This window comes from Kitasatospora sp. NPDC034035 (assembly GCF_055575755.1).
Genome location: NZ_JBVISA010000012.1, coordinates 114,499 through 169,485 on the forward strand (window position 1 = coordinate 114,499; position 54,987 = coordinate 169,485).

At 72.2% G+C, this 54,987-nt stretch carries 57 protein-coding genes (2 of these 57 cut by a window edge); 30 read left to right on the forward strand and 27 right to left on the reverse strand.

Features of this window, described 5'->3' with window-relative positions; translation table 11 throughout:
• From sigJ to ACZ52J_RS18990, 3 genes are all read right to left on the reverse strand, one after another.
• On the reverse strand, positions 1–882 hold the 5' portion of the coding sequence (gene sigJ / locus ACZ52J_RS18980) for an RNA polymerase sigma factor SigJ (protein WP_465620131.1). Its footprint begins 30 nt before the window's first position; the window shows 882 of its 912 coding nt (coding positions 1–882); it begins with the start codon at positions 880–882; the stop codon falls past the left edge of the window.
• Positions 883–1,096: 214 nt separating this feature from the next.
• Entirely contained in the window at positions 1,097–2,995 is a 1,899-nt protein-coding gene (locus ACZ52J_RS18985) for an ABC transporter ATP-binding protein (protein WP_360504348.1), read from the reverse strand.
• Positions 2,996–3,228: 233 nt separating this feature from the next.
• A complete protein-coding gene (locus ACZ52J_RS18990; RefSeq protein ID WP_465620133.1) occupies positions 3,229–4,962 on the reverse strand; it encodes an ABC transporter ATP-binding protein in 1,734 nt (577 codons plus the stop codon).
• A 357-nt stretch (positions 4,963–5,319) separates the two neighbouring features.
• Here ACZ52J_RS18990 and ACZ52J_RS18995 point away from each other — a divergent pair, with 357 nt between their 5' ends.
• The 3 genes from ACZ52J_RS18995 to ACZ52J_RS19005 all read left to right on the forward strand — a co-directional run bounded on the left by ACZ52J_RS18995 (position 5,320) and on the right by ACZ52J_RS19005 (position 8,963).
• Positions 5,320–7,242, forward strand: coding sequence for an AMP-dependent synthetase/ligase (locus ACZ52J_RS18995; protein WP_360504328.1), 1,923 nt, complete (start codon positions 5,320–5,322; stop codon positions 7,240–7,242).
• A 79-nt stretch (positions 7,243–7,321) separates the two neighbouring features.
• Complete coding sequence (gene hemW / locus ACZ52J_RS19000; protein ID WP_360504326.1) at positions 7,322–8,551, forward strand: radical SAM family heme chaperone HemW; 1,230 nt, start codon at positions 7,322–7,324, stop codon at positions 8,549–8,551.
• 85 nt (positions 8,552–8,636) lie between these two features.
• Positions 8,637–8,963: a Uma2 family endonuclease gene (locus ACZ52J_RS19005; RefSeq protein ID WP_465620135.1), complete on the forward strand. Its 327-nt coding sequence runs from the start codon at positions 8,637–8,639 to the stop codon at positions 8,961–8,963.
• A 6-nt stretch (positions 8,964–8,969) separates the two neighbouring features.
• Here the strand turns inward: ACZ52J_RS19005 and ACZ52J_RS19010 are convergent, their stop codons facing one another.
• The 3 genes from ACZ52J_RS19010 to htpX all read right to left on the reverse strand — a co-directional run bounded on the left by ACZ52J_RS19010 (position 8,970) and on the right by htpX (position 11,400).
• Positions 8,970–9,797, reverse strand: a complete 828-nt coding sequence (locus tag ACZ52J_RS19010; RefSeq protein ID WP_465620137.1) for a DUF3097 domain-containing protein — start codon at positions 9,795–9,797, stop codon at positions 8,970–8,972.
• A 31-nt stretch (positions 9,798–9,828) separates the two neighbouring features.
• Complete coding sequence (gene pspAB, locus ACZ52J_RS19015; protein WP_360504322.1) at positions 9,829–10,413, reverse strand: PspA-associated protein PspAB; 585 nt, start codon at positions 10,411–10,413, stop codon at positions 9,829–9,831.
• A gap of 66 nt (positions 10,414–10,479) precedes the next feature.
• The gene (gene htpX, locus ACZ52J_RS19020; RefSeq protein WP_465620139.1) at positions 10,480–11,400 is read right to left on the reverse strand and encodes a zinc metalloprotease HtpX; all 921 of its coding nucleotides are present in this window, start codon (positions 11,398–11,400) and stop codon (positions 10,480–10,482) included.
• Between the two features lie 313 nt (positions 11,401–11,713).
• Here htpX and hrcA point away from each other — a divergent pair, with 313 nt between their 5' ends.
• From hrcA to era, 15 genes are all read left to right on the forward strand, one after another.
• Positions 11,714–12,748 carry a heat-inducible transcriptional repressor HrcA gene (gene hrcA / locus ACZ52J_RS19025; protein ID WP_360504318.1) on the forward strand — a complete coding sequence of 345 codons (1,035 nt, stop codon included), beginning with the start codon at positions 11,714–11,716 and terminating at the stop codon, positions 12,746–12,748.
• A 77-nt stretch (positions 12,749–12,825) separates the two neighbouring features.
• Positions 12,826–13,965 (forward strand): molecular chaperone DnaJ, encoded by a 1,140-nt coding sequence (gene dnaJ / locus ACZ52J_RS19030; protein WP_360504316.1) that lies wholly within the window; start codon positions 12,826–12,828, stop codon positions 13,963–13,965.
• 125 nt (positions 13,966–14,090) lie between these two features.
• A complete protein-coding gene (locus tag ACZ52J_RS19035; protein WP_465620141.1) occupies positions 14,091–14,840 on the forward strand; it encodes a 16S rRNA (uracil(1498)-N(3))-methyltransferase in 750 nt (249 codons plus the stop codon).
• Between the two features lie 142 nt (positions 14,841–14,982).
• Positions 14,983–18,249, forward strand: coding sequence for a S41 family peptidase (locus ACZ52J_RS19040; protein WP_465620143.1), 3,267 nt, complete (start codon positions 14,983–14,985; stop codon positions 18,247–18,249).
• Between the two features lie 161 nt (positions 18,250–18,410).
• Positions 18,411–19,178, forward strand: coding sequence for an RDD family protein (locus tag ACZ52J_RS19045; RefSeq protein WP_465620145.1), 768 nt, complete (start codon positions 18,411–18,413; stop codon positions 19,176–19,178).
• A 52-nt stretch (positions 19,179–19,230) separates the two neighbouring features.
• Entirely contained in the window at positions 19,231–19,584 is a 354-nt protein-coding gene (locus ACZ52J_RS19050; RefSeq protein WP_360504308.1) for a histidine triad nucleotide-binding protein, read from the forward strand.
• Positions 19,585–19,590: 6 nt separating this feature from the next.
• Complete coding sequence (locus ACZ52J_RS19055; protein WP_360504306.1) at positions 19,591–20,514, forward strand: ribonuclease Z; 924 nt, start codon at positions 19,591–19,593, stop codon at positions 20,512–20,514.
• A gap of 269 nt (positions 20,515–20,783) precedes the next feature.
• Positions 20,784–21,917 (forward strand): PhoH family protein, encoded by a 1,134-nt coding sequence (locus ACZ52J_RS19060; RefSeq protein ID WP_396287807.1) that lies wholly within the window; start codon positions 20,784–20,786, stop codon positions 21,915–21,917.
• A gap of 14 nt (positions 21,918–21,931) precedes the next feature.
• A complete protein-coding gene (gene ybeY / locus ACZ52J_RS19065; RefSeq protein WP_465620148.1) occupies positions 21,932–22,426 on the forward strand; it encodes an rRNA maturation RNase YbeY in 495 nt (164 codons plus the stop codon).
• An 18-nt stretch (positions 22,427–22,444) separates the two neighbouring features.
• Positions 22,445–23,770, forward strand: coding sequence for a hemolysin family protein (locus ACZ52J_RS19070; RefSeq protein ID WP_360504304.1), 1,326 nt, complete (start codon positions 22,445–22,447; stop codon positions 23,768–23,770).
• A gap of 33 nt (positions 23,771–23,803) precedes the next feature.
• Positions 23,804–24,040, forward strand: a complete 237-nt coding sequence (locus tag ACZ52J_RS19075; protein ID WP_465620149.1) for a hypothetical protein — start codon at positions 23,804–23,806, stop codon at positions 24,038–24,040.
• Between the two features lie 26 nt (positions 24,041–24,066).
• Positions 24,067–24,612: a DUF4383 domain-containing protein gene (locus ACZ52J_RS19080; RefSeq protein WP_465620151.1), complete on the forward strand. Its 546-nt coding sequence runs from the start codon at positions 24,067–24,069 to the stop codon at positions 24,610–24,612.
• A 76-nt stretch (positions 24,613–24,688) separates the two neighbouring features.
• A complete protein-coding gene (locus ACZ52J_RS19085) occupies positions 24,689–25,042 on the forward strand; it encodes a cytidine deaminase (protein ID WP_465620152.1) in 354 nt (117 codons plus the stop codon).
• A 171-nt stretch (positions 25,043–25,213) separates the two neighbouring features.
• Positions 25,214–25,381 (forward strand): hypothetical protein, encoded by a 168-nt coding sequence (locus ACZ52J_RS19090; protein ID WP_360504296.1) that lies wholly within the window; start codon positions 25,214–25,216, stop codon positions 25,379–25,381.
• Positions 25,382–25,439: 58 nt separating this feature from the next.
• Positions 25,440–26,369, forward strand: a complete 930-nt coding sequence (gene era, locus ACZ52J_RS19095) for a GTPase Era (protein WP_360504294.1) — start codon at positions 25,440–25,442, stop codon at positions 26,367–26,369.
• Positions 26,370–26,444: 75 nt separating this feature from the next.
• On the opposite strand, the gene ACZ52J_RS19100 is transcribed toward era, so the two are convergent.
• Together ACZ52J_RS19100 and ACZ52J_RS19105 are read right to left on the reverse strand one after the other, a co-directional pair.
• Positions 26,445–26,711, reverse strand: coding sequence for a protealysin inhibitor emfourin (locus ACZ52J_RS19100; protein ID WP_360504292.1), 267 nt, complete (start codon positions 26,709–26,711; stop codon positions 26,445–26,447).
• Between the two features lie 130 nt (positions 26,712–26,841).
• A complete protein-coding gene (locus ACZ52J_RS19105) occupies positions 26,842–27,864 on the reverse strand; it encodes a M4 family metallopeptidase (protein ID WP_360504290.1) in 1,023 nt (340 codons plus the stop codon).
• Between the two features lie 333 nt (positions 27,865–28,197).
• Between ACZ52J_RS19105 and leuA the strand changes: the two genes are divergently transcribed.
• The 4 genes from leuA (at position 28,198) to ACZ52J_RS19125 (ending at position 32,742) form a co-directional block, all read left to right on the forward strand.
• Positions 28,198–29,994, forward strand: coding sequence for a 2-isopropylmalate synthase (gene leuA, locus ACZ52J_RS19110; RefSeq protein ID WP_360504288.1), 1,797 nt, complete (start codon positions 28,198–28,200; stop codon positions 29,992–29,994).
• A 250-nt stretch (positions 29,995–30,244) separates the two neighbouring features.
• Positions 30,245–30,910 (forward strand): TerB family tellurite resistance protein, encoded by a 666-nt coding sequence (locus tag ACZ52J_RS19115; protein ID WP_465620156.1) that lies wholly within the window; start codon positions 30,245–30,247, stop codon positions 30,908–30,910.
• Between the two features lie 247 nt (positions 30,911–31,157).
• On the forward strand, positions 31,158–31,904 hold the full coding sequence (recO, locus tag ACZ52J_RS19120; RefSeq protein WP_360504284.1) for a DNA repair protein RecO: 747 nt from the start codon (positions 31,158–31,160) through the stop codon (positions 31,902–31,904).
• Between the two features lie 4 nt (positions 31,905–31,908).
• Positions 31,909–32,742: an isoprenyl transferase gene (locus tag ACZ52J_RS19125; protein WP_360504282.1), complete on the forward strand. Its 834-nt coding sequence runs from the start codon at positions 31,909–31,911 to the stop codon at positions 32,740–32,742.
• Positions 32,743–32,859: 117 nt separating this feature from the next.
• Here ACZ52J_RS19125 and ACZ52J_RS19130 read toward each other — a convergent pair whose 3' ends face one another.
• From ACZ52J_RS19130 to ACZ52J_RS19145, 4 genes are read right to left on the reverse strand one after another with little or no spacing between them, the layout of a single operon-like run.
• Positions 32,860–33,270 carry a Fur family transcriptional regulator gene (locus tag ACZ52J_RS19130; protein ID WP_360504280.1) on the reverse strand — a complete coding sequence of 137 codons (411 nt, stop codon included), beginning with the start codon at positions 33,268–33,270 and terminating at the stop codon, positions 32,860–32,862.
• Between the two features lie 35 nt (positions 33,271–33,305).
• On the reverse strand, positions 33,306–34,244 hold the full coding sequence (locus tag ACZ52J_RS19135) for a metal ABC transporter permease (protein ID WP_465620158.1): 939 nt from the start codon (positions 34,242–34,244) through the stop codon (positions 33,306–33,308).
• Positions 34,241–35,008, reverse strand: coding sequence for a metal ABC transporter ATP-binding protein (locus tag ACZ52J_RS19140; RefSeq protein ID WP_465620160.1), 768 nt, complete (start codon positions 35,006–35,008; stop codon positions 34,241–34,243). Before ACZ52J_RS19140 ends, ACZ52J_RS19135 begins: the two co-directional genes overlap by 4 nt.
• A 14-nt stretch (positions 35,009–35,022) precedes the next feature.
• Entirely contained in the window at positions 35,023–36,069 is a 1,047-nt protein-coding gene (locus ACZ52J_RS19145; protein ID WP_465620162.1) for a metal ABC transporter substrate-binding protein, read from the reverse strand.
• 191 nt (positions 36,070–36,260) lie between these two features.
• On the opposite strand from ACZ52J_RS19145, the gene ACZ52J_RS19150 reads away from it, so the two are divergent.
• Positions 36,261–37,643, forward strand: a complete 1,383-nt coding sequence (locus tag ACZ52J_RS19150; RefSeq protein ID WP_360504275.1) for a glycine--tRNA ligase — start codon at positions 36,261–36,263, stop codon at positions 37,641–37,643.
• Positions 37,644–37,737: 94 nt separating this feature from the next.
• On the opposite strand, the gene ACZ52J_RS19155 is transcribed toward ACZ52J_RS19150, so the two are convergent.
• From ACZ52J_RS19155 to ACZ52J_RS19180, 6 genes are all read right to left on the reverse strand, one after another.
• Positions 37,738–38,886 (reverse strand): hypothetical protein, encoded by a 1,149-nt coding sequence (locus ACZ52J_RS19155; protein WP_465620163.1) that lies wholly within the window; start codon positions 38,884–38,886, stop codon positions 37,738–37,740.
• A gap of 68 nt (positions 38,887–38,954) precedes the next feature.
• A complete protein-coding gene (locus ACZ52J_RS19160; protein WP_465620165.1) occupies positions 38,955–40,154 on the reverse strand; it encodes a hypothetical protein in 1,200 nt (399 codons plus the stop codon).
• Complete coding sequence (locus ACZ52J_RS19165; RefSeq protein ID WP_465620167.1) at positions 40,151–40,729, reverse strand: NADAR family protein; 579 nt, start codon at positions 40,727–40,729, stop codon at positions 40,151–40,153. Before ACZ52J_RS19165 ends, ACZ52J_RS19160 begins: the two co-directional genes overlap by 4 nt.
• A gap of 244 nt (positions 40,730–40,973) precedes the next feature.
• Complete coding sequence (locus ACZ52J_RS19170; RefSeq protein ID WP_465620170.1) at positions 40,974–42,080, reverse strand: threonine aldolase family protein; 1,107 nt, start codon at positions 42,078–42,080, stop codon at positions 40,974–40,976.
• Positions 42,081–42,385: 305 nt separating this feature from the next.
• Complete coding sequence (gene dmpI / locus ACZ52J_RS19175; protein WP_465620171.1) at positions 42,386–42,568, reverse strand: 4-oxalocrotonate tautomerase DmpI; 183 nt, start codon at positions 42,566–42,568, stop codon at positions 42,386–42,388.
• A gap of 110 nt (positions 42,569–42,678) precedes the next feature.
• Positions 42,679–43,617 carry a LysR family transcriptional regulator gene (locus tag ACZ52J_RS19180; protein WP_465620173.1) on the reverse strand — a complete coding sequence of 313 codons (939 nt, stop codon included), beginning with the start codon at positions 43,615–43,617 and terminating at the stop codon, positions 42,679–42,681.
• A 107-nt stretch (positions 43,618–43,724) separates the two neighbouring features.
• On the opposite strand from ACZ52J_RS19180, the gene ACZ52J_RS19185 reads away from it, so the two are divergent.
• Positions 43,725–44,252, forward strand: a complete 528-nt coding sequence (locus ACZ52J_RS19185; protein WP_465620174.1) for a P-loop nucleotide/nucleoside kinase family protein — start codon at positions 43,725–43,727, stop codon at positions 44,250–44,252.
• A 117-nt stretch (positions 44,253–44,369) separates the two neighbouring features.
• Here ACZ52J_RS19185 and ACZ52J_RS19190 read toward each other — a convergent pair whose 3' ends face one another.
• Positions 44,370–44,951: an RBBP9/YdeN family alpha/beta hydrolase gene (locus tag ACZ52J_RS19190; protein WP_465620176.1), complete on the reverse strand. Its 582-nt coding sequence runs from the start codon at positions 44,949–44,951 to the stop codon at positions 44,370–44,372.
• A gap of 74 nt (positions 44,952–45,025) precedes the next feature.
• Here ACZ52J_RS19190 and ACZ52J_RS19195 point away from each other — a divergent pair, with 74 nt between their 5' ends.
• Positions 45,026–45,679, forward strand: coding sequence for a TetR/AcrR family transcriptional regulator (locus tag ACZ52J_RS19195; RefSeq protein WP_465620178.1), 654 nt, complete (start codon positions 45,026–45,028; stop codon positions 45,677–45,679).
• Between the two features lie 90 nt (positions 45,680–45,769).
• Positions 45,770–46,198, forward strand: a complete 429-nt coding sequence (locus ACZ52J_RS19200) for an ML domain-containing protein (protein WP_465620180.1) — start codon at positions 45,770–45,772, stop codon at positions 46,196–46,198.
• A gap of 17 nt (positions 46,199–46,215) precedes the next feature.
• On the opposite strand, the gene ACZ52J_RS19205 is transcribed toward ACZ52J_RS19200, so the two are convergent.
• Positions 46,216–46,653 (reverse strand): nucleoside deaminase, encoded by a 438-nt coding sequence (locus tag ACZ52J_RS19205; protein WP_465620182.1) that lies wholly within the window; start codon positions 46,651–46,653, stop codon positions 46,216–46,218.
• Positions 46,650–47,483: a TIGR03619 family F420-dependent LLM class oxidoreductase gene (locus ACZ52J_RS19210; protein ID WP_465620184.1), complete on the reverse strand. Its 834-nt coding sequence runs from the start codon at positions 47,481–47,483 to the stop codon at positions 46,650–46,652. The genes ACZ52J_RS19205 and ACZ52J_RS19210 overlap by 4 nt, the downstream gene beginning before the upstream one ends.
• A gap of 93 nt (positions 47,484–47,576) precedes the next feature.
• On the opposite strand from ACZ52J_RS19210, the gene ACZ52J_RS19215 reads away from it, so the two are divergent.
• Together ACZ52J_RS19215 and ACZ52J_RS19220 are read left to right on the forward strand one after the other, a co-directional pair.
• Positions 47,577–48,023: an Lrp/AsnC family transcriptional regulator gene (locus ACZ52J_RS19215; protein WP_465620186.1), complete on the forward strand. Its 447-nt coding sequence runs from the start codon at positions 47,577–47,579 to the stop codon at positions 48,021–48,023.
• Positions 48,024–48,164: 141 nt separating this feature from the next.
• Positions 48,165–49,310 (forward strand): serine hydrolase domain-containing protein, encoded by a 1,146-nt coding sequence (locus tag ACZ52J_RS19220; RefSeq protein ID WP_465620187.1) that lies wholly within the window; start codon positions 48,165–48,167, stop codon positions 49,308–49,310.
• Between the two features lie 139 nt (positions 49,311–49,449).
• On the opposite strand, the gene ACZ52J_RS19225 is transcribed toward ACZ52J_RS19220, so the two are convergent.
• The 4 genes from ACZ52J_RS19225 to ACZ52J_RS19240 all read right to left on the reverse strand — a co-directional run bounded on the left by ACZ52J_RS19225 (position 49,450) and on the right by ACZ52J_RS19240 (position 52,102).
• On the reverse strand, positions 49,450–49,581 hold the full coding sequence (locus tag ACZ52J_RS19225) for a hypothetical protein (RefSeq protein WP_465620189.1): 132 nt from the start codon (positions 49,579–49,581) through the stop codon (positions 49,450–49,452).
• A 71-nt stretch (positions 49,582–49,652) separates the two neighbouring features.
• Complete coding sequence (locus ACZ52J_RS19230; protein ID WP_465620190.1) at positions 49,653–50,075, reverse strand: type II toxin-antitoxin system VapC family toxin; 423 nt, start codon at positions 50,073–50,075, stop codon at positions 49,653–49,655.
• Positions 50,072–50,365, reverse strand: coding sequence for a type II toxin-antitoxin system Phd/YefM family antitoxin (locus tag ACZ52J_RS19235; protein WP_465620192.1), 294 nt, complete (start codon positions 50,363–50,365; stop codon positions 50,072–50,074). The genes ACZ52J_RS19230 and ACZ52J_RS19235 overlap by 4 nt, the downstream gene beginning before the upstream one ends.
• A 246-nt stretch (positions 50,366–50,611) precedes the next feature.
• Entirely contained in the window at positions 50,612–52,102 is a 1,491-nt protein-coding gene (locus tag ACZ52J_RS19240) for an MFS transporter (RefSeq protein WP_465620193.1), read from the reverse strand.
• Positions 52,103–52,204: 102 nt separating this feature from the next.
• Between ACZ52J_RS19240 and ACZ52J_RS19245 the strand changes: the two genes are divergently transcribed.
• Positions 52,205–53,125, forward strand: a complete 921-nt coding sequence (locus ACZ52J_RS19245; protein WP_465620195.1) for a helix-turn-helix transcriptional regulator — start codon at positions 52,205–52,207, stop codon at positions 53,123–53,125.
• Here the strand turns inward: ACZ52J_RS19245 and ACZ52J_RS19250 are convergent.
• Both ACZ52J_RS19250 and ACZ52J_RS19255 read right to left on the reverse strand, forming a co-directional pair.
• Positions 53,122–53,538: a hypothetical protein gene (locus ACZ52J_RS19250; protein WP_465620197.1), complete on the reverse strand. Its 417-nt coding sequence runs from the start codon at positions 53,536–53,538 to the stop codon at positions 53,122–53,124. The genes ACZ52J_RS19245 and ACZ52J_RS19250 overlap by 4 nt on opposite strands.
• On the reverse strand, positions 53,535–54,095 hold the full coding sequence (locus ACZ52J_RS19255) for a hypothetical protein (protein ID WP_465620198.1): 561 nt from the start codon (positions 54,093–54,095) through the stop codon (positions 53,535–53,537). Before ACZ52J_RS19255 ends, ACZ52J_RS19250 begins: the two co-directional genes overlap by 4 nt.
• Positions 54,096–54,230: 135 nt before the next feature.
• Here ACZ52J_RS19255 and ACZ52J_RS19260 point away from each other — a divergent pair, with 135 nt between their 5' ends.
• Positions 54,231–54,987, forward strand: partial view of a sensor histidine kinase gene (locus tag ACZ52J_RS19260; RefSeq protein WP_465620200.1) — the 5' portion only. It continues 458 nt past the right edge of the window; only the first 757 of its 1,215 coding nucleotides appear in the window; it begins with the start codon at positions 54,231–54,233; its stop codon lies beyond the right edge, outside the window.

Genomic DNA, 54,987 nt, shown 5'->3' on the forward strand with positions numbered 1-54,987 from the left:
GAGCTTCTCGGGGTTGACGACGACGTGCGCCTCGGTGATCCGCCCGTCGGCGACGGTGAAGGCGAGCACGCCGCCGACGGTGCCGGTGGCCCGGTCGTACCAGACCAGCCCGGGTTCGCCGTTGACCATCGCGTGTGCGGTCCCGATGTCGGGGGTGAACCACTTGGCGATCAGGCCGGTCACCAGGCGGGACACCCGGTCGGCGCCGCGGACGGGGCGGGCTGCGGCGCGGACGATGCCGCCGCCGTCGGCGTGCCAGACCACGTCCGGGTCGAGGACCTCCATCAGGGCGAGGATGTCCCCGCGGGTGGTGGCGGCGACGAAGGCCTCGACGGCCTGGCGGTGCTCGGCCGGGGCGGCGCCGCCGGGGCGCCGGGCGCTGTCCTTGACCCGGCGGCGGGCCCGGGAGGCGAGTTGGCGGGCGGCGTCGGGGGAGCGGTCCAGGGAGGCGCCGATCTCCTCGAAGCCGACCGCGAAGACGTCGTGCAGGACGAAGGCGGCCCGTTCGGCCGGGGTGAGCTGTTCCAGGACGGCGAGCAGGGCGAGCGAGACGGACTCGCCGCGCTCGGCGAGTTCGTCGGGGGAGTCGGGGCCGTCGGCGTAGGAGACGGCCGGCTCGGGCAGCCACTCGCCGTAGTAGGCCTCGCGGCGGGCCCGGGCGGAGCCCAGCTGGTCGTAGCAGAGCCGGGTGACGACGGTGGTCAGGAACGCGCGCGGATCGGCGACGGTGGCGCGGTCGGCGGCCTGCCAACGCAGCCAGGCGTCCTGCAGGACGTCCTCGGCGTCGGTGAAGGAGCCGAGCAGCCGGTAGGCGACGGAGCCGAGGTAGCGGCGGTTCGCCTCGAAGGCGTCCGGGGCGGCCGGGAGCTGGTCGTCGATCACGCGCCCAAGGTAGCGCCCGGCGGCACCCATGGCGACGACCGGGTGCGCGACGGGCGGGGACGCGAAGAGCGGGACGCAAAGGTGGTCACCCGCGAAGAGCATGCACACGAGGGCACGCACACGAGGGCACGCACACGAGGGCATGCACGCGAAGGGCATGCACGCGAAGGGCCGGGGCGGAAGGTCCCGCCCCGGCCCGTCATGTGGCGCTGCGTCAGTCGACCTCGGCCACGGCCTCCGCGAACTGCGCCTGGTAGAGCCGGGCGTAGGCGCCGTCGGCGGCGATCAGTTCGTCGTGCGAGCCCTGTTCCACGATCGAGCCGTTCTCCATCACCAGGATCACGTCGGCGTCCCGGATGGTGGAGAGCCGGTGGGCGATGACGAAGCTGGTGCGGCCGGTGCGCAGCCGGGCCATGGCCCGCTGGATGAGTACCTCGGTGCGGGTGTCGACGGAGCTGGTGGCCTCGTCGAGGACCAGGATGGACGGCTGGGCGAGGAAGGCCCGGGCGATGGTGATCAGCTGCTTCTCGCCGGTGCTGACGTTGGTGCCCTCGTCGTCGATGACGGTGTCGTAGCCGTCCGGCAGGGTGCGGACGAAGCGGTCGACGTGGGCGGCCTTGGCGGCCTCGACGACCTGTTCGTGGGTGGCGCCCCGGGCGCCGTAGGCGATGTTGTCGGCGATGGTGCCGCCGAACAGCCAGGTGTCCTGGAGGACCATGCCGATGCCGGAGCGCAGGTCCTCGCGGGACATCGCGGAGATGTCGACCCCGTCGAGGGTGATCCGTCCGGAGCTGACCTCGTAGAAGCGCATCAGCAGGTTGACGAGGGTGGTCTTGCCGGCGCCGGTGGGGCCGACGATGGCGACCGTGTGGCCGGGTTCGACCTTGAGCGAGAGGTCCTCGATGAGCGGCTTGTCGGGTTCGTAGCGGAAGGAGACGTCCTGGAAGGCGACCCGGCCGTGCAGGGCGTCCGGCTTCTCGGGCATGGCGGGTTCGGCGCTCTGCTCGGGGGCGTCGAGCAGTTCGAAGACGCGCTCGGCGGAGGCGACACCGGACTGCACCAGGTTGGCCATGCTGGCGACCTGGGTGAGCGGCTGGCTGAACTGCCGGGAGTACTGGATGAACGCCTGCACGTCGCCGATGGACAGCGCGCCGCTGGCCACCCGCAGGCCGCCGACGACGGCGACCAGCACGTACTGCAGGTTGCCGATCAGCATCATCGCGGGCTGGATGATCCCGGAGATGAACTGGGCCTTGTAACTGGCCTCGTAGAGTGCCTCGTTGTGCTTGCGGAAGGTCTCCGCGGACTCGCGCTGGCGGCCGAAGACCTTGACCAGGGTGTGGCCGGTGTACATCTCCTCGATGTGGGCGTTGAGCTGGCCGGTGGACTTCCACTGCTGGACGAACTGCGGCTGCGCCCGCTTGCCGACCTTGGTGGCGACGACCACCGAGACCGGCACCGAGACCAGGGCGATCAGGGCGAGCAGCGGGGAGATCCAGAACATCATGGCCAGCACGCCGACCACGGTGAGCAGCGAGTTGACGACCTGTCCCATGGTCTGCTGCATGGACTGGCCGATGTTGTCGATGTCGTTGGTGACCCGGCTGAGCACTTCGCCGCGCGGCTGCTTGTCGAAGTAGCTGAGCGGCAGTCGGGACAGCTTGGACTCGACGTCCTGGCGCAGCCGGTAGCTGGCGAGCTGGATGGCCTTGGTGGCCAGTCGGCCCTGGAAGATGCCGAGGACGGCGGAGGCGACGTAGATGCCGAGCACCCAGAGCAGGACGGAGCCGATGGCATCGAAGTCCATGCCCTGGCCGGGGGTGAAGTCGACGGCGGAGAGCAGGTCGGCGACGCCCTTGTCGCCGTGGGCGCGCAGGCCGTCGATGACCTGGGCCTTGGAGCTGCCGGGCGCGAAGCGGGCGCCGACGACGCCGGCGAAGATCAGGTCGGTGGCGTTGCCGAGGATCTTGGGGCCGATGACGGCGCACCCGATGCCGAGGACGCCGAGGAGCAGGACGCCGATGAGGATGTTGCGTTCGGGGCGCAGCAGGCCGAGGACGCGTTTGCCGGAGCCCTTGAAGTCCATGGACTTCTCGGAGCCCTGGCCGCCCATGAAGCGGCCGGGTCCGGCGGGGCCGCGGCGGGCGGCGGCGGCCTGGGAGTCGCTGGGCAGTTCGGCGTCGGTCTTCGTCAGGTCGGCCTGCGCGCTCTCGGCTTTCGTCAGGTCGGCTTTCGTCAAGTCGGCCGTCGTCAAGTCGGCCGTTGTCGGGCCGGCCGTTGTCGGGCCGGCCGTCGTCGGGTCGGCCTTTCCGGTGTCCTGCTCCGCCGTGGGGTTTCCGGGGGTGGTCACGCCGCCTCCTGCTCGGTGAGCTGGGAGAGCACGATCTCCCGGTACGTCGGGTTGTCGGCCATCAGTTCGTGGTGGGTGCCGGTGCCGACGACGGCGCCCTCGTCGAGGACGATGATCCGGTCGGCGTCGCGGATGGTGGACACGCGCTGGGCGACGATCAGGACGGTGGCGTCGGAGGTCTCGTCGGCGAGGGCCTTGCGCAGTCTGGCGTCGGTGGCGTAGTCGAGCGCGGAGAAGGAGTCGTCGAAGAGGTAGACGGAGGGTTTGCGGACCAGGGCGCGGGCGATGGCGAGGCGTTGGCGTTGGCCGCCGGAGACGTTGCTGCCGCCCTGGGCGATGGGGGCGTCGAGGCCTTCGGGGAGCTTTTCGACGAACTCCTTGGCCTGGGCGATCTTCAGGGCGTGCCAGAGTTCCTCGTCGGTGGCGTCGGGCCGGCCGTAGCGGAGGTTGCTGGCGACGGTGCCGCTGAACAGGTAGGGCTTCTGGGGGACGATGCCGATGTTGTCGGCGATCGTGTCGGCGGCGAGTTCGCGGACGTCGACGCCGTCGAGCAGGACCCGGCCGGAGGTGGCGTCGAAGAGCCGGGGGACGAGGCCGAGCAGGGTGGACTTGCCGCTGCCGGTGGAGCCGATGATGGCGGTGGTCTCGCCGGGGCGGGCGGTGAGGTCGATGCCGCGCAGTACGGAGGCCTCGGCGCCGGGGTAGCGGAAGTCGACGTCGCGCAGTTCGAGGTTGCCGCGGCGGAGGACCTCGGTGACGGGCGCGGCGGGCGGGACGACGCTGGAGTCGGTGCTGAGGACGTCCTGGACGCGTTCGGCGCAGACCTCGGCGCGGGGCACCATCATGAACATGAAGGTGGCCATCATGACGCTCATCAGGATCTGCAGCAGGTAGGAGAGGAAGGCGGTGAGCGCGCCGATCTGCATGGAGTGGCTGTCGATGCGGTGGGCGCCGAACCAGAGCACGGCGACGCTGGAGATGTTCACGACGAGCATGACGGCGGGGAACATGACGGCCATCAGCCGGCCGACGCGGCGGGCGACGTCGGTGAGGTCCTCGTTGGCGTCGGCGAAGCGGGCCTGCTCCTGGGTGTCCTTGACGAAGGCGCGGATGACCCGGATGCCGGTGATCTGTTCGCGCAGGACCCGGTTCACGGTGTCGATCCGCTCCTGCATGCTGCGGAACTGCGGGCGCAGTGCGCGGACCAGCAGGATGACGACGACGGCGAGGGCGGGGATGACGGCGAGCAGCAGGCCGGACAGCGGGACGTCCTGGTTGAGCGCCATGATGATGCCGCCGACGCACATGATGGGTGCGGCGACCATGAGCGTGAAGCTCATCAGGGCGAGCATCTGGATCTGCTGGACGTCGTTGGTGGTGCGGGTGATCAGGGAGGGCGCGCCGAACTGGCCGACCTCTCGGGCGGAGAAGCTCTGCACCCGGTCGAAGACGGCGGCGCGGACGTCGCGGCCGAAGGCCATGGCGACGCGGGCGCCGATGAGGACGGCGCCGATCGAGCAGATCGCCTGGACGAGGGTGACGCCGATCATGACCCCGCCGAGGCGCAGGATGTACCCGGTGTCGCCCTTGACCACGCCGTCGTCGATGATGTCGGCGTTGAGCGTCGGCAGGTAGAGCGCCGCGAGGGTGGACACCAGCTGGAGGGCTACCAGCAGGGTGATCGGTCGGGAGTAGGGGCGCAGGTACGCCCTCAGCAGTCTGATCAGCACTAGCACACTCTTGTCGTCGCCGGTCGGGTTCGCACCCCAATTCTCGTTCTTCTGTGCGGTCGTACAGGCCATTCGGCGTGTGGGAACCGGGGGTTTGCCGGGCTTTTACCGAACGGTCCGGCAGTTCGCTCGTTGGTCACCTTGCCGGGTGCGTCCGTCGGTGTGGCGTGGTCACCGGCGGTGCGGGGGGTGTGCCGACCGGCTCCGCCCCCTTACGGAATGACCGGTTTCCCCCTAGGCTGCTGATTGCCCCCTTGTTACTGACCGGTACCGTTCAGGTGAACCGGGGGCCCGGCGACCGCCCCCACGGCCGCCGCGACAATCCCTCAGACGGCCACCCGCCCCCGGAGGTCCTCGTTGAGTTCCGCGCAGTCCCTGATCGACTCCGGCCGGCCCGACCTCGTCGCCGGGCGTCCCGCCTCCGTCGCCCATTTGTTCCTGGAGCGGGTCGCCGCGACTCCGAACGGTGAGGCCTACCGCTACCCCGCCCCGGTCGACGAGCACGCCGCGGACGGCGCGCCCGGCGCGGAGCAGTGGCGCTCGCTGACCTGGGCGCAGACCGCGACCCGGGTCAAGGCGGTGGCGGCCGGCCTGATGGCGCTCGGCATCCAGCCGGAGGACCGGGTCGCCCTGGCGTCCTCCACCCGGATCGAGTGGATCATCACCGACCTCGGCGCCATGTGCGCGGGCGCGGCGATCACGACCGTCTACCCGAGCACCAACGCGGACGAGACCGTCTTCATCCTCTCCAACTCGGGCTCCCGGGCGCTGTTCGCGGAGAACGCCGCCCAGCTGGCCAAGGCCGCCGCGCAGCTCGAGCAGCTGCCCGAGCTGCGCACCGTCATCCTGTTCGACGCCCCCGACGAGGCTCCCGAGGCGGCCGGCCTCGAGGTGCTCACCCTCGCCGAGCTGGAGCAGCGCGGCGCCGAGTACCTGGAGCAGCACCCGGACGCGGTGGAGAAGGCCGTCGACGGGCTCGACAAGGAGCAGCTGGCCACCCTGATCTACACCTCGGGCACCACCGGCCGCCCCAAGGGCGTGCGCCTGGTGCACGACTGCTGGGCGTACGAGGGCCGGGCGCAGGAGGCCAGTGGGCTGCTGCGCTCCGACGACGTGCAGTTCATGTGGCTGCCGCTGTCCCACGTGTTCGGCAAGACGCTGATCTCCGGGCAGATCGCCACCGGCCACGTGATGGCGGTGGACGGCCGGGTGGACCGGATCATCCACAACCTGCCGGTGATCCGGCCGACCATCATGGCGTCCGCGCCGCGCATCTTCGAGAAGGTCTACAACGGCATCGCGGGCAAGGCCCGGGCCGAGGGCGGCGCCAAGTACAAGATCTTCCTGTGGGCGGCGAAGGTCGCCCGCGAGCACGCCCGGGCCGTCCAGGAGAGCCGCGTCGCCACCGGCACCGGCACCGCCCCGCTGGCCCTGCGGGTGCAGCACGCGCTGGCCGACAAGCTGGTGTACGCCAAGATCCGGGCCGCGTTCGGCGGGCGGCTGCGCGGCGCGGTCTCCGGCAGCGCCGCACTCGCTCCGGAGATCGGCTACTTCTTCCTCGGTGCCGGCGTGCCGATCCTGGAGGGCTACGGCCTCAGCGAGACCAGCGCCGGCTCCTGCGTCAACCGCGAGGAGGACGTGCGGATCGGCACCGTGGGCCGCCCGCTGCCCGGCACCGAGGTGCGGATCGCCGAGGACGGCGAGATCCTGCTGCGCGGCCCGGGCATCATGCGCGGCTACCACAACCTGCCGGAGAAGACCGCCGAGGTGCTGGAAGCGGACGGCTGGTTCCACACCGAGGACATCGGCGAACTCAGCCCCGACGGCTTCCTGCGGATCACCGACCGCAAGAAGGACCTGTTCAAGACCTCCGGCGGCAAGTACGTGGCGCCCAGCGAGGTCGAGGGCAAGTTCAAGGCGGTCTGCCCGTTCGTCAGCAACATCCTGGTGATCGGCAACGGCCGCAACTTCTGCACCGCGCTGATCGGCCTGGACGAGGCCGTCCTCATGCCGTGGGCCGCCGAGCACGGCCTCGCCGGCAAGTCCTACGCCGAGCTGGCCGTCGAGCCGGCCGTCCACGAGCTGATCGAGGGCTTCGTGAAGCGGCTCAACACGGGGCTGCAGCGCTGGCAGACGATCAAGAAGTTCCACCTGCTGCCGCGCGACCTCGACGTGGAGCACGGCGAGCTCACCCCGAGCCTGAAGATCAAGCGCCCCGTGGTCGAGAAGACCTACGCGGACGCGGTCGCCGCGATGTACACGGGCGCCAACGAGGCCTGACCCGGCCCGTCCGCACCCCGTCCCACCCCGTCCCGTACGGTCCGCGCAGGCTTCACGGACCGTACGGGACAATGGGGGCATGCCCTCCGCACTCCCCGACGGCGAACCGGTGCCGTCCGACGGTTCCCTGCCCGCCCACGCCCTCGACGGGCTCGGCAGCCGCCCGTTCGGTTTCTACCTGCACGTGCCGTACTGCGCCAGCCGCTGCGGCTACTGCGACTTCAACACCTACACCGCCACCGAGCTGCGCTCCTCCGGGGCCGTCGCCTCCCAGGAGACGTACGCCGACAACGTGGTCGCCGAGATCCGGCTCGCCCGGAAGGTGCTGGGCGACACCGACCTGCCGGTGCGCACCGTCTTCCTCGGCGGCGGCACCCCCACCCTGCTGCCCGCCGGCGACCTGGTGAAGATGCTCGCCGCCGTCCGCGAGGAGTTCGGGCTCGCCGACGGCGCCGAGGTCACCACCGAAGCCAACCCGGAATCCGTCGACCCGGCGTACCTGGCCGAGCTGCGCGAGGGCGGCTACAACCGGATCTCCTTCGGCATGCAGAGCGCCCGCCCGCACGTCCTCCGGCTGCTCGACCGCCACCACACCCCGGGCCGCCCCGAAGCCTGCGTCGCCGAAGCCCGCGCGGCCGGGTTCGAACACGTCAACCTCGACCTGATCTACGGCACCCCGGGCGAGTCCGACGACGACTGGCGGGCCTCCCTGGACGCCGCCATCGGCGCCGGGCCCGACCACGTCTCCGCGTACTCCCTGATCGTCGAGGAGGGCACCCGGCTCGCCGCCCGGGTCAAGCGCGGCGAACTGCCGATGATCGACGACGACGTGCACGCCGACCGCTACCTCATCGCCGAGGAGGCACTGGGCGCCGCCGGGTACCGGTGGTACGAGGTCTCCAACTGGGCCACCACCCCCGAGGGCCGCTGCCGCCACAACGAGCTCTACTGGACCGGCGCCGACTGGTGGGGAGCCGGCCCCGGCGCCCACAGCCACATCGGCGGCGTCCGCTGGTGGAACGCCAAACACCCCGCCGCCTACGCCCAGGCCCTCACCGAGGGCCGCACCCCGGGCCTGGGCCGCGAGGTCCTGGCGGAGGAGGACCGCCGCGTCGAGCGCATCCTCCTGGAACTGCGCCTGGTCGAGGGCGTCTCCCTCGATCTGCTGACCGGCACCGGCCGCGAGGCCGCCGCCCGGCACCTCGCCGACGGCCTCCTCGCCCCCGAGCCCTACGCGGCAGGCCGCGCCGTCCTCACCCTCCAGGGCAGGCTCCTGGCGGACGCGGTCGTGCGTGACCTGGTGGACTGACATTCGTTGACGTGGGTGTCAGCCGTCGGAGGGAGCGTGCGATGACCGCCATCGATGATCGGATGACCGGGGTCTTCGCGACCCGGTGGTCTTCGAGCGCGGGGTGGTCGAGGAGTACGGGCGGCTACTGCCGTCGCCTGTCGTCACCCTGGTGGTCGAGGTGGTGCCGAAGCCCAGTGCCGACCGTGACTACCGGACCAAGCGGGAGCTCTACGCCGAGGGCACTGTCCCCGCGTATCTGATCGTCGACCCGATCAAGGGGGAGTGCGTGCTGCTGACCGAGCTGGGTCAGGATTCCGGGTCCGGACTCCCGAGGTACATGTCGGAGCGGACCAGCAAGTTCGGCGAGCCCGTCCCCATCGACCAGCTCGGCATCAGCTTGGACACCACGGACTTTCAGAAGTACGTCTGACCGGCCTCAGTCCGGCAGGGTCACGAAGTCGATCAGCTCCTCGACCCGGCCCAGGAGTTCGGGTTCCAGGTCCTTGAAGGTGTCGACCTTGGACAGGATGTGCTTCCAGGCGGCCGGGGTGTCCGTCGGCCAGCCGAGGCGGCGGCAGGTGCCTTCCTTCCAGTCCTCGCCGCGGGGGACGGCGGGCCAGGCGGGGATGCCGACGGCGGCGGGCTTCACGGCCTGCCAGATGTCGATGTAGGGGTGGCCGACGACGAGGACGCGGTCGCCGGTGACCCGGGCGGCGATGCGGTGCTCCTTGGTGCCGGGGAGCAGGTGGTCGACCAGGACGCCGAGGCGGCGGCCGGGGCCGGGGGCGAAGTCGGCGACGATCGCGGGCAGGTCGTCGATGCCCCGCAGGTACTCGACGACGACGCCCTCGATGCGCAGGTCGTCGCCCCAGACCCGCTCGACCAGCTCGGCGTCGTGCCGGCCCTCGACGTAGATCCGCGACTCGCGGGCGACCCGGGCGCGGGCGCCGGGGACGGCGATCGAGCCGGAGGCGGTGCGGCGAGGCGTTCGCGGCGCCGCCGGGCTGGCCGGGCGGACCAGGGTGACGGCCTTGCCCTCCAGCAGGAAGCCGCGCGGGACCAGCGGGAACACCCGGTGCTTGCCGAAGCGGTCCTCCAGGGTGACGGTGAACCCCTCGGCGGTCTTCTCGCACCGCACCACCGCCCCGCAGAAGCCGGTCGCCGCCTCCTCCACCACCAGGTCCCGCTCGGCGGGCACCTCCGGGGCGGGGGCCTGCTTCTTCCACGGCGGGGTCAGGTCGGGACCGTACTGGCGGCTGCGCATACGGGTGATCATAGGGATGGCGGACGGGCCGTCAGAGACCCGGCGCGCCCCAGACCGGGAACCAGCGGCTGAGGTCCTTCTCCAGCCGCAGGTCGTTCCCCAGCATCGCGTTGACCTGCAGCTCCAGCGGGCTGTTGCGCTTCTCCCCGCCGCCGGGCATCGGGGCGAAGGGGTAGAAGGTGCCGCGTTTGTAGAGGTAGACCAGGGCCAGGGACTGCCCCTGCGGATTGCGGAAGCCGACCAGGGAGCAGAGCAGCTGCGGCCCGAAGCCGTTCGCCTCCAGTTCGCTGTTGACCGCGTGCAGGTCGTTCACCAGCTCCGGCAGTTCCTCGGGCTGGTGCCGGGCGAGCAGCCAGGAGTAGCCGTAGTCGTCCTTGGAGGCCTCCACCGGGACGCCGCCGCGCTCGGTGTCGGCGTCCAGCAGCGCCCGTACCTGCTGTTCGACCTGGACGAAGGCCGCGCCTTCGACGGCCGCGAAGCAGACCGAGCCGAGCCCGGTGGGGGTGAACGCGGCGCCGGCCTCCAGGGTGAGTGCGGCGGACGGCACGCCGAACAGCTGGTCCAGGTCGGGCTTGACGGGCTTGGTGCGGCCGAACAGGGCGTCCAGGATTCCCACGGCGGTCCTTTCGTCAGCGGAGGTCGGCGGAGGGTCTGCAGGGGTCGGCGGAGGGTCGGCGGGGGTTCAGTGGCCGAGCTGCTCGGAGATCTTCGCCAGCTGCTCCAGCCGCTTCTCCAGCGTCGGGTGCGTGGAGAGCAGCTGGGAGGCGGTCTCCCGGGCGTTCAGCGCGGGGGCGAAGTAGAAGGCGTTGTAGGGCTGCGCCTGGCGCAGGTCCTTGCTGGGGATGGCCGCGATCTGCCCGGTGACCTTGGTGAGGGCCGAGGCGAGGGCGCTGGGCCGGCCGGTGAGCTGGGCGGCGGCGCGGTCGGCGGCCAGTTCGCGGTAGCGGGAGAGCAGCCGGGTGAGCAGGAAGCTGATCGCGTAGACGACCATCGAGACCAGCGGGATGATCAGCGCGACGATGGCCGCGTTCTGGTCGTTGTTGTTGCGGCCGCCGCCCATGAATCCGCCGTACACGGCGATGCGGGTCATCGCGCCGGCGAGTACGCCGAGGAAGCCGGCGATGGTCATCACCGCGACGTCCCGGTGGGCGACGTGGGACAGCTCGTGGGCGAGGACGCCTTCCAGTTCCTCGGGCTCCAGGCGTCGCAGCAGGCCGGTGGTGACGCAGACGACCGCGTTCTGCGAGTTGCGGCCGGTGGCGAAGGCGTTGGGCATGTCGTTGTCGGCGACCGCCACGCGGGGTTTGGGCATGTCGGCCAGGGCGCAGAGCCGGTCGATCGTGCCGTGCAGTTGGGGGAACTCCTCCGGGGACACCGGGCGGGCGCCCATGGCCCGTTCGGTGATCTTGTCGCTGAACCAGAACTGGGCCACGAACAGCCCGCCGGAGATCAGGACGATCAGCGGCCAGGCGCCGCGCAGCAGCGCGATCAGCAGGCCGGTGAAACCGACGTACAGCAGCCCGATCACGAACATCGTCGCGACCATGCGGCCGGTCAGGCCGCGGTCGGGTGCGAAACGGGTGTGCTGGCCCGAGCTCGACATCGCTTGCTCCTCCATTCGCCGTCGCCTTCGATGCTGCCACCCGGACGGCCTCGTGGCACCACTCGCGCGCCGGGAACCCGTGACGGGAACCCGTGAACGGTGGCCGCCCCGCGGGCCGTACCTGGAACTGCGGGAAGGATCACGCCGGTCCGGCCGTTCCTGCGGCAGGACCCGGGCCTTACACTGGCAGGTACGGTTCTGGCACTCGTGTGTTCAGAGTGCCAAGGTGCCGAGGCCGGACCTTCCGGGAACGGCCGGCAGCAGCACCCAGGGACACAGACGGACAACGAGCGAAGACGGAGGTGCGTGCCCCATGGCCGGTGAGGTCCGCCAGCTGGACGACCGCAAGCTCGCCGTGCTCCGCGCGATCGTGCAGGACTACGTGGGCACCGAGGAGCCCGTCGGGTCCAAGGCCCTGGTGGAGCGGCACAATCTCGGGGTCTCGCCGGCGACCGTCCGCAACGACATGGCGGCGCTGGAGGAGGAGGGGTACATCCACCAGCCGCACACCAGCGCCGGCCGCATCCCGACCGACAAGGGGTACCGCCTCTTCGTCGACAAGCTCGCCGAGGTCAAGCCGATGAGCGCCCCCGAGCGCCGGGCGATCCGGCACTTCCTGGACGGCGCGGTCGACCTGGACGACGTGGTCGCGCGCACCGTGCGGCTGCTCGCCCAGCTGACCCGGCAGGTCGCGGTGGTGCAGTACCCGTCGCTGACGCGGTCCACCGTGCGGCACATCGAGCTGGTGGCGCTGGCCCCGGCGAAGGTGATGCTGGTGCTGATCACCAACACCGGCCGGGTCGAGCAGCGGATGGTCGACTGCCCGGGCACGGTCGGCGAGACGGTCCTGGCGGACCTGCGGGCCGCGCTCAACACCAGAGCCGCCGGCCGCCGCCTCCCGGAGGTCCCGGGGCTGCTGGAGGAACTGCCGGCGATGTTCGAGCAGGCCGACCGGCCGACCGTCAGCACGGTCCTGGCGACCCTGTTCGAGACGCTCGCGGAACAGAACGAGGAGCGGATCATGCTGGCCGGCACGGCCAACCTGACCCGCTTCGGCCACGACTTCCCGCTCACCATCCAGCCGGTGCTGGAGGCCCTGGAGGAGCAGGTCATCCTGCTCCGCCTCCTGGGTGAGACCAACGACGCCGCGATGACGGTCCGGATCGGGCGGGAGAACGCCTACGAAGGGCTGATTTCCACCTCGGTCGTGTCGGTCGGTTACGGTTCGGGCGACGAGAGCGTGGCCAAACTGGGTGTGATCGGCCCGACCCGGATGGACTACCCGGGCACAATGGGGGCGGTGCGCGCGGTGGCGCGGTACGTGGGTCAGATCCTGGCCGAGTCGTAGCAAAGACCGCGCGTCCTGGAGATGACGCGCGGTAACCAGTCGCAGCACTACTACAGGCGGAACAAGCGGAGCATTTGGTGGCCACGGACTACTACGCGGTACTCGGCGTCCGACGGGATGCGGGGCAGGACGAGATCAAGAAGGCGTTCCGGCGCCTGGCACGCGAACTGCACCCGGACGTCAACCCGGACCCGAAGACGCAGGAGCGGTTCAAGGAGATCAACGCCGCCTACGAGGTGCTCTCCGATCCGCAGAAGCGCCAGGTCTACGACCTCGGCGGTGACCCGCTGTCGCCGGGCGGCGGTGGCGCGGGCGGTTTCGGCGCCGGCGCGGCGGGCTTCGGCTTCTCCGACATCATGGACGCCTTCTTCGGCGCCGCGGCCGGCCAGCGTGGCCCGCGCTCGCGCACCCGCCGCGGCCAGGACGCCATGATCCGGCTGGAGATCACCCTGGAGGAGGCCGCTTTCGGCACCACCAAGGAGCTCCAGGTCGACACCGCCGTCACCTGCACCACGTGCAGCGGCGAGGGCGCGGCCCCCGGCACCTCCGCCCAGACGTGCGACATGTGTCGCGGCAAGGGCGAGGTCTCCCAGGTCACCAGGTCCTTCCTGGGCCAGGTCATGACCTCCCGTCCCTGCCCGCAGTGCCAGGGCTTCGGCACCGTCGTGCCGACCCCGTGCCCGGAGTGCGCCGGCGACGGCCGGGTCCGCGCCCGTCGCACCCTGACCGTCAAGATCCCGGCCGGTGTCGACAACGGCACCCGGATCCAGCTGGCCGGCGAGGGCGAGGTCGGCCCCGGCGGCGGCCCGGCCGGCGACCTGTACGTCGAGATCGCCGAGACCACCCACACCATCTTCCAGCGGCGCGGCGACGACCTGCACTGCACCGTCACCATCCCGATGACGGCGGCCTCGCTCGGCACCCGGGTGCCGCTGCAGACCCTGGACGGCCTGGAGGAGGTCGACATCAGGCCCGGCACCCAGTCCGGCCAGTCGATCCCGCTGCACGGCCGGGGCATCACCCACCTGCGCGGGGGCGGCCGGGGCGACCTGATAGTGCATGTCGAGGTGAAGACGCCCAGCAAGCTCGACGCCGAGCAGGAGGACCTGCTGCGCCGCCTAGCGGTGCTGCGCGGTGAGGAGCAGCCGTCCGGCCAGTTCGCGCCGGGCCAGCAGGGCCTGTTCTCCCGGCTGAAGGACGCCTTCAACGGCCGGTAGCCGTCCGCGCAGGGGTGCCGGGGGCCCACCCCGGCACCTCTTTCGCGTGTCCCCCCTCAGGCCGTAGGCCGCACCCGGGCCTCAGGCCTCAGCCCGCAGGCCGCACCCCGGAAAGGTTCCCCCGCATGACCGCACCCGTCTTCGTCGTCGAGACCGAGCGGATCGTCGCCGCCGCGCCCGGCACCGTCGTGCGCCTGGACGGCCCGGAGGGGCGGCACGCGGCCGCGGTGAAGCGGCTGGAGCCGGGCGAGGCGGTGACCCTGGCCGACGGGCAGGGGCTCGGCGTGGACGGGACGGTCGCCGAGGTGCTCGGCAAGGACGCGATCGACGTGGCGGTCGCCGCCGTGCGCCGCGAGCCGGAGCCCGCGCCGCGGATCGTCGTCGTCCAGGCGCTGCCCAAGGGCGACCGCGGCGAGCTGGCCGTGGAGACCATGACCGAGGTCGGCGTGGACGTGGTCATCCCGTGGGCGGCCTCGCGCTGCATCACCCAGTGGAAGGGCGAGCGCGGCGCCAAGGCGCTCGCCAAGTGGCGGGCCACCGCCCGCGAGGCGGGCAAGCAGTCCCGCCGGCTGCGCTTCCCCGAGGTCCGCGACCCGATGACCACCAGGCAGCTGGCGCCCGTCCTCGCGCGGGCCGCGTTCGCCGCCGTGCTGCACGAGGAGGGCGCCGAGCCGCTGGCGCACGCCGCGCTGCCCGAGGCCGGCGACCTCGTGCTGGTGGTCGGCCCGGAGGGCGGGGTGTCCCCGGAGGAGCTGGCCGCGTTCGCCGAGGCGGGCGCGAAGCCGTACCGGCTGGGCCCCTCGGTGCTGCGCACCTCCACCGCCGGGGTGGCCGCCGGCGCGCTGCTGCTGGGACGCACCGGCCGCTGGGCGTAGCCCGGACCGGGCCGTGGCCCGTGCACCGGGGCCGCGGCCCGTACTACGGCCGCGCGGCGCGGTCCAGCGGGCTCACCCGAGGGGCCCGACTCTTGCCGGAAAGCCCGGCGGCTCGTACGCGTACGTGCCTACGCTGGACCGCGTGACGGACTCCCTGAGCACCTCCGCGGGCGCCTATCTGCGCCACCCCCACCTGCACGGCGACCTGATCACCTTCGTCGCCGAGAACGACCTCTGGCTCGCCCCGCTGGACGGCGGCCGGGCCTGGCGGCTGACGGCCGACCACCGGCCGGTCCACGACCCCCGGTTCTCCCCGGACGGGCGGCACATCGCCTTCACCTCCACGCGGGACGGCGCGCCCGAGGTGCACGTGGTGCCGGTGGACGGCGGCCCGTCCCGCCGGCTCACCCACTGGGGCAGCGGCCAGACCCGGGTGCAGGGCTGGACGGCCGACGGCCGCCCGATCGCCACCACCACCGCCGGCCAGGCCACCCTGCGCCGCACCTGGGCGCACGCCGTGCCGCTGGACGGCGGCGAGCCCGCGCGGCTGCCGTACGGGCCGATCGGCGGGATCGCCTTCGAGCCCGGCGGGGACCGGGTGCTGCTGGCCAGTGCCGCGATCCGCGAACCGGCCTGGTGGAAGCGCTACCGGGGCGGCCGGGCCGGCAAGCTGTGGCTGGGCCGGGACGAATTCGTCCGCGTCCACGAGGGGTTGGACGGCCAGCTGTCCTCGCCGCTGTGGGTGGCCGGCCCTGCGGGCGGGCAGGGCGGGCAGGGCGGCCGGATCGCCTTCCTGTCCGACCACGAGGGCGTCGGCGAGCTGTGGTCCAGCCTCCCGGACGGGTCCGACCTGCGCCGCCACAGCGTCGGCGCGGACGGCTTCTACGCCCGCAACGCCGCCACCGACGGCACCCGGGTGGTGTTCCACCGGGCCGGTGACGTCTGGCTGCTGGACGACCTGGCCGGCGCCGAGCCGCGCCGCCTGGACATCCGGCTGGCCGGCCCGCGCAGCGGCCGCCGCCCCCGCCCGGTGCACGCCGCGCACTGGCTGGAGGCGGTCGCCCCCGACCGCACCGGCCGGGCCAGCGCCGTCGTGGTGCGCGGCAGCGTGCACTGGCTGACCCACCGCGAGGGCCCGGCCCGGGTGCTGGACGAGACGCCGGGCGTGCGCGGGCGCCTGGTCCGGGTGGTGCCGGGCGAGGACGGCGCCCAGGGCGTGCTGTGGGTGTCCGACGCCGAGGGCGAGGACGCCCTGGAGTTCGCGCCGGCCGTGCACGGCACCGAGCGCCGCCGGCTGGCCGCCGGGCAGCTCGGCCGGGTCAACGCGCTGGCCGTCTCCCCGGACGGCAAGCAGGCCGCGCTCGGCGTGCACGACGGCCGGGTGCTGCTGGTGACGCTCGCCGACGGCACCGTGCACGAGCTGGACCGCAGCACCGACGGCGAGGTCGGCGGGCTGGTCTTCAGCCCGGACTCGGCCTGGCTGGCCTGGTCGCGGCCGGTGCCGGGGCTGGGCCCGTGGTCGCTGCGCCAGATCGTGCTGGCCAACCTGGCCACCCGCACCGTGAGCGAGGCCACCCAGCAGCGCTTCATCGACACCTCGCCGGCCTTCACCGCGGACGGCCGCTACCTGGCGTTCCTGTCGGTGCGCAACTTCGACCCGGTCTACGACTCGCACGTCTTCGACCTGTCCTTCCCCAACGGCTGCCGCCCGTACCTGATCACGCTGGCCGCCGACACGCCGTCCCCGTTCGGGCCGCAGCGGGCCGGGCGCCCGCTCGGCGGGGAGGAGGACGAGCCGCGGGCCAAGAAGGCGGACGGCGAGGACGGCGGCGCCGACACCGCGCCGGTGACCAGGGTGGACCTGGACGGCATCGCCGACCGGATCGTCCCGTTCCCGGTCGAGGGCGGCCTGTTCGGCACCCTGCGGGCCGCCAAGGACGGCGTGCTGTGGACCAGGGCCCCGCTGCTCGGCGAACTCGGCGACGAGGCGGCCTCGTTGGAGGATGACCGGCCCCGGCCGGTGCTGGAGCGCTTCGACCTGAAGAAGCGCCGGGTCGAGCAACTGGTGCACGACGTCGACGGCTTCGCGGTCAGCGGGGACGGCAGCCGGGTCGCCGTGCTGGACGAGGGCGAGCTGCGCATCGTCCCCGCCGACCACAAGGCGGCCGGCGAGGACGACGAGACCGCCGTGGACCTCGCCCGGCTGCGGGTCACCGTCGACCCGGCCGCCGAGTGGCGGCAGATGTTCGCCGAGAACGGCCGGCTGATGCGGGACAACTTCTGGCGCCCCGACCTCGCCGGCGTGGACTGGGCCGGCGTCCTGGAGCGCTACCGGCCGCTGGTGGAGCGGGTCGGCTCGCACGACGACCTGGTCGACCTGCTCTGGGAGGTGCACGGCGAACTCGGTACCTCGCACGCCTACGTCCTCCCCTACGGCGCGCACACCGACGCCGCCCGGCGCCAGGGCCTGCTCGGCGCGGACCTCGTCAAGGAGGGCGGGCAGTGGCGGATCGCCCGGATCCTGCCCGGCGAGTCCTCCGACCCGAGGGCCCGCTCGCCGCTGGCCGCGCCCGGCGCCGCGATCCGCCCGGGCGACGCGATCCTCGCGGTCAACGGCCGCCCGGTGGACCCGGTCACCGGCCCGGCCCCGCTGCTGGCCGGCACCGCCGGGCAGCCGGTCGAGCTGACCGTGGCCGGCAAGGACGGCACCGACCAGCGCCACCCGGTGGTCGTCCCGCTCGCCGACGACGAGGCGCTGCGCTACCACGACTGGGTGGCCGGGCGGCGGGCCGCCGTGCGCGAACTGTCCGGCGGCCGGCTCGGCTACCTGCACGTCCCCGACATGCAGACCACCGGCTGGGCCCAGATCCACCGCGACCTGCGCTCGGAGATGGCCAAGGAGGGCGTGATCGTCGACATCCGGGAGAACCGGGGCGGCCACACCTCGCAGCTGGTGATCGAGAAGCTCGCCCGCCGCATCGTCGGCTGGAACGTCAGCCGGGACACCGACAGCCCGGTGCCGTATCCCGGCGACGCCCCGCGCGGACCGATCGTCGCGCTCGCCGACCAGGACTCCGGCTCGGACGGCGACATCGTCAACGCCGCCATCCAGGCGCTGGGGATCGGCCCGGTCGTCGGCACCCGCACCTGGGGCGGGGTGATCGGCATCGACAGCCGCTACCGGCTGGTCGACGGCACCCTGGTCACCCAGCCCAAGTACGCGTTCTGGCTGGAGAACTACGGCTGGGGCGTGGAGAACCACGGCGTCGACCCGGACGTCGAGGTGCCGATCGCCCCGCACCACTGGGCGGCCGGCGAGGACCCGCAGCTCGCCGAGGGCGTCCGGCTCGCCCTGGCCGCACTCGCCGACACCCCGGCCCGCACGGCACCGCCGATGCCCTGGCAGTAGCGGCGCCGCCTGGGTGCGCCCCGAAAAAAGAAGCCGAAGGGGCGCGCCGGAGGCAAGCGGGCGGGTCGCCGCGTGGGAAGTCGGGTGGGCCGACTTCCCACGCGGGGGCGTGGGTAGGATGCGGGGCTGTTTCTTGATCCACAGCTCACGGGGGAATCACCATGGCACAGGGCTACCCGCCGTCGCCGTACGGCCAGAACCCTTACGGACAACAGCAACCGCAGCCGTACCCGCCCTACCAGCAGCAACCGCAGCCGTACCCGCCGCAGGGGTACGCACCGCAGGGCTACGCGCCGCAGCCGCCGCAGCCCCAGCAGCCCCAGCAGCCCCAGTACGGCCAGCCGCAGCAGTACGCCCAGCCGCAGCAGTACGGACAGCCCCAGCAGTACGCCCAGCCCGACCCGTACCCCGACCCCAACCCCTACCCGCAGCAGCCGCAGCACCCGCAGCGCGCCGCGACGCTGCCGCCCCCCAAGGAGGCGGGCGGCGGCCGGCGCTTCCTGGCGATCGTGCTCGACTTCTTCCTCGCGGTCGGCCTCGGCTTCGCCGCCGCCGACGCCGCGAGCCGGCCGAAGGTCAGGAACGTGGCGGGCCACTCCGTGCAGAGCGGCGGCCCGGCCGTGCCGTACGTCGTGGCGCTGGTCGTCGTCGGCCTCCTCGTGTCCTTCCTGAACCAGGTCGTGCTCGCCCGCCTCGCCGGCTTCAGCGTCGGCAAGGCGATCCTGGCGATGCGGGTGGTGCGCACCAAGCGGGTGATGCGCCCGAACACGTGGCGGCTCACCAGGCGCTGGCTGCTCGGCTTCGTCTTCCTCGCGGTGACGATCCTCTCCGAGGACTTCGACCTCGACGACGGCGACATCGTCGGCATGCGCGCGGTGCGTTGGAAGCACCTGCGGGAGTACCAGCAGGCCGCGGCCGGGCTCGGCTAGGCTGCGCCCGTACGGCCCCATCACCCGACGTACCGATCCCGAGGAGTAGCCGATGGCCGGCGAGGCGCAGCCCGACTGCCTGTTCTGCAAGATCGTGGCGGGCGAGATCCCGGCGACGGTGGTGCGCAAGACCGAGCGCGTCCTCGCCTTCCGCGACATCGCCCCCAAGGCCCCCGTGCACGTCCTGGTCATCCCGCACGTCCACTACCCGAACGCGGCCGCGCTGGCCGCCGCCGAGCCGGAGATCGCCGGTGAACTGCTCGCCGAGGCGGGCCGGGTGGCCGAGGACGAGGGCATCGAGGACTACCGGCTGATCTTCAACACCGGTGCGGGCGCCGGGCAGACGGTCTTCCACGCCCACGTCCACGTGCTCGGCGGCAAGCGCATGACCGAGAGCATGGTCTGATCCCAGGTGTCCCAGCGCGAACTCGTCGTCCTCGGCACCGCCAGCCAGGTGCCCACCCGGCACCGCAACCACAACGGCTACCTGCTGCGCTGGGACGGCGAGGGCCTGCTGTTCGACCCCGGCGAGGGCACCCAGCGGCAGATGCTGCACGCCGGGGTCACGGCCACCCAGATCACCCGGATCGCGGTCACCCACTTCCACGGCGACCACTGCCTGGGCCTCGCGGGGGTGATCCAGCGGATCAACCTGGACCGCGTCCCGCATCCGGTGGACGTCTACTTCCCGGCTTCCGGCGAGGTCTACTTCGAGCGGCTGCGGCACGCCACCGCGTACCACGAGACGGCCGTGCTGCGGCCCCGGCCGATCGACGAGCCGGGCCCGCTGCCCGCGCCCGGCGCCCGCTTCGCGCTGGACGCCGTGCGGCTGGACCACCCCGTGGAGTCCTTCGGCTACCGGCTGGCCGAGCCGGACGGCCGCCGGCTGGTGCCCGAACGGCTCGCCGCTCTGGGCGTCTCCGGGCCGGCGGTGGGCCGGCTGCAGCACGAGGGCGCGATCGAGGCGGACGGCCGGCGGGTCACCCTGGACGAGGTCAGCGAGCCGCGGCCGGGCCAGAAGTTCGCCTTCGTGATGGACACCCGGCTCTGCGAGGGCGTGTACGCGCTCGCCGAGGGCACCGACCTGCTGGTGGTCGAGGCCACCTTCACCGACGCCGACGCCCGTCTCGCCGAGGAGCACGGCCACCTCACCGCCGGGCAGGCCGCCAAGGTCGCCGCCGAGGCGGGCGCGCGCACCCTGGTGCTGACCCACTTCTCACAGCGCTATCCGGACCTCGGCCAGCATCTGGCCGACGCCCGCAAGCACTTCGACGGGGAGCTGGTGCTGGCCGCCGACCTCGCCCGGGTGCCCGTGCCCGTGCGCCGTCAGCCGTGAAGCCGCCTTCGCCGGCCGTGAACCCGCCGTCGTCGGCTGTCAACCCGCCTTCGTCGGCGGTGAACCGGCCCGCGTCGGCCGTGAACCCGCCCGCGCCGGGTACCCGCGGAAAAAAGGGCTCGCGCCGTCCCGCGAACTGCCGCAGCATCGACGGGTGCGGCCCCGCCGCCCGCCGCGGCGATCACGCTCGCGGCGTACCCTGGTGCCCCGGAGACACCGAGCGGCACACGACACCACGGATGGGATGAGGCAGGCCCCAGCGCCGACCTATGAGTGACACATCGCAGACCCGTACCAACGGACAGTCGCGTTCCGAACCGGCCGACGACGGCCGTGTCAGCGCCCGGTTCGTCATCCCCGAGAAGCACCCGATGGTCACCCTGCTCGGCACCGCGGACTCGCTGCTGCGCGTGATCGAACAGGGTTTCCCCGCCGCCGACATCCACGTCCGGGGCAACGAGGTGACCGCCACCGGGGCGCGCGCCGAAGTCGCCCTCGTGCAGAAGCTCTTCAACGAGATGATGCTGGTGCTGCGCACCGGCCAGCCCCTGACGGAGGACTCCGTGGAGCGCTCCATCGCCATGCTCCGCAGCCAGGAGCAGGACCCGGACAGCCCGGCGCCGTCCCAGGTGTTCACCGCGAACATCCTGTCCAACCGCGGCCGCACGATCCGCCCCAAGACCCTCAACCAGCAGCGCTACGTCGACGCGATCGACAAGCACACGATCGTCTTCGGCCTCGGCCCGGCCGGCACCGGCAAGACCTACCTGGCGATGGCCAAGGCCGTGCAGGCCCTGCAGGCCAAGGAGGTCAACCGGATCATCCTGACCCGCCCGGCGGTCGAGGCGGGGGAGCGGCTGGGCTTCCTGCCCGGCACCCTCTACGAGAAGATCGACCCGTACCTGCGCCCGCTCTACGACGCGCTGCACGACATGATGGACCCGGACTCCATCCCGCGCCTGATGGCGGCCGGCACCATCGAGGTCGCGCCGCTCGCGTACATGCGCGGCCGCACCCTCAACGACGCCTTCATCATCCTCGACGAGGCCCAGAACACCTCGCCCGAGCAGATGAAGATGTTCCTCACCCGCCTCGGGTTCAACTCCCGGGTGGTCGTCACCGGCGACACCAGCCAGATCGACCTCCCGGGCGGCACCAGGAGCGGCCTCAAGGTCGTCCAGGAGATCCTGGCCGACGTGCCCGACATCCATTTCTCCGTCCTCACCAGCACCGACGTGGTCCGCCACAAGCTGGTCGGCCGGATCGTGGACGCCTACGAGCGCTGGGACGCCCGCCAGGAGGCCGAGGAGGGCACCACCCCTCCCCGCAAGCCCGCCCAGCGGCGCCCGGGCAAGACCACGGCGCCCCGAGCACCCCGCCAGTCCCATCGCACCGAAAGCTGAGCACACAGCCCGTCATGTCGATCGACATCGCCAACGAGTCCGGTTGGGACGCCGATGAGGAAGCCATCCTCGACGTCGCCCGCTTCGCCCTGGACAAGATGCGGATCCACCCGCAGTCCGAACTGTCCGTGATCCTGGTGGACGGAGCGGCGATGGAGGAGCTGCACATCCAGTGGATGGACCTGCCCGGGCCTACCGACGTGATGTCCTTCCCCATGGACGAGCTGCGTCCCGGCAAGGAGGGCGAGGAGCTGCCGCAGGGCCTGCTCGGCGACATCGTGCTCTGCCCCGAGGTCGCCGAGCAGCAGGGCAAGTCCGCCCCCTCGAAGCACTCGATGGACGAGGAGCTGCAACTGCTCACCGTGCACGGCGTGCTGCACGTCCTCGGCTACGACCACGAGGAGCCCGAGGAAGAGGAGGAGATGTTCGCCCTCCAGAAGCGCATCCTGGACGACTGGCGGGCGGGCCGCGGCCTCGGCGGCATCTCCCCGGCCCCCACCACCCACTGAGCGCGGAGCCCGACCCCTGTGAGTGGTGAGAGTACGAGCTTCATCCTCGGTGCCGTGCTGCTCGTCGTCCTCGGCTGGCTGGCCGCGTGCGCCGAGGCGGGCATCTCCCGGGTCTCGCGGTTCCGGGCGGAGGAGGCCGTGCGGGTCGGCCGGCGCGGCTCCGCGCGCCTGCTGACCCTCGCCTCCGACCCGATCCGCTACCTCAACCTGGCGACCCTGATCCGGGTGGCCAGCGAGATGGCGGCGGCCGTCCTGGTCACCGTGGTGTGCGTGCGCAACCTCACCCCGACCTGGCAGGCCGTGCTGCTGGCGTTCGGCGTGATGGTGCTGGTGTCCTTCGTCGCGGTGGGGGTCTCGCCGCGCACGATCGGGCGCCAGCACCCGCTCACCACGGCGACCGCGGCCTCCTTCGTGCTGCTGCCGCTGGCCGCCGTGCTCGGCCCGATCCCGCGGTTGCTGATCCTCCTCGGCAACGCGCTGACCCCGGGCAAGGGCTACCGGGAGGGGCCGTTCGCCTCCGAGGCGGAACTGCGGGCCCTGGTGGACCTCGCCGAGAAGGACGACCTGATCGAGGACGAGGAGCGCCGGATGGTGCACTCCGTCTTCGAACTGGGCGACACCATCGTGCGCGAGGTGATGGTGCCGCGCACCGACCTGGTGATGATCGAGCGGCACAAGACCGTCCGGCAGGCCCTCACCCTGGCGCTGCGCTCCGGCTTCTCGCGGATCCCGGTGGTCGGCGACAACGAGGACGACGTGGTCGGCATCGTCTACCTCAAGGACCTGGTGCGGCGCACCCACATCAACCGGGAGGCGGAGGCCGAGGAGGTCGGCGCGGTGATGCGCCCGGCCGTGTTCGTCCCGGACTCCAAGCCGGCCGGCGACCTGCTGCGCGAGATGCAGCAGCGCCGCTCGCACGTGGCGATCGTGATCGACGAGTACGGCGGCACGGCCGGCCTGGTCACCATCGAGGACGTCCTGGAGGAGATCGTCGGCGAGATCACCGACGAGTACGACCGGGAGATCGCGCCGGTGGAGGACCTCGGCGACGGCTCGTACCGGATCACCGCCCGCCTGCTGGTCGAGGACCTGGGCGAGCTGTTCGGCATCGAGCTGGAGGACGAGGACGTCGAGACCGTCGGCGGCCTGCTGGCCAAGCACCTCGGCCGGGTGCCGATCCCCGGTTCCGCCTGCGAGATCCCGCTGCCGGAGCCGGCCACGGACGGCCTGACCGGCATCCTGCTGACCGCCGAGTCCTCGGCCGGCCGCCGCAACCGGATCGGCTCGATGGTCGCCACCCCGGTCCGCAAGGGCGACGAGGCCGAGGAGTTCGCGGGCGAGTAGCGGGTGGGCTGCCGCCGAGCGACCATGGAGGGCATGACGCACAAACTGCGCGCGGAGTACGGCCCGCAGGGGGTGGCCGGCGGAGTCAGGTCCTGGCACGTGGTGCGGGACCGGGACCTCTCGACGGCGCTCTGCGGCCGGACCATGCCCGACGACGCCGAGACGCGGCCCGAGCAGGAGTGGGGCACCGGGCTGCGCTGCTGCCAGCAGTGCGGCTCGCTCTACATGCACGAGACGCCCCACATGCAGGGGAGCCACCCCTACAGCTAGGCCATGGCTGAGCTCTGGAGGTCGCCATGAAGCTGCAAGACGAACTGCCCGTCGACCACAAGCTCCTCATGGTCTGGCGGATCGGAGCGGGGCTCGGAGGAGTCTTCCTGATCGTGTTCGGGGCCCTCGGGCTGGCCGACCACCCGGGCTTCCTCGACACCCGGGGCGATCAGGTCGCGGGGCTGTCGACCAACGGCGCGCTGGCCGTCCTGTCCATCGTGGCGGGCGCGATCCTGGTGATCGGGGCGGTGATCGGCGGGAACTTCGCCGCCAACCTGAACATGGCGGTGGGCGTGCTGTTCGTCCTGTCCGGTTTCTACGGCCTGACGGTGCTCGGACGGCCGGAGGCCAACATCCTCAACTTCCGGATGTCGAACGTGCTGTTCGCGTTCGTCTTCGGGGTCGTCCTGACGACATTCGGGATGTACGGCCGGGTGAGCAGCCATCTGCCGCACGACAACCCGTACTGGCGCCATCGCGCCGAGAACGAGGAGCCGATGCCGTCCGGGCCGAAGACCTTCGTCAAGGTCCTCCGCCCGAACCCGGGCCCGACCCACCCGGTCGGCCACTGAGCCGCTGCTACTCGCCCGCTCGCCTCCGGGGCGCTCGCGATCCGGTGGCGACGGGCGGCGGCCTATGCTCGGCGGCATGAGTGACATCGTCGAGCTCGACCCCGAAGACAAGAAGATCATCACCCTGGCCCGCTCGGCCCGCGCCCGCAACGGCGTCCCCGAGGGGGCCGCGGTGCGTGACGAGACCGGCCGGACCTACGTGGCCGGGACGGTCGCCCTGGAGTCGCTGCGGCTGAGCGCGCTGCAGACGGCGGTGGCGATGGCGGTGGCCAGCGGCGCCAAGTCGCTGGAGGCGGCGGCCGTGGTGAGCGAGGCGGAGCAGCCGGCCGAGGCCGACCTGGCGGCGGTGCGGGACCTGGGCGGGGCCGGGACGCCGGTGCTGCTGGCCGGTCCGGACGGGGCGCTGCGGGTGGCGGCCGAGGCGCGCTGAGCGGCGCTGGGGGGCTGCCGAGGGGGCACGGAGGGGCTCTGGGGGGGCTGTTGAGGGGCGGCCAGGGCCCTTGCGGGGCCTTCTCGGCCCGGCACCACCCGGCGTGGTGGCCCCCACGAGTTCTGCAGATAATCTCACCGGGGGAGTGGACTCGGTGAGGGGGGCTGGGACATGGGGGCGGTGGCGTTCTTCGCCGGGCTGCTGCTGTTCGTGATGGGGCTGGGGAAATGGCAGGAGACCGGTTCGCAGGGCTGGCTGTTCGGCTCGCTCGGATTCCTGCTGGTGCTGGTGGTGGTCTCGCTGATTCCCGGGAACGCCAAGGGCGGAAAGCAGGGCTGAACGCGCCCGGGGGCGACCCCGGGCAGCGGGGCTCCGGTGATCAGGGAGAATGGAGCCCATGAATGCCCCTTCCTCCTCGTACCGCTCCGGGTTCGCGTGCTTCGTCGGCCGGCCCAACGCGGGCAAGTCGACCCTGACCAACGCCCTGGTGGGGACGAAGGTCGCGATCACCTCCGACCGCCCTCAGACCACCCGGCACACCGTGCGCGGCATCGTGCACCGCCCCGACGCCCAGCTCGTCCTGGTCGACACCCCCGGTCTGCACAAGCCGCGCACGCTGCTCGGCGAGCGCCTCAACGACCTGGTCCGCAGCACCTGGGCCGAGGTCGACGTGATCGGTTTCTGCCTGCCCGCCGACCAGAAGATCGGCCCCGGCGACAAGTTCATCGCCAAGGAGATCGCCGGGATCAAGAAGACCCCGAAGGTCGCCATCGTCACCAAGACCGACCTGGTCGACTCCAAGCGCCTGGCCGAGCAGCTGATCGCCATCCACCAGCTCGGCATCGAGCTGGGCTTCGAGTGGGCCGAGATCATCCCGGTCTCCGCAGTCGGCGACAAGCAGGTCGAACTGGCCGCCGACCTGCTCACCAAGCTGCTGCCGGAGGGCGACCAGCTCTACCCGGACGGCGACCTCACCGACGAGCCCGAGCAGATCATGGTCGCCGAGCTGATCCGCGAGGCCGCGCTCGAGGGCGTGCGGGACGAGCTGCCGCACTCGCTGGCCGTCGTGGTCGAGGAGATGCTCCCGCGCGAGGGCCGCCCGGCGGACCGCCCGCTGCTGGACATCCACGCCAACGTCTACATCGAGCGGCAGAGCCAGAAGGCGATCGTGATCGGCGCCAAGGGCTCGCGGCTGAAGCACGTCGGCACCACCGCCCGCAAGCACATCGAGGCGCTGCTCGGCACGCCGGTCTACCTCGACCTGCACGTCAAGGTCGCCAAGGACTGGCAGCGCGACCCGAAGCAGCTGCGCAAGCTCGGCTTCTGAACCGGGGCCCCTGAACCGGGGCCCCTGACCGGGGAGTTCGAGCGCCGGTCGCCGCTTCCGCCGCCGTCGCTGGTGCTACGCGCCCTCGCGCAGCACCAGCGACACCAGCTCCCGCTGCGAGTCGGTGAGCTTCGGGTCGGCGCAGTACACCGTCCGGCCGTCGACGGTGATCTCGTAGTGGAAACCGTCCGGCACCCCGTACGAGGGGGCGCGCAGCCCGCCCGCGACGGCCTCGCGGGCGAGGGCGTGGACGTGCGGGGCGTCCGTGCGCTCGGCGCTGTCGAGCTCCGCGTGGCGGACGATTCCGGCGAAGCCGCCGGTCCGGGTCACCTGGATACGCATGGTGTCCATGGTGGTACGCAGGGAAGGCTTTTGCGGCGCTTTTCCCGGACCGTGACCTTAAGCGCACCTCAACCCGGTCTCAGCCGGTCTCGGCTCCTCTGCCCGGCCGTACGGTGATGAGGTCATCCGGTCACCCCGGGCTGATCCCGACCTGCGCCCAGGAAGCCGTGACGGTGTCCGCGACCGAGGACTGGTCGGGGTAGCGGGCCTTGGCGGCGGCCACGGTGGCCCGGGCGAAGGCGGTGAAGTCGGCGTCGGCGGGCAGTGTGCGGCCGGTCAGCGCGTCGTACCAGATCCGCCCGGCGCGCTCCCAGGCCGAGCCGCCGAGGGCGGTGGCCAGCAGGTAGAACGCGTGGTTGGGGATGCCGGAGTTGATGTGCACGCCGCCGTTGTCCTCGGCGGTGTTCACGTAGTCCCGCATGTGCGCGGGCTGCGGGTCCTTGCCGAGCCGGGGGTCGTCGTAGGCGGTGCCGGGCGCCTTCATCGAACGCAGCGCCACGCCCTGGACGCCGGGGGCGAGCAGTCCGGCGCCGATCAGCCAGTCGGCGTCGGCGGCGCTCTGGCGCAGCGCGTACTGCTTGACCAGCGAGCCGAAGACGTCGGAGACCGACTCGTTGAGCGCGCCGGGCTGGTCCTGGTAGTCGAGTCCGGCGGTGAACTGGGTGACGCCGTGGGTGAGTTCGTGGCCGATGACGTCGATGCAGGCGGTGAAGTCGCCGAAGATCTCGCCGTCGCCGTCGCCGAAGACCATCTGGTGGCCGTTCCAGAAGGCGTTGTCGTAGTTGCGGCCGTAGTGGACGCTGGCGTCCAGCCGCAGGTTGTGGTCGTCGATGGAGTGCCGGCCGAAGGCGTCGGCGTAGAGCGCGAAGGTGGCGCCGAGGCCGTCGTAGGCGTGGTTGACGGAGGCGTCGGCGACCGCCGCCTGGCCCTCGGTGCGCGCGGTGCGGCCGGGCAGCCGCTGGCCGTGGGCGGCGTCGGAGATCACCCGGTTGAGGCCCGGGGCGCCGCCGGTGGGCGGGGGCGGGGAGAGGCGGGCCGCGCGGTGCGCGGCGTCGAGTGCGAGGGAGTGGACGGCGGCTTCGTGACCGGCCTCGGCGAGGCGGTCCAGGACGTACGGCGGGACAATCGCGCAGATCGGTACTGCTGCAGTCATGTGGCCCAGGGTGAGGCCTCGATGACCGAATGTCACCACCCTTGACATGACCGGTCGGCGTCTCAAGGAGTGGAACGGGAGCCCGGATCACTTCGGGGGCGCGCGGCGCTGGGTTACGCTGGGGCATCATGCGCAACGGGCTGCTTCTTCTTAGCTGCCGCGTCGAGGGCCTGTAGTCCACTGGGGCCGGCTCCCTCGCCGCGGGGAACGAGCTGTGCGCGGAATCGGCGATCCAATGGCGGGTCGCGAGCGGCAGCAGAGGCCGGCCAGTCGGTGTTGATCCCTCCCGACCCGCCCGCACCACGCATCCACAGGAAGCCGAGAGTCACCTCCATGACCGAGCAGACCTCCGCCGCGTCCATCCCCGCCGCTCGCGCCTTCGTCGACCGGCCCACCCCGATCACCGCCGCCGCCGTGCGCCAGCAGCCCTCCGGCATGCGGTACGGGCGCTACCTGCCGTTCGGCACCGTGGACCTGCCGGACCGCACCTGGCCGGACTCCGTGATCACCAAGGCGCCGCGCTGGCTCTCGACCGACCTGCGGGACGGCAACCAGGCGCTGATCGACCCGATGTCCCCGGCCCGCAAGCGCAAGATGTTCGACCTGCTGGTCGGCATGGGCTACAAGGAGATCGAGGTCGGCTTCCCCTCCTCCGGTGCCACCGACCACGCCTTCGTACGGTCGCTGATCGAGGAGGGGGCGATCCCCGAGGACGTCACCATCTCGGTGCTGACGCAGGCCCGGGAGGAGCTGATCGAGAAGACCGTCGAGGCGCTGGTCGGCGCCCCGCGCGCGACCGTCCACCTGTACAACGCGACGGCGCCGCTGTTCCGCCGGGTGGTGTTCCGCAACGACAAGGCGGCCACCAAGGCGATCGCCACCGACGGCACCCGGCTGGTGATGGAGTACGCGGAGAAGCTGCTGGGCGAGGACACCGTCTTCGGCTACCAGTACTCGCCGGAGATCTTCGTCGACACCGAGCTGGACTTCGCGCTGGAGGTCTGCGAGGCGGTCATGGACGTCTGGCAGCCGGGCGAGGGCCGCGAGATCATCCTGAACCTGCCGGCCACCATCGAGCGGGCCACCCCGAACGTCCAGGCCGACCAGTTCGAGTGGATGTCGCGCAACCTGTCCCGCCGCGAGTTCGTCTGTCTGTCGGTGCACCCGCACAACGACCGCGGCACCGCCGTCGCCTCCGCCGAGCTGGCCTACATGGCGGGCGCGGACCGCATCGAGGGCTGCTTGTTCGGGCAGGGTGAGCGGACCGGCAACGTCGACCTGGTGACGCTGGGGATGAACCTGTTCTCGCAGGGCATCGACCCGCAGATCGACTTCTCCGACATCGACGAGGTGCGCCGCACCGCCGAGTACTGCAACCAGATGGAGGTGCACCCGCGCCACCCGTACGCCGGTGACCTGGTGTACACCTCCTTCTCCGGCTCGCACCAGGACGCCATCAAGAAGGGCTTCGACACCCTGGAGGCCGACGCCAGGGCGGCGGGCGTGCCGGTGGAGGAACACACCTGGGGCGTGCCGTACCTGCCGATCGACCCGAAGGACGTCGGCCGCACCTACGAGGCGGTCATCCGGGTCAACAGCCAGTCCGGCAAGGGCGGCGTCGCGTACGTCCTGAAGAACGACCACAAGCTGGACCTGCCGCGCCGGATGCAGATCGAGTTCTCCCGGATCATCCAGGCCAAGACCGACGCCGAGGGAGGCGAGGTCACCCCGGCCGAGATCTGGCGGGTCTTCGAGGACGAGTACCTGCCGACCACCGACAACCCGTGGGGCCGGGTGGCGCTGAGCGGCTCGCGCACCCTGACCACCGAGGACGGCCGGGACGCGCTGACCGCCGAGGCCGTGGTGGACGGCACGCCGGTGGCCCTGAGCGGTGCCGGCAACGGCCCGGTCTCGGCCTTCGCGGACGCGCTGGCCCGGATCGGCTTCGACGTGCGCGTCCTGGACTACGCCGAGCACGCGCTGAGCGAGGGCGGCGACGCCCAGGCCGCCGCGTACGTCGAGTGCGCGGTGGACGGCCAGGTGCTGTGGGGCGTGGGCATCGACGGCAACACCGTGCTGGCCTCGCTGAAGGCCATGATCAGCGCCGTCAACCGGTCGCAGCGCGGGTAGTTCGTACGAGTGGCACACGGCGGGGCCGTCCTGCGGGGCGGCCCTTCGCCGTACCCAGGCACCTGCGCGGGGGCGCTGTGTCCTGCGCCACATTTTTTGGGATCGGAAGCCGTTCGAGGTACTGACACGTGCCGGTAACCATGGCAACATCGATCCACCGGAAAGCCGGGTCGGTGGGACGGCTCGGTGTCCGGTCGCGTGACCTGCCCATCGTCGAGCAGGCCGCCTGCCATGTCTGGGGAGTGGCGCCGTGACCAGGTTGTGGGGTGTTCGCCCGCGGTGGCGGACTGACGTTCTCGGTGACTTCTTCTGCCCGGGCTGCGGCGGGGACCGCAACTACCGCCGGCAGCACGGCCGGCGGTGGCTGCGGTTGCTCGGCACCCCGGTGCTCCCGCTCGGACCGGTGATCGGCAGCGTGCAGTGCACCAGTTGCCACGGTCGGTACGGCGTCGAGAGCCTCGAACAGCTGACCTGCGTACGCCTCGGCGCGATGCTGCGGGACGCCCAGTACACCATCGCGCTGGCCCTCCTCGCGGCCGGCGGCACCGCCCACCGGGAGGCGCGCGACGCGGCCTGCGCGGCGGTGCGCGAGGCCGGGTTCGAGGACTGCGGCGAGGCCCAGGTGCTGGCCGCGCTCGCCGCGCTCTCCGGACTCGGCGGCGAACTCTACGACGCCCACGGCATGGCCGGCGGCCTGGCCGTCGAACTGCACGCGGTGCTCGAACCGCTCACGCCGCACCTCGCCCACCACGGCCGCGAACGGCTGCTGCTGCAGGGCGCGGCGATCGCCCTGGCCGACGGGCGCTACCTGCCGCAGGAGCGCGAGGCGCTGACCGCGGTCGGGCGCTGCCTGGACCTGCCGCAGGCGCGGGTCGGGGCGCTGCTGGAGGCGGCGACCCGGGCACCGTACAAGTAGCCGGCACGAGCAACCGGTACACGTAGCCCGTACACGTAGCCCCTCGTCGCCGCTTCACCCGTCGACCATCTCCGAAATCCCCCACAAACGGGCCCGAACCCCCTCCGGGCCCGCCGTGACCCGCGCCGCAGTGGTCCTCCCCCACGGCCCCGGTGCGGGCAACACGGCTGTCCGGCGCTGTCCGCCCGCGGTGCGTCGCCGCCCGCGGCCGTCCGCCGCTGTCGGCGGCTGGGGGAGAATGGTCGGCATGAGTCTTTTCCGGGACGACGGCGTCGTGTTGCGGGCGCAGAAGCTCGGCGAGGCCGATCGGATCATCACCCTGCTGACCCGCCAGCACGGCAAGGTGCGGGCGGTGGCGCGCGGGGTGCGCAAGACCAAGTCCAAGTTCGGTGCCCGCCTGGAGCCGTTCTCGCACGTGGACGTGCAGTTCTTCAGCCGGGGGAGTGAGCTGATCGGCCGCGGGTTGCCGCTCTGCACCCAGGTCGAGACCATCGCGCCGTACGGCGGTTCGATCGTCACCGACTACGGCCGCTACACCGCGGGCACCGCGATGCTGGAGACGGCCGAGCGCTTCGCCGAGAACGAGGGCGAGCCCGCCGTCCAGCAGTACCTGCTGCTGGTGGGCGGGCTGCGCACGCTGGCGGCGGGGGTGCACGAGTCGCACCTGGTGCTGGACGCCTTCCTGCTGCGCTCGCTCGCGGTGAACGGGTACGGCGCGAGCTTCACGGACTGCGCCAAGTGCGGTCTGGAGGGGCCGAACCGTTTCTTCTCGCTCGCCGCAGGCGGGGTGCTCTGCCCGGACTGCCGAGTGCCGGGATGTGCCGTACCCTCCCCTGAGACACTGGTACTGCTCGGGGCGCTGCTGTCAGGGGACTGGCGGACGGCCGACGCCTGCGAGCCGCGGTACTGGCGGGAGGGCAGCGGCCTGGTCGCGGCCTATCTGCAGTGGCACCTGGAGCGGGGCATCCGCTCGATGAGATACGTGGAGAAGTGAGCACATGGCAGCGCGACGGCTCTTCGGCGGCGGCAAGCAGCGGGCGTACGCGCCCCCGACCCCGCACCCCAGCGGCGCACAGCCCCCGAAGATCCCCGGCGAGCTGGTGCCCGAGCACGTCGCCATCGTGATGGACGGCAACGGCCGCTGGGCCAAGGAGCGCGGGCTGCCCCGCACCGAGGGCCACAAGGTCGGCGAGTCCGTGGTGCTCGACGTCCTCGCGGGCGCCATCGAGCTCGGGGTCAAGAACATCTCGCTGTACGCCTTCTCCACCGAGAACTGGAAGCGCTCGCCCGACGAGGTGAAGTTCCTGATGAACTTCAACCGGGACGTCATCGCCCGCCGCCGCGACGAGATGGACGCGATGGGCGTGCGGATCCGCTGGGCCGGCCGGATGCCCAAGCTGTGGAAGAGCGTCGTCCAGGAGCTGCAGGTCGCCGAGGAGCAGACCAAGGGCAACGACGCCGTCACGCTCTACATGTGCGTCAACTACGGCGGCCGGGCCGAGCTGGCGGACGCGACGCAGGCGATCGCGCGGGAGGTCGCGGCCGGGCGGCTGGACCCGAAGAAGGTCAACGAGAAGACCCTCGCCAAGTACATGTACCACCCGGACATGCCGGACGTGGACCTCTTCCTGCGCCCCAGCGGTGAGCAGCGCACCTCCAACTTCCTGCTCTGGCAGTCCGCTTACGCCGAGTTCGTGTTCCAGGACGTGCTCTGGCCGGACTTCGACCGCCGTGACCTGTGGCGCGCCTGCGAGCAGTACGCGCGGCGCGACCGGCGCTTCGGCGGGGCGATCCCGAACGAGCTCCCCGCGCCGCGGCCGTCCCAGCGCTGACGCGCTCCGTATGCGACGGAAAGGACCCACCGGGATCTGCCCGGTGGGTCCTTTCCGTCGCGTACGGCTGTGTACGGCGTCGTACGACCGGTACGGCAGGTGTGCCGGTCGGCCGGCTCAGAGCTTCTTGGCGCACTCCGCGCAGGTGCCGAAGATCTCCAGCGTGTGGGCGATGTCGCTGAAGCCGTGCTCGGCGGCGACCGAGTTGGCCCAGCGCTCCACCGCGGGGCCCTCCACCTCGACGGTCGCGCCGCAGTGCCGGCAGACCAGGTGGTGGTGGTGCCCGCTGCTGCACCGGCGGTAGACGGCCTCGCCGTCGGCGGTGCGCAGCACGTCGACCTCACCGGCGTCCGCCAGCGACTGCAGGGTGCGGTAGACCGTGGTCAGACCGACGGAGTCCCCGCGGTGCTTGAGCAGGTCGTGGAGCTCCTGTGCGCTGCGGAAGTCCGCGATCTCGTCCAGGGCCGCCGAGACGGCGGCACGCTGCCGGGTCGATCGGGCACGCGGCGACGGGCCTGCGGTGGTCACCGGGGGTCCTCCTGGGGTCGTGGTCGGCTCGCACCTCATTGTGCCAGCCCGGCCCGCCCGTCAGGGGTGGTCGTGTCGGAGGAAGTCCGCTCCGGCGACTGGAGCGGCAGTTCGACGTCGCAGACCTTCGGTCCGTGCTCGGTGTCGGCGCGGTGGCGGTGGCGGCGGCGGGCGAGCGGTGCGGCGAGCGCGCTGAACACCGCGAAGACCGCGATGGCGAGCAGCACGATGGCCGGGCCGGAGGGCACGTCGAGCTGGTAGGAGCCGGTGACGCCGGCCAGCGAGACCACCACGCCGAGCGCGATCGAGGCGGCCTGGGTGGCGGCGAAGGATCGGGTGAGCTGCTGGGCGGCGACCACCGGGACCACCATCAGGGCGCTGACCAGCAGCAGGCCGACCACCCGCATGGCGACGGTGACGGTGACCGCGGCCATCACGGCGAGCAGCAGGTTGAGGGTGCGCACCGGCAGGCCGGTGACCCGGGCGAAGTCCTCGTCCTGGCAGATCGCGAACAGCTGGCGGCGCAGGCCGACGGTGACCGCGATGACCACCGCGCCGAGCACCGCGATCGCGGCCAGGTCGGCGGGGGCGACGGTGAGGATCGAGCCCCACAGGTAGCTCTCCAGCGAGCCGGCGCCGGCCTGGGCGGAGAGCGAGACGAGCAGTTTGCCGCAGGCCATGCCGCCGTAGAAGAGCATCGCGAGGGCGATGTCGCCGCGCTGGTTGCCGCGCGAGCGGACCAGCTCCATGGTGACGGCGCCGAGCACGCAGACCAGCACGGCCATCCAGACCGGGCTGGTCTGGAAGATGAAGCCGAGGCCGACGCCGGTCATCGCGACGTGGCCCATGCCGTCGCCCATCAGGGCCTGGCGGCGCTGCACCAGGTAGATGCCGACGGCCGGGGCGGTGATCCCGACCAGGACGGCGGCGAGCAGGGCGCGCTGCATGAAGTCGTAGGACAGCATCTCGGTCATGCGAGCAGCCTCGGCGGGGTCAGGTCGGCGTGCGGGTGGACGTGGTCGTGGCCGGGCAGCGCGTGCAGGCCGGTGTTGGGCACGGGCGGGCCGTCGTGCGCGACGCAGCCGTCCCGCAGGACGACGGCGCGGTCGATCAGCGGTTCCAGCGGCCCGAGTTCGTGCAGCACGAGGAGGACGGCGGCACCGCGGCCGACCTCGGCGCGCAGCGTGTCGGCGAGCACCTGCTGGCTGGCGGAGTCCACGCCGGCCATCGGCTCGTCCATGATCAGCAGGTCGGGGGAGCCGACCAGGGCGCGGGCGATCAGCACCCGCTGCTGCTGGCCGCCGGACAGGTCGGCCACGCCGTCCCCGGCCCGCTCCAGCATGCCGACGGCGGCCAGCGCGCGGTCCACCGCCTCGCGGTCCTTGCGGCGGAACGGCAGCAGCCGGTGCTGCGGCAGTCGTCCGGTGGAGACCACCTCGCGCACGGTGGCCGGGACGCCGGAGGCGGCGGTGGTGCGCTGCGGGACGTACCCGATCCGGTGCCAGGCGCGGAAGGAGCCGTACGGGGCGCCGAACAGCTCCAGGGTGCCGTGCTCCAGCGGGACGGAGCCGATCACGGTCTTGACGGTGGTCGACTTGCCGGAGCCGTTGGCGCCCAGCAGGGCGACGACCTCGCCGGGCCGGACGGTGAGGTCGACGCCGCGCAGCACCGGCCGGCCGCCGCGCGAGGCGACGGCGGCACGGAGGCGGACGGCCGGGGGGATCGGGTGGGTCGTCATGGTGTTCCGTCCCGTCAGCTGGTGGCGGCAGGGGTGGTGGCGTCGGGGGTGGGGGCGTCGGCTCCGGCCGGGGTGGCAGGCGTTCCGCTGCCGGCGGGGGCGCCGAGGGCGGCCTGGAGGTTGGCCAGGTTCTGCTTCATGACGGTGAGGTAGTCGTCCTTGGCCGGGTCCTTGACGCCTTCCAGCGGGTCCAGGACGGCGGTCTTGAGGCCGAGGTCCTTGGCGACGGTGTCGGCGAGCTTGGGGCTGACCAGGGTCTCGAAGAAGATCGTGGTGACGCCGTTGTCCTTGGCGGCCTTCTGTACGGCGGCGAGGCGGGCCGGGGTGGGCTCGGACTCCGGGTCGACGCCGTTGATGGCGACCTGGGTGAGGCCGTAGTGGTCGGCGAGGTAGCCGAAGGCGGCGTGGCTGGTGACGAAGGTCTTGGTCTTGGTGTCCTTCAGTCCGGCCCGGAAGTCCTGGTCGAGCGCGGTGAGCTTGGTGACCAGTTCGTCGGTGTTCTTCCGGTAGTCCTCGGCGTGGGTCGGGTCGGCCTTGGCGAACTCGTCGCCGACGCTCTTGGCGATCGCCGCGTAGCGGGTCGGGTCGAGCCAGATGTGCGGGTCGCCGGCCGGGCCCTCGTGCTTGTGGCCGTCGGCTGCGTTGCCGTCGCCCTCGGAGCCCTCGTCGAGGTGGTGGTCGACCAGCGGGCTGGCGGCGGTGGCGTCGATCCTGTGCTTGCCGGAGGACTGCGCGACGGCCTGGTCGACGGTGGGCTGCAGGCCCTTGAGGTAGAGGATCGCGTCGGCCTTCTGGACGGTGCCGACCTGCTTGGCGGTGAGCTCCAGGTCGTGCGGCTCGACGCCGGCGGCGGTGAGATCGGTGACCGCGACGTGCTCCTTGCCGATCTGCTGGGCGAGGAACTCCATCGGGTAGAAGGAGGCGACGACCTTCAGCTTGCCGTTGCCGCTGTCGGCGCTGCTGCTGCCTCCGCAGGCGGTGAGGACGAGGGGCGCGGCGAGCGCGGTGGCGGCGATGGCTATGGAGCGGCGGGTCCGTCGTCGAGGCAGTCCGATCATCATGACAATCATTCTCATCTAAGATGGAAATGATTGTCAACTCACTCGGACGGGTGAACGGGGGGTGGCGAAGAGTGGGGGCAGCCGGACGATACCGATTTGAATCACGTACCCATATGGCCGGTAACCTGAGGTATTCGGGTACGCGCAACCAGCCGTGCCCTGACCGTGCCGTACGTACTGAAGAGAGCACTGTGGCCGCCGACAAGATCGACACGATCGTCAGCCTGAGCAAGCGCCGTGGCTTCGTCTACCCCTGCAGCGAGATCTACGGCGGCACGCGTGCCGCCTGGGACTACGGACCGCTGGGTGTCGAGCTCAAGGAGAACATCAAGCGCCAGTGGTGGCGCGCGATGGTCCAGGCCCGCGAGGACGTCGTCGGCCTCGACTCGTCGGTGATCCTGGCGCGCGAGGTGTGGGAGGCCTCCGGCCACGTCGCGACCTTCAACGACCCGCTGACCGAGTGCCTCTCCTGCCACAAGCGCCACCGGGCCGACCACCTGGAAGAGAAGTACGAGGCCAAGCACGGCTTCCCGCCGCCGAACGGTCTCAAGGACGTCAACTGCCCCGACTGCGGCACCAAGGGCCAGTTCACGGAGCCCAAGGACTTCTCGGGCATGCTGAAGACCCACCTCGGCGTCACCGAGGAGGCCAGCGGCCTCGCGTTCCTGCGCCCCGAGACGGCGCAGGGCATCTTCACCAACTTCAAGGCCGTCCAGACCACCTCGCGCAAGAAGCCGCCGTTCGGCATCGCCCAGACCGGCAAGAGCTTCCGCAACGAGATCACCCCCGGCAACTTCATCTTCCGCACCCGCGAGTTCGAGCAGATGGAGATGGAGTTCTTCGTCAAGCCGGGCGAGGACGAGCAGTGGCACGAGTACTGGCTCCAGCAGCGCTGGGACTGGTACGTCGACCTCGGCCTGCGCACCGAGAACATGCGCTTCTTCGAGCACCCGAAGGAGAAGCTCTCCCACTACGCCAAGCGCACGGTGGACATCGAGTACCGCTTCAACTTCGGTGGCAGCGAGTTCTCCGAGCTCGAGGGCGTCGCCAACCGCACCGACTACGACCTGCGGGTGCACAGCGAGGCGTCCGGCCAGGACCTGAAGTACTTCGACCAGGAGTCCGGCGAGCGCTACTTCCCGTACGTCATCGAGCCGGCGGCCGGCCTCAACCGCGCCATGCTCGCCTTCCTGATCGACGCCTACTTCGAGGACGAGGCGCCCAACGCCAAGGGCGTCATGGAGAAGCGCGTCGGCATGCGGCTCGACCCGCGCCTGGCCCCGGTCAAGGTCGCCGTCCTGCCGCTGTCGCGCAACGCCGACCTCTCCCCGAAGGCCCGCGGCCTCGCCGCCGACCTGCGCACCGCCTGGAACGTCGAGTTCGACGACGCCGGCGCGATCGGCAAGCGCTACCGCCGCCAGGACGAGATCGGCACGCCGTTCTGCGTCACCGTCGACTTCGACACCCTCGAGGACAACGCGGTGACCATCCGCGACCGCGACACCATGTCGCAGGAGCGCGTCTCGCTGGACCAGGTCAAGGCGTACCTGGGTGCGCGCCTGATCGGCTGCTAGGACGGGTCCGCCTGTTCGGGGAGCCCCCGACCGCCCTGATCTCGGGGCGGTCGGGGGCTCCTCGCTGTGTGCGGCCTCGCTGCGGCGGCAGCCGTTACCTGCGTCCCCAGCGGGAGCGGGGGGCTGTGGGCGGGGTGGTCGGCAGGCCGGCCGCGCGGAGGGCGGCGAGGGTGGTGCGGTGGCGGGGCCCGCCGGCGCGGAGTGCGTCCAGCAGCTCGCCGTACAGGTTCCGGCTGCCGGCGCCGTCCAACGCGGCCGCCAGGCGCACCAGTTCGACGGGCGGGCGGAGCGCCGCCAGTTCCTGCAGCAGGTCCGTGGCGAGCGCCGGCGGCAGCTCGGTGACGAGGTCGGCGAGGTCGGCGGTGGGACGGCCGGCCGCCTGGCGCAGCAGCGTCCGGACGTCGCCGGGGCGGCCGTGCTGCTGGAGGCAGGCGGCGAGGGACGTCAGCTCGGGCGTCGGCGCCGAGCCCCACTCCCACAGGAGCGTCGCGCCGTCCGCGTTCTGCCCCGCCTGCTCCAGCGCCGAGAGGAGCCCCGGGACGGAGGCGGCCGGGTAGGCCCAGAAGGCGTGGAACAGTTCGGCCGCCTCCTCGGCCAGGCCCAGCTCGCGCAGCTCCGCCAGGACGGCGACGGCGTGCTCGGGCGCGGCCTGCGCGGTGCTGCGGGCGAGGTGGAGGGAGGCGCCGGTCGGGCCGTACTGGGCGAGCATGCCGACCAACAGTGCGGCGTCGGCGGGCTCCAGGCGGGCCGCCGCCTGGTCGAGCAGCTCCTCGGCCTCGGTGAGGGCGCCGGTGCGGTGGAGGGTGGAGATCCGCTCGGTGAGGGCGCCGATGTCGGGGCGGGCGGGGGAGGGCGGGGCCTGCCGGGGCGAGGGTTGCGGCTGCGGCTCCGGCTGATGCGCCGGTTCCGGCTCCGGTCGGTACTGCTGGTGGTACTGCTGGTGTGGGTCCTGCTCTCCGTGTCTGAGTCGTGTCTCCAAGGCCTCCAACCGGTCGCTGAGTTGGAGGCACCGGGCGCCCAACCCCTCGCGGAGGGTGCGGGCCTGGGCGAGTTGCCGCAGCAGGTCACCGTCCGGCCGCTGGCGCCCCGGGCTCGCCCGGATCGCCTCGTTCAGTCGCCGTTCACGCTGACTCGCGTAACGGCTCGCACGGAGTAACTCGTCCAGCTCTGCGCGGAGTTCGGCGGCTTGTCGCTCGCCCCCCAGCTGTTGGCCTGCGGGTTGTGCCGTCGGCCGCATGCGCATGATCGCCCCAACCTGTCCATCCAGACCCTGACTGCAGGACATCCTGGCGTTGGTATGTGGCTGGGGAGTTAAGAGCGCACGACCAGTCGTGTCCGAGTGGTGTCAAGGAGCGCGCAGAGGGCGGTCATTGCAAGAAGTGCGCCGGTCGCGCTCCGTAGGAGGGTCGCCTCGTAGTACGGGCCGGGGGCGAGGACGGCGACGGCATACCCGACCACGGCACCTGCGGCCGCGGGCAGGAGAAGGCACAGGGTGTCCCGCCGGGCTGCCGATCCGATCACCAAGAGTCCAGCGAGCGCGGCGAGTTGGGGTGTGCCGAAGGTCTCGGCGTAGCGGATCGCCAGGGCTGGGACGAGGAAGAGCGTGAGCGCCCGGCCGATGGTCTCGGTGAGGGTGGCGGTGCGGGGGGCGGCCGGCGGTGTGACGGAGCGGGCCGCGAGGCGGGCGGCCGTGTGGCGGGTGGCTGCGAGGCGGCTCTCGGCGAGGCGGGTGCCGACGAGAACCGTCAACGCGACTGCGGCGGAGAGGAGATGGCCGCCGATCCGGGCGAGATTGTAGAGCAGCGCGGTGTCGTACAGCACCAGCATCAACTGCCCGTACGCCCACAGGTCGAGCGCGAAGAGGAACAGGTGGCGGCGGGCGGGGCGGTCGCCGGCCGGTTCGCGCCGGGCCAACCAGACGATCAGCGGCGGTGTGACGGCGACGGAGAGCACGCGCAGGGCGAGGTCGTCCATGGTGTACGGATTCCGCAGGTCCCACTCGACCGCGCAGAACGCCACGGTGTACGAGACGGCGGCGAGCGGGACCAGCGGCGAACGGGCCAGCCGGACGTACAGCTCGCGGTCCAGCCGCCGGACGACCGACACGAACGCCAGGAGGACGAGCGGCAGTTCGAGGAACGCCTGCACCCGCAGGACGGACGGCGCCAACAGCTCCGGCGCCGGGAAGCGGGCGGCGAGGGAGTCGAGGGCGCTGAGGCGGGGGACATCGAACCAGCCGGGCGGCAGGTAGCGGGCGATGAAGGACGGGTCCCCGCCGTGGACCCGGTTCACGTAGACGGCGACCAGGAGCTGGTTGAGGTAGATGAGCGCGACGATGGCGGCCAGTACCGCCTCCGGCCCGATCGCGCCCCGGCGGCTGGGCCGGGCCCTGGCCCGCAGCACCGGCACCTCTGGCGTCTTCGACGCCTTCGGCACCCCCGGAGCCAGGAGCAAGGCGGTGGCGGCCGAAGCCACCACCGTCCCGTCCAGCAGCGGAGCGACCGTGCTCATGCGGCCAGCCGCGCCCGCGCCTCCATCAACGCGAAGCCGAGCAGGTTCAGCCCGCGCCACTCGCTGGGCTGCTGCGCCCGGATGTCGTCGGCCGCGAGCCCGATACCCCAGATCCGGTCCACCGGACTGGCCTCGACCAGCACCCGGCTGCCGGTGCCCAGCAGGTACGCGCGCAGCGACTCGTCCTGCCCGAACTTCGCGACGTTGCCCGCCACGACCAGCTCGAACCGCCCGGCCACCCAGACCTCGTCGTCGAAGTCCTTGACCAGCCGCCCCAGCTTCTTCGCCTCGGCGGGCGTCCGGGCCTTCAGCACCTGCTGCGCGATGTCCTCGTCCCCGAACATCCGGGCCTTGCCGGCCATCATCCAGTGCTCGGCGGAGGCGTACGTCACCCCGTCGACGGTGAACTCGCCGGGCCACCACTGGCTCATGCACTCCTGCCGGGTGCCGCCGTCCTTGCGTGCGGTGTGCCCCCAGAACATCACCCACTTCGGGTGCACCCCGTCGGCCATCAGCGCAGCCAGCTCCTCACGGCTGCGGACGGCGGCAGGGTTCCCCACGTGCATCTCGCTCATATCGTCATAGTGACACAAAGGGTCTGGTGCTCGCGAACCGTTTGATTGCGACGTATCACCTTGAGCAGAACTGACCAGCGGGGTGGGCCGGCCCCGTTCGCTCTCCTGCCTCGTGGCGACGGCCCGCCGGGCCCGCCTGTCCATCGCCGAGACTGTGAACTGGCTACGCGAACTCGGAGTCGAAATCCCCGAAGCCGCCGACAGCATCCGCGCAGCCCTGGCCCGGGTGCCTCGGGAGATCCCGTCAGCCGGCTGCGGCCAGCTCCAGGAGCCGTAGCCCGACCGCCGTCACCTCGTCCGCCGTCCACCTCTGGGCCGGTCCGCCGAGGCTGACCTCGGCCATGGCGAGGCCGGGGGCGGCGTCCTGCCAGTAGCCGATGAACCAGGTGTCCTCCTGCTCGGCGAGGGTCAGGTGGGCGGCGTTCAGTGCCTCGGCCGGGTGCGGCAGCCAGAGCTGGAACTCGTGGGTCGGCGGGACCTCCGGGTAGAGGCGGGCGCCCGGGAGTGCGGCGAGGGCCCGGGTGAGCGTCGCAGCATGGCGGGTGTAGTCGGCGAGGTGGGGGAGGACGGTGTCCATGCCGTGGAGCGCGGCGAGGGCGGCCGGCCACTGCTGGAAGAGCTGGCCGCCGTAGCGGTGGCGCCAGGTGCGGGCGTAGGCGGTGAGGGCGGCGTCTCCGGCGAGAGCGGCCCCGCTCATGCTGCCGAGGTCCTTGTAGTAGGAGACGTAGACGCTGTCGGCGAGGGCGGCGATCTCGTCGAGCTGCCTGTCGAAGTGGACTGTGGTGTTCCAGAGGCGCGCGCCGTCGAAGTGCACCCGGGCGCCGGTTTCGCGGGCGGCGGCGACGAGTTCGGTCAGCTCGTCCCAGGTGGGGAGGAGGTAGCCGGGGTCGCGCAGCGGGAGTTCGACCGTGAGGGTGCCGAAGGGCTCGCCGAGCGCGCGGAGTTCCTCGGCGGTCGGCTGGCGCTGCTCGGTGGTGGGCCAGAGGCCGCGCAGGCCGGTGAGCTGGGTGTAGGCGTGGCGCTCGTGGCGTTCGATGTGGCTGAGCGGGTGGAGGACGACGGCGGGGTTGCCGGTGCGTTCGGCGTGGTAGCGCAGGGCGACCTGCTGCGCCATGGTGCCGGTGGGGAAGAAGACCGCGTCTTCCTTGCCGAGCAGAGCGGCGGTCCGTTCCTCCAGTTGTCGCACCGGGCCGTCGCTGCCGTAGAAGTCGGGGAAGACGTCCAGGCCGTCCAGGGCGGTGAGTTGGGCGAGGCGCTCGCGGATGCTCATGATGCGGTCGCCGGAGAGGAACCGCTTGCAGGACATGCGGGCCGCGCGTCGCCGGTGGATCTTGCTCTGGTCATCGGTCATCCGGGGATTGTCAGGCCGATGGCGGGGTCGGACCAACTGGTTTTCGGGCCAACCGGTTTTCCCGGCACCGGGCCCGGCCGGGGTCGTGGCGGCGCAGCGGACGGGAGTCGACGGCCCCCGCGCCCGCCCCGGTCGCGACCGAGGATGCTGCGGCGGCGAGCAGGGAGGTGCGGGGGCGGGTCGGTAACGTCATGAGGTGCGAGCAGGGGGAGGGTCGACGTCGTCGGGGCGGGCCGTCCGCTCGATGCCGCCGTGCGGCGGGCGGAGGTGGGAGCGGCCGCATCCCGTCGTCCGTTGGCCGGTGGCTACCGGTCCGCGGTGAGCTTGCCGGCCGCAGCCCAGTTCTCGGCCGGGTACTCCTGGATCCACACGAACACGCTCTCGGCGGGGACCTCCAGGGCCTCCACGAAGGCCTCGGTGACCTTCTTGACCAGCTCGCGCTTCTGCTCGACCTCGCGCGGGCCCTGCTGAATGGTGACGATCGGCATCTTCGGCTCCTGACCGGTTTCCTGTGGGGTGTTCCTGCCGGGTTTTCCGGCTGAGAACAGTCCACCCGATCGGGCCGCCCGCACCCAGACCCGAATCGCTCTGGCAGCGATCACGAATCCTGATCGTCCCTGGTCAGGCTGGTCGGGCTGGTCGGGCTGGTCACGGCCGTCTGGCGGCAGGCTTGCAGGAGCAGCCGGGGGAGCGGGGCGGAGCGTCGTACGGCGATCGAGGTCGGGAGGGTCAGCGGGGTTCGGCAGGGGCGGAAGGCGATCCGGTGGGTGTTCGTCATCCGGGCGTTGGCGGCGTACACCACCGTCCACATCGGGGTTCCGGTGCCGATCGCGGCGAGGGTGTCCTGGAGGGTGCCGCCGTGGGCCGGGCCGAGGACCGGCTGGAAGCCCGCCTGCGCGCAGGCGTCCGTCACCAGGTCCACCAGCGCCGGGTGGTTGCGGCGTTCGGTCAGCCGCAGGGGCAGGGCGGCGAGGTCCGCGAGGTCGATGTCGGGCTGGTCGGCGAGGGCGTGCCGGGCGGGGAGGGCGAGCACCAGCTCGTCCTGCCAGACGGGCAGGAAGCGGAGTTCGGTGTTGCTCTCGGGGATGGCGCCGCGCACGAAGGCGGCGTCGAGGCGGCCGTCCGCCAGTCGGGCGAGCCGTTCCCGTACCGGGGCGGAGTGGAGTTCGACGCGCACGCCGGGGGCCCGCCGCTGGTAGGTGTCCAGGATCAGGTCGAGCCGCTCGCCGAGTCCGGTGATGGTGCCGAGCCGGAGCACGGCGGGTGTGGCGGCCTCGGCGGCGAGGTCGGCGGCGAGGGCGCGGGCGGCGTCCTCGGCGGCCAGGACGTCCCGGGCGGCGGGCAGGAAGCGGTCGCCGGCCGGGGTCAGCCGGACGTACCGGGGCGAGCGGTCGAACAACGTGACCTTCAACTCCCGTTCCAGGCGCCGGACCTGTTGGCTCACGGCGGGCTGGCCGAGCAGCAGCTGCTCGGCGGCCCGGCCGAAGTGCAGTTCCTCGGCGACGGCGACGAAGCAGCGCAGCTGCCGTAGCTCCATGCGGTCCGGTCCCCCTGCTCGATGTGCCGACGGGCCCATGGTCGCAGGTCGGGGTCGCGCGGAAAATGCGGTGGCCGTCCGCTCGGCTTCCCTGTCACGATCCCGCGGTGACTACGTTGTTCCTGATGGTCGGCCTGCCAGGGGCCGGAAAGACCACGATGGCCCGGCAGCTCGCCGAGGAGCAGGGCGCGCTGCGGCTGACGCCCGACGACTGGATGATTCCGCTGTTCGGCGCATCGGAGGCGGACGGGAAGCGAGACGTGCTGGAGGGGCGCATGCTCTGGCTCGCCTTGGAGGCGGTCAGGCTGGGCACCAACGTCGTGGTGGACTACGGCTGTTGGTCGCGGGAGGAGCGGTCCGCGATCCGCTGGCTGGTGGAGTCCGAGGGGGCGTGCTTCCGGATGCTCTACCTGCCGGTGGACGACGGGACCCAGCGTGCCCGGATCGCCCATCGCTGGGCGACCACTCCCGAGGAGACGTTCCCGATGACAGAGGCGGACATCCTGGCCGGGCGGGCGCACTTCGAGGAGCCGGACGCGGCGGAGCTGGAAGGCCTCGGGGTCGCTGCCGGCCTGCCGCCCGGCTGGGCGGACTGGCGGGAGTGGGCCGCGAACCGGTGGCCGTCGTTCGCGTGACCGTTCTATCGCGACTGTTCCCCAAGGGTCCGCCCGCCGTGTGCAAGCGCCGCCGTCCCGTACGGCGCCTCCGCGAAGGCGAAGGTACTGGGCGGGACGGTGAACCCCCTGGCCGGGTCAGGCCGCGAGCAGTTCCAGGACCAGTCGGACGGCCTCCGGCACCTCGACGTGGTCGTCCGGGGTGGCTCCGAAGTGGCCGCCGGTGGGCGTCACGACGGCGGTGGCGCCGAGGCCCTCGACGAACAGCCGGACGTGCTCGGTCGGGTCGGGCTGGTTGACCGGGTCGTCCATGGCCTGGAGGATCCGGAAGTTCCGGGCCGAGCGGCGGATGCGCGCCCAGTCGAACTCGTCCTCGAAGAAGGAGGCGAGTGCGTCGTACCCGACCTCGTGGGCGGAGGCCGCGACCAGCAGGACGCCCGCGAACACCCCGTTCGTCTCGTGGTCGTGCTGTTCCAGGAAGCGCAGCACGTTGACGCCGCCGATGCTGTGCCCGACCAGGACGGTGGACTCGGCGGGGCCGGCGGCGAGCGCCGCGTCGCCGTAGGCCTTGCGCCACGGCTCCAGGCTGGGCGCTTCGGTCTCCGGCAGTCGGGGCACGGTGACCCGGTGGCCGGCGTCGGCCAACTGCCGGGTCAGGTACGGGAACCAGACGCTGTCGTCGCTCGCGCCGTAGCCGTGTGCCACCACGATGTCGCTCATGATCGATCCACTCCCCTGAATTCAAACGATCCGTCGCGTTTCGATTAAAGGTAGCACGCTGCTAGCGTGAGGAGGTGTCTTCCGGAGAAACCCACAGCGGAGAACCCCGCCACAGTGGAGAAACCCACAGCCGCCGCACGGGCGGCCGGATCCGCAGCCAGGACGCCCATGACGCCGTCCTGGCCGCCGCGATCGAACTCGTCGAGGAGCTCGGCTACCAGGCCGTCACCATCGAACGCATCGCCGCCCGCGCCGACGTCGCCAAGAGCACCATCTACCGCTGGTGGAAGTCGAAGGCGATCCTCGTCATGGACGCCTACCGCACGGCGGTCGAGCAGCGGATGCCCGAGCCCGACACCGGTTCACTCGCCGGCGACCTGACCGCCTTCGCCACCGCCCTGTACGGCGTCACCGCGCACCCCGTCCGGGTTCGTACGCTGCGCGGCCTCATGGCGGAGGCCCAGCTCGACCCCGGCTTCGCCGGGCCGTTCCGGGAGTGGGTGGAGAGTCGGCGCGCCGTCGTGCTCGGCCTGCTCTCCCGGGGTGTCCAGCGCGGCGAACTCCCGCCCACCGCCGACCTGCAGGCCGCCACCGACCACTTCTTCGGGCTCTTCTGGTACCGCCTCCTGGTCGAGCACCAGCCCCTCGAACCCGCCCTGGCCGCCGCCCACGTCGACCAGCTCCTGAACGGCCTCCTCGCGGGCGGATCAGCCGTTCGAGTGGTTTGAATAGCGCGTCGCGTTGGTGCGGGCCGTCGGCGCACCAGACTGGGCGGCCGTTGCCGTGCTCAACTCCCCTTGTCGCCCACGGAGGTTCCGATGTCCGGTTGGGACTACACGAACGACGGTTCGCCGACGGACCCGTTGCAGATCAACGGCATCACGGTCACCCCGGACCCTCCCGCCCCGGGGCAGACCAGTGTCTTCACCATCGACGCGACGGTGCAGGAGCCGATCGCGGACGGCGCCTACGTCGACGTCACCGTCAAGCTGGGTCTGATCAAGGTGCTGACCAAGCAGTTCGACCTCCTCGCCGAACTGCGCGGTGAGGGCAGCCTCAAGCTGGCCTGCGGCACCAGCGACGGCAAGAGCCCGATCCCGAAGGGCGACACGAGGCTGACCCTCACCCTGGACCTGCCGCGGGAGACCCCGCAGGCGACGTTCAACATCGCTCTTCGCGGCTTCACGGTGGATGACGACGATCTGCTGGCGCTCGACGTCAAGGTCGACTTCCTCAAGAGCCGTTGAGATCTCGTTCCGAACGATCAACGGGGCCGGTAGTAGGCCTCGATGGGGGCCCGGGCTTCCCCGTGCAGCGCCGGGCCCTCCTCCGCCACCACCGGCCACGCCCCCGACTCCGGGTTGAGCTCCACGAGTTGCTCCGTCGACAGCGCGTACACCACCCGGCCGATGCCCGAGCGGACGAGGCCGCCGCCGCACATCCCGCACGGCTGGCAGCTGGTGTACATCGTGGTGCGGGCGGCCGTCTCCGGGTCGAGTTCGCGGGCCGCCCAGCGGGCCAGCTTCAGCTCCGGGTGGGCCGTGATGTCGTTGTCGCGCCGCACGGTGTTGTGGGCCTCGGCGAGGATCTCGCCGTCCGGACCGGCCAGCAGGGAGCCGTACGGGGCGTCGCCCAGGGTGATGGCGCGGGCCGCGATGGCGATGGCTCGGCGCAGGAGGGTCTCGTCGGCTTCGGTGATCACGAGGTTGCTGCCTTCCAGTGGGTGGCCACGGTGGTGAGGGCCTGCCAGGCCGTCTGCGGCCGGCGGGTCTCCTCCGGGTCGCCGTGGTAGGGGTCGAACACGACGGTCTCGGCGCCGAGATCACGCAACTGCCGCAGATCGTCGAGGATCTGCTCGATGGTGCCGACACCGGCCGGCCGCTCGAGGCCCTCGACCGGGGCGGTCGTCAGCCGCAGGGCGATGCGGGGCGCGAAGCCCGGCATCGGGTGCCCGGCCAGCACCTCCTGCATCCGGGCCAGCGGCAGCCGCAGCGGGTGCCAGGCGTCGCCGAACCGGGCCGCCCGTCGGAGCGCCGCCTCGCTGTGGCCGCCGACCCACACCGGTACGGACCCGTTCCGCCCGCCGTCCTGCCCGCCGTCCTGCCCGCCCCAGGCGTCCCGCAGCGTGCCCAGGTACTCGTCGGTCAGCCGGCCGCGCGCGGTGAACGGCACCCCGAGCGCGTCGAACTCCTGCCGCGCCCAGCCGACCCCCACGCCGAGGACGAACCGGCCGCCGCTGAGCCGGTCTAGAGTACCGGCCATGCGCGCCACCAACAGCGGGTTCCGGTAGGGCAGGATGAGCACGGTCGTGCCAAGCCGTAGGCCGGTGGTGATCCCGGCCAGCCAGGACAGCGTGGTGAACGGCTCGTAGAACGGCTCCGGGTACCGCTCGGCCACGTCCGGGGTCACCGCCACGTGGTCCGACACCATCAGGAGGTCGAAGCCGAGCCCCTCCACGGTCCTGGCCCACTCGCGCAGCACGCCGGGATCGGTCCCGGGCCCGAAATTGGGTACGTTGACGCCAAGTTGCATGCTTCGAGGCTATCCCCGTGATCATGGCGACCGGAACGGAGTCTTCCCGGTACTGGGCGGCGGCCGCCGCGATTCTCCCGGTAGATTCGCCCCATGGCCGTGAATCTTGACGACACCGACTGGGCGATCATCGAGCAGCTGCAAGGGGAGGCCCGCATCTCCCTCAGCGAGCTGGGGCGGCGGGTGAGCCTCAGCGCGTCCGCCACCACCGAACGCGTCCGGAACCTGGAGTCGCTGGGCGTCATCACCGGCTACCACGCGTCGGTGGACCTCGCGGCGGTCGGCTACCCCGTACTCGCCGTCGTCCGGCTGAAGTACCCGGGCAACCGCCACGAGCCGCTGCGCCGGCTGCTCGCCGAGCGGCGGGAGATCCTCGAGTGCCTGCGCACCACCGGTGACGACTGCTACACCCTGAAGGTCGCGGCGACCTCCATGGAACACCTGGAGACCCTCGTCGACGAACTGGCCGGCTTCGGCAGTACGACCACGAGCGTCGTCTACAGCCGGACCCTGCCGCTGCGCGGGCCCGCCAGGCCCTGAAGGCGAGGGCGATGGCGAATGCGAGAGGCGAGGGCGAAGGTGCTCCCTCGATCGGGGGGGGGTCGTCGGCGAACCGTGCGACCAGACTGGCGATCGTGACCAGGGAGGCCCTACTCCCCACGACCCCAGAGGAGTTCACTCATGCGTCAGCGCTTCCGCCACATGGCCCTCTCGCTCTCGGCCGTGGTCGCGGCGACGGTCGCGGCCGGCGTCCTGGCGGCACCCGGCGCCTCCGCCGCATCCGGCGCCTCCGCCGGCGCCCGGCCGGACCCCGTACAGCGGGGACTGAGCGCGCTGGTGCAGGCGGACGGTGTGCCCGCCGCGCTCGCGACCGTACGGGACCGCGACGGCCGGATCCGCCACTACACGGCGGGAGTGGGGGACCTGGCCGGCGGGGCGAAGGTGCCGGTCGACGGGCAGGTGCGGATCGGCAGCAACACCAAGACCTTCACCGCCGTTGTCGTGCTGCAGCTGGTGGCGGAGGGGAAGATCGACCTCGACGCCCCGGTCGACACCTACCTCCCCGGCGTGGTCCGCAGCGAGGGCATCGACGGACTGCACCTCACCGTCCGCCAACTCCTGCAGCACACCAGCGGGTTGGCCGACTACGAGGGTCTCCTTGACGAAGCCTCGCTCCGGGACCGGTACTTCGAGCCCCGCGAACTCCTGGACCTCGCCCTCCGGCAGAAGCCCGACTTCGCGCCCGGGGAGAAGTTCGGCTACAGCAGCACCAATTACGTGCTCGCCGGCCTGATCGTCCAGAAGATCACCGGCCGGCCGCTCGCAGAGGAGATCGACCGGCGCATCATCCGGCGCGTCGGACTGCGCCACACCTACTTCCCCGCCGTGGGCGACCGGACCATCCGGGAGGCCCACCCCAAGGGCTACCGGAAGGACACCGCCGACGGTCCGCTGCGCGACTTCACGGAGATGGACCCCTCGGCGGGCTGGGCCGCCGGGCAGATGATCTCCACCGACTCCGACCTCAACCGGTTCTTCTCCGCGCTGCTCGCCGGACGCCTCCTCCCGCCGGCCCAGCTCGCCCAGATGCGCACCACCGTCCCGGTCGGAGACACCGGCGTGGGCGCCGGGCTGGGGATCTTCAGTCGGCCGCTCTCCTGCGGCGGGGTCTACTGGGGTCACGGCGGCGACATCCCCGGGTACGAGACCCGGGGCGGTGCCACCGACGACGGCCGCGCCGTCAACATCGCGGTGACCACCGTCCCGACCGACTACGGCGTGACCCGGCACCTGGAGAGCGTCGTGGACACGGCGCTGTGCCGCTGAGCCGGGCCGGAGGCTTCATGCCGCCCCTGGTCGGGTGTCAGGAGTGGTACCGGTGCACCTCGTCGGTCACCAGGGCGGTGCCGTTGTGGAGGGACACACTCGAATAGGTCGCCCGCATGCGCGTGGCCCGGACGGTCAGCTACTGCTCGATCAGCATCCCCGCCACGTCATCCGAGTGGAGCCGCCGCGCCCGCTCCCGGCGCACCAGGAACAGCGTGATGCCGGCGATGGCGGCGACGAGCGCGAGCAGGAACAGCAGGACGAAGCTCATGGCGTCAGTCTTCTCTGATCGCGAACGGACCACCGGCCCGGGTCCGCAGAAGCCGGCGCCCTGGCGAAGGATCATGCTGGGCCGGCGCCCGGCACCGCCCCCGGCGAGGCCACCGGAAGGTCCCGTTCGTCGGCTGCCTCGGCCAGGCGCTTGTCGTACGTGACGAACCCCGTGAGCGCGTGTTCCAGGTGCTCGGCACTGGCCAGGTGGACGGCATCGAGTGCACGCAGGTGCCGGGTGGGGGACTGTCGTGCGGCTCGGAGGATCGGGTCGGAGAGCCGGACCCGGAGCAGCCGGTCGAGCAGTTCCTCCGAAGCATCGAGCAGCTCCCGGGGCGCGCCGACTCGGATGAGCGCCCGCGGGACCTCCACCTGGGCCAGCGCACTGGTCGCATGGCCCTCGGAGCCGTGTGAGGAGAGGTAGGTGCGCAGCGCGTCCGACTCCTCCTCCGGGACCAGGAGTTTGAGGATGGCGCAGGAGTCGAGGTAGATCACCGGTCCTCCTCCTCGCGCATGGCGTGGAGGGCGTCGGCGGCCGAGCCGAGGCGGACGTCGAGCACCGGTGGGGACCAGTCGGCCAGGCCACGGGCGGTGGCGGCGTTCTCCGGGTCGATGGTGCCGTCACGAACGAGGTCCTCCAGCACCCGCTGCTCGGGGTCCGGCGGCGCGAGTACGGCGATCAGCCGCCCGTTGCGGGTGATCTCGATGCGCTCGCCGGCCGCGACCCGGTCGACCAACTCGCTGGCGTGCTGCTGGAGCTGTCGGATGGGGACTCTGGCTGTCATGCGACTCACGGTAGGGCGGACCGTGCGGCGATTGCGAGGAACGTGCGTCGACTTCACGCGAACGGGTGGCACGCCCCGCCCGGGGCGGACCGGCGGTCGGCTCGACGGGCCGCACCGCCGGAAACCGGCAGCGCAACGCCGAGGGCCGCATGGCCAGAAACCCGGCAGCGCAACGCCGACGGCCCCGCGATCGGTGTGCGATCGCGGGGCCGTCCGCCGCCGCCCGGGGCCCGGAGGCCCTGGGGGTCAGCCGATGGAGCGGGGGAGCCGGGTGGTCAGGTAGAGGATGGTGAACGAGCCGAGGAGCTGGATGCCCAGGCAGAGGGCGAGCGTGCGGCCCATGCCGAGGCTGGGGGAGAGCGACAGGTACAGGGTGCCGAGGGTGGCGACGCCGAGGGCGAGGCTGGACTGCTGGCCGGTGGCCAGGACGCCGCTGCCGACGCCGGCGCGGGTGGCGGGCACCTTGGAGAGGACGACCCGGAACAGCGGGGTGCCGATCAGGCCCTGCCCGATGCCCGCGAGGGCGACGCCCGGGGCCATCCGCAGCGGGGAGAAGTGCGCCCAGTCGGCGAGGACGGTCAGGGCGAGGGTGGCGAGGCCGGCGGCCTGGATGACGGCGCCGGCGCTGAGCACCCGGCTGCCCCAGCGGCCGATCAGGCGCGGGCCGGCGAGCGAGGCGCTGAAGTAGCCGACGGCCATCGGGACGAGCGCCCAGCCGGCCGCGATCGGGCCGAGCTTCAGGCCCTGCTGGAGGGCGACCGCGATGACGAACATGAAGCCGCCGAAGCCCGCGAAGTAGGGGAGTGCGATGCCGAGGCCGTGCCGCATCTCCGGGATGCGCAGCAGGGTCGGCGGCACCAGCGGGGTGTCCCCGCGCTGCTCGGCGCGGCGCTCGACCAGGGCGAAGGAGGCGGCGAGGACGGGGAACAGTGCGAGCAGCACCCAGGACCACAGCGGCCAGCCGGCGGCCCGGCCCTCCATCAGCGGGATGAGCAGGGAGAGCAGCGTGCCGGTGAGCAGGACGGTGCCGGGCACGTCGACCCGGGCGGCCTGGGGGGCCCTGCTCTCCGGGACGTAGCGGACCGCGAGCACCACGGCGAGCAGCGCGAACGGCACGTTGAGCAGGAACACCGAGCGCCAGCCGGTGCCGAACAGGTCGGCGGCGACGAGCATTCCGCCGAGCACCTGCCCGATCACCACCGAGATCCCGCCGACCGCGCCGTACACGCTGAGCGCGCGGCCGCGCCGGGCGCCGTCGGTGGCGGCGGTGATGGTGCCGAGGACCTGCGGGATCAGCAGCGCGGCCGAGGCGCCCTGGGTGGCCCGGGCGGCGACCAGCGACCAGGCGTCGGGGGCGAGGCCGCAGGCCAGTGAGGTGAGGGCGAAGGTGGCGGCGCCGACGACGAAGAGCCGGCGGCGGCCGAAGATGTCGCCGAGGCGTCCGCCGAGGACGAGCAGCACGGCGAAGGCGATGCCGTAGCCGGCGGCGACCAGCTCCAGGACGGCGGGCCCGGCGGCCAGGTCCTTGTCGATGGTGGGCAGGGCGACGTTGACGATGAAGAAGTCGAGCATCGGCAGGAAGGCCCCGAGCAGGACGGTGACCAGCCCGGCGGTGCCGAGGGTGGGCGCGGCAAGGGTGGGAGTGCCGGTTCCGGGTGCGGAGGTGCGGGGGGCCGCGGTGCCGGGGGTGGTGGCGGTGCGGTGCGGGGTTGGGGCGACGGCGAGTTGTTGGGTCACGGGTCATACGATGCGCCGCTCCGTACCCTGGTACCAGAGTGTGGTTATCCAGGTATAAGAAGTACCTGGCAACAGGCTGACGGTTGCCGCATGCTGGGGAGCATGAGCCTGATGACCCCCGCCGCGCAAGCCCGTCCGACCCAGGCCCGCACCGGCTCCGCCGGGCCGCACCCGGCCGCGCCGGGCACCCCGGTCAATCCCGGCGACGCCCGCCGGCACGAGTTGGCCGCGTTCCTGCGCAGCCGCCGTGAGCGGATCGCGCCCGAGCAGGTGGGCCTGCCGATGACCGGGCGCCGCCGTACGCCGGGGCTGCGGCGGGAGGAGGTCGCGCAGCTCGCCGCGGTCGGGGTGACCTGGTACACGTGGCTGGAGCAGGGGAGGGACATCCAGGTGTCCACCCAGGTGCTGGACGCGGTGGCCCGGGCGCTGCTGCTGGACCCGAGCGAGCGCGCGCACCTGTTCACCCTGGCCGCCGCGGACGACCCGGCACCGGTCAAGGAGTGCCCCTCGGTGACCCCGAGCGTGCGGCTGGTGCTGGATCAGCTGGCGCCGTACCCGGCTCTGGTGGTCAACTCCCGGTACGACGTGCTGGCGTACAACGCGCAGTACACCGGGATCGTCGGCGACCTCGCCGCACTGCCGCCCGAGGACCGGAACCTGATGTGGATGGCTTTCACGCCCTCGCGGTTCCGCGACGTGCTGGTCGACTACCGGACCGAACGGCTCGGCATGGTGGCCCGGTTCCGCTCGGCGATGGCCGACCACAGCGCGGAGCCGGCCTGGAAGGTGCTGCTGGCCCGCGTGCTCAAGGCCTCGCCGGACTTCGCGGAGCTCTGGCAGCGGCACGACGTGATGCGGCCGGGCAACGGCATCAAGCGCTTCCAGGTGCCGGGTGTCGGCCTGCTGAGCTGCGAGTACACCAACTTCTGGCTCAGCCCCGCGCTCGGCACCCGGATCATCACCTACACCCCGCTGGACGACGGGACCCGCGCCCTGATGGACCGGCTGCCCACCGGGGTCTAGGCGCGGACGGCCGCGTCCCGCCCGAGCAGCAGGCACACCACGGCGAGCGGCAGCTCGACGCAGCCCGCCATGGCCAGCGCCGCGAGCACCGCGTGCCCCGGTCCGGCGCAGGCGATGTCGGCCAGCGCGTCCGAGGTGAGCATCAGGGCCACCGCCGCGCCCGCCCACAGCGCGGCGGGGCTGCGCCGGCGCAGCAGCGCGTCCAGCGAGAGCAGGGCGGAGAACTCCACCAGGTCGAGCACGACCCACGGGGTCTCGTGGCAGACGGCGAGGATCGTCAGCCAGGGCAGCAGGGCGACCGCCGCCATGACGGGCACCCGGGCGAAGCGCACGGGCAGGACGAACGAGGAGGCCGAACCGGCGAACGGGGCGCAGAGGCCGACGGGCCGGGCCGAGAGGACGGCGGTGCTCACGCCGCGCCCCCGACCCGACGGGCCGGAACCCGCTCCAGCGGCAGCCGCTCGGCCGGCCCGCCTGCCGGGTGTTCGACCAGCACCGTGTCGAACGGCCCCTCGGCCCAGGCGAGCCAGAACCGCCCGGCCACCGTGACCACTTCGGCCGCGACGGCGGACCGGACGGACCGGACCGACCCGGCGGACCGGACCGGCCGGAACGCCCGCCGCCCGGCGAACACCACCGAGGGCGCCGTACCGTCGGCCGCCAGCCGGCCCCAGGCGAGCACGTGCCAGGCCCGCCCGCCGGACGGGCTGCGCCGCGCCCCGCGCAGGAGCTGCGGGGTGAGCCGGGCGGCGACCAGGACGTCGGCCAACTCGCCGTGCTGGTACAGCTCCAGCGCGGCCCGGCCGCGGCCGGACCCGACGCTGCGGACCGACCAGGGCCCGGCTCCGGCGGACAGCGCCCCCTCCGGCTCCGACGCCGGGAGGAGCGCGCCCCCGGGAGCACCCCCGTGGTTCCCGGGGACGGGCCGCCCGTGCGGCGGAGTGGCGGAGTGCGATGCGGTGCTCGTCATGGGCTCAAGCTTTCCGTCGGGCACCCCCTCCTGTCGGTGGTGTCCCGCCCCGGATTGGGGGTGTATCCAGGTACACCCCTACCGGGTACCCCCCTTCATGGCGGCTGATGATCACCGGGCCCTACGCTGTCGGCCATGCCCTCCACCACGTTGCGCCGAGCACTCGTCAGGAGCCTGCGGCGCCCCTCGTGGTTGCCCGGGGTCTGGCGGGACACCCGTTTCATAGCCGCCGGAATACCGTCGGCCCTGCCGGTCTGGCTGGCCGTCACCGAGTCCAAGCTGGTCTTCCCGGTGCTCGCCGCCGTCCTGGTGTGCACCCGCCCGTTGACCGCTCTCCAGCGCGGGCGGCTGCGTGCCCTGCGCGGGGTGGAGGTGCCGCCGCCGCGCCCGTTCGCCGGGCGCCGGATCTGGCTGCTGGGCGTGACGTGGCGCCAGACCCTGCACCACCTGGTGGTCGGCCCGCTGCTGGCGGCGGCCGCGCTGGTGGTGGTGTGGGTGTGGGGCGCCGCCCTGGTGCTGGCCACCGTGTACGGCTGGATCTGGCTGATGCCCGCCGGTACCACGCTGCGTTCGGACCTGGCCGGGCTGGACGTCCTGCTGACGATCGGCGGGGTGCTGCTGCTGGTGGCGATGGCCTGGCCGGCGACTCTGATGGCCCGCCTGGAGGTGTGGGCGGCGCTGCTGCTGCTTGGTCCCGGCCGGGCGGAGGCGTTGGAGCGGCGGGTCGAGGAGATCGCCGAGAGCCGGGCGGGGCTGGTCGACGCGGTGGACGCCGAGCGCCGCCGGATCGAGCGCGACCTGCACGACGGCGCCCAGCAGCGCCTCACCTCGCTGGCGATGAACCTGGGCCTGGCCCGGCGCACCCTCAAGGACGTCCCGCCCGAGGTGATGC

What these genes read in the sequence shown, in the direction of transcription:
- ACZ52J_RS19220 (WP_465620187.1), top strand. Translation starts at nt 48,165, where the DNA reads ATGCGTCAGCGCTTCCGCCACATGGCCCTCTCGCTCTCGGCCGTGGTC.
- hemW (WP_360504326.1), top strand. Translation starts at nt 7,322, where the DNA reads ATGCCCTCCGCACTCCCCGACGGCGAACCGGTGCCGTCCGACGGTTCC.
- hrcA (WP_360504318.1), top strand. Translation starts at nt 11,714, where the DNA reads ATGGCCGGTGAGGTCCGCCAGCTGGACGACCGCAAGCTCGCCGTGCTC.
- ACZ52J_RS19190 (WP_465620176.1), bottom strand. Translation starts at nt 44,951, where the DNA reads ATGAGCGACATCGTGGTGGCACACGGCTACGGCGCGAGCGACGACAGC.
- htpX (WP_465620139.1), bottom strand. Translation starts at nt 11,400, where the DNA reads ATGTCGAGCTCGGGCCAGCACACCCGTTTCGCACCCGACCGCGGCCTG.
- ACZ52J_RS19180 (WP_465620173.1), bottom strand. Translation starts at nt 43,617, where the DNA reads ATGGAGCTACGGCAGCTGCGCTGCTTCGTCGCCGTCGCCGAGGAACTG.
- recO (WP_360504284.1), top strand. Translation starts at nt 31,158, where the DNA reads ATGAGTCTTTTCCGGGACGACGGCGTCGTGTTGCGGGCGCAGAAGCTC.
- ACZ52J_RS19160 (WP_465620165.1), bottom strand. Translation starts at nt 40,154, where the DNA reads ATGAGCACGGTCGCTCCGCTGCTGGACGGGACGGTGGTGGCTTCGGCC.
- ACZ52J_RS19125 (WP_360504282.1), top strand. Translation starts at nt 31,909, where the DNA reads ATGGCAGCGCGACGGCTCTTCGGCGGCGGCAAGCAGCGGGCGTACGCG.
- ACZ52J_RS19135 (WP_465620158.1), bottom strand. Translation starts at nt 34,244, where the DNA reads ATGACCGAGATGCTGTCCTACGACTTCATGCAGCGCGCCCTGCTCGCC.
- ACZ52J_RS19225 (WP_465620189.1), bottom strand. Translation starts at nt 49,581, where the DNA reads ATGAGCTTCGTCCTGCTGTTCCTGCTCGCGCTCGTCGCCGCCATCGCC.
- ACZ52J_RS19155 (WP_465620163.1), bottom strand. Translation starts at nt 38,886, where the DNA reads ATGCGCATGCGGCCGACGGCACAACCCGCAGGCCAACAGCTGGGGGGC.
- ACZ52J_RS19050 (WP_360504308.1), top strand. Translation starts at nt 19,231, where the DNA reads ATGGCCGGCGAGGCGCAGCCCGACTGCCTGTTCTGCAAGATCGTGGCG.
- ACZ52J_RS19105 (WP_360504290.1), bottom strand. Translation starts at nt 27,864, where the DNA reads ATGACTGCAGCAGTACCGATCTGCGCGATTGTCCCGCCGTACGTCCTG.
- ACZ52J_RS19080 (WP_465620151.1), top strand. Translation starts at nt 24,067, where the DNA reads ATGAAGCTGCAAGACGAACTGCCCGTCGACCACAAGCTCCTCATGGTC.
- ACZ52J_RS19010 (WP_465620137.1), bottom strand. Translation starts at nt 9,797, where the DNA reads ATGCGCAGCCGCCAGTACGGTCCCGACCTGACCCCGCCGTGGAAGAAG.
- ACZ52J_RS19145 (WP_465620162.1), bottom strand. Translation starts at nt 36,069, where the DNA reads ATGATGATCGGACTGCCTCGACGACGGACCCGCCGCTCCATAGCCATC.
- ACZ52J_RS19100 (WP_360504292.1), bottom strand. Translation starts at nt 26,711, where the DNA reads ATGCGTATCCAGGTGACCCGGACCGGCGGCTTCGCCGGAATCGTCCGC.
- ACZ52J_RS19075 (WP_465620149.1), top strand. Translation starts at nt 23,804, where the DNA reads ATGACGCACAAACTGCGCGCGGAGTACGGCCCGCAGGGGGTGGCCGGC.
- ACZ52J_RS19165 (WP_465620167.1), bottom strand. Translation starts at nt 40,729, where the DNA reads ATGAGCGAGATGCACGTGGGGAACCCTGCCGCCGTCCGCAGCCGTGAG.
- leuA (WP_360504288.1), top strand. Translation starts at nt 28,198, where the DNA reads ATGACCGAGCAGACCTCCGCCGCGTCCATCCCCGCCGCTCGCGCCTTC.
- ACZ52J_RS18985 (WP_360504348.1), bottom strand. Translation starts at nt 2,995, where the DNA reads ATGGGCGGCCAGGGCTCCGAGAAGTCCATGGACTTCAAGGGCTCCGGC.
- ACZ52J_RS19255 (WP_465620198.1), bottom strand. Translation starts at nt 54,095, where the DNA reads ATGACGAGCACCGCATCGCACTCCGCCACTCCGCCGCACGGGCGGCCC.
- ACZ52J_RS19200 (WP_465620180.1), top strand. Translation starts at nt 45,770, where the DNA reads ATGTCCGGTTGGGACTACACGAACGACGGTTCGCCGACGGACCCGTTG.
- ACZ52J_RS19235 (WP_465620192.1), bottom strand. Translation starts at nt 50,365, where the DNA reads ATGACAGCCAGAGTCCCCATCCGACAGCTCCAGCAGCACGCCAGCGAG.
- ACZ52J_RS19140 (WP_465620160.1), bottom strand. Translation starts at nt 35,008, where the DNA reads ATGACGACCCACCCGATCCCCCCGGCCGTCCGCCTCCGTGCCGCCGTC.
- ACZ52J_RS19045 (WP_465620145.1), top strand. Translation starts at nt 18,411, where the DNA reads ATGGCACAGGGCTACCCGCCGTCGCCGTACGGCCAGAACCCTTACGGA.
- ybeY (WP_465620148.1), top strand. Translation starts at nt 21,932, where the DNA reads ATGTCGATCGACATCGCCAACGAGTCCGGTTGGGACGCCGATGAGGAA.
- ACZ52J_RS19085 (WP_465620152.1), top strand. Translation starts at nt 24,689, where the DNA reads ATGAGTGACATCGTCGAGCTCGACCCCGAAGACAAGAAGATCATCACC.
- dmpI (WP_465620171.1), bottom strand. Translation starts at nt 42,568, where the DNA reads ATGCCGATCGTCACCATTCAGCAGGGCCCGCGCGAGGTCGAGCAGAAG.
- ACZ52J_RS19170 (WP_465620170.1), bottom strand. Translation starts at nt 42,080, where the DNA reads ATGACCGATGACCAGAGCAAGATCCACCGGCGACGCGCGGCCCGCATG.
- ACZ52J_RS19215 (WP_465620186.1), top strand. Translation starts at nt 47,577, where the DNA reads ATGGCCGTGAATCTTGACGACACCGACTGGGCGATCATCGAGCAGCTG.
- ACZ52J_RS19245 (WP_465620195.1), top strand. Translation starts at nt 52,205, where the DNA reads ATGAGCCTGATGACCCCCGCCGCGCAAGCCCGTCCGACCCAGGCCCGC.
- ACZ52J_RS19035 (WP_465620141.1), top strand. Translation starts at nt 14,091, where the DNA reads ATGACCGCACCCGTCTTCGTCGTCGAGACCGAGCGGATCGTCGCCGCC.
- ACZ52J_RS19090 (WP_360504296.1), top strand. Translation starts at nt 25,214, where the DNA reads ATGGGGGCGGTGGCGTTCTTCGCCGGGCTGCTGCTGTTCGTGATGGGG.
- ACZ52J_RS19060 (WP_396287807.1), top strand. Translation starts at nt 20,784, where the DNA reads ATGAGTGACACATCGCAGACCCGTACCAACGGACAGTCGCGTTCCGAA.
- era (WP_360504294.1), top strand. Translation starts at nt 25,440, where the DNA reads ATGAATGCCCCTTCCTCCTCGTACCGCTCCGGGTTCGCGTGCTTCGTC.
- ACZ52J_RS19210 (WP_465620184.1), bottom strand. Translation starts at nt 47,483, where the DNA reads ATGCAACTTGGCGTCAACGTACCCAATTTCGGGCCCGGGACCGATCCC.